This window comes from Streptomyces sp. NPDC047043 (assembly GCF_040644055.1).
GTDB lineage: Bacteria > Actinomycetota > Actinomycetes > Streptomycetales > Streptomycetaceae > Streptomyces.
Genome location: NZ_JBEYVO010000011.1, coordinates 54,198 through 109,569 on the forward strand (window position 1 = coordinate 54,198; position 55,372 = coordinate 109,569).

Sequence of the window (55,372 nt, forward strand, 5' to 3'; positions counted from 1 at the left end):
GCCATCAGGGCACCCACTACAAGGTGGAGAACGCCCGTCTGTACACGGTGCCCGACGAGCCCGTCCCGATCGACGTCTCCGGCTTCGGCCCGGCGGCGACACAGCTCGCCGGACGTGTGGGCGACGGCTACATCACGATGATGCCGGACGCCTCGATGGTCGAGCAGTTCCGCAAGGGCGGCGGCGGCGCCAAGCCGGTGATCGGCGGCACCAAGCTCTGCTACGGCACCGACCGCGACGAGGCCGTGCGCACGGTGCGCAAGCTGTGGTTCAACCAGTTCCTGCCCGGCGAGATGGGCCAGATCCTGCCCTCGCCCAGCCACTTCGAGCAGCTGGCGCCGCTGGTCACGGAGGAGATGGTGCGCGAGAAGTCGGTCTGCGGTGACGACGTCGACGAACACATCACGGCCCTCACCGCCTTCGCCGACGCCGGCTTCGACCGGGTCTACGTCAACCAGATCGGCCCCGACCAGCGCGGCTTCTTCGACTTCTACCGTACGAAGGTGCTGCCGCAGCTGCAGCAGTCCTGAGGGATCGGCAGGCAACGGCGATGAAACTCCACCGCCCGCTCGTGTCGGTGTACACGGTGCCGACCGACGCTCCCGAGGCCGACGGCACGCTGGCCTGGGAGTCCACGACCATCGTGATCGCCGAGGTGACGACGGGCGACGAGACCGGCACCGGCTGGACGTACGGCCCGGAAGCGGTCGGCGACTTCGTACGCGATCACCTCGCGCCCCTCCTCGAGGGCCGCGACGCCCTCGACATCCCTTCCGCGCACGACGCGATGTGCCGCTCCGTCCGCAACGCGGGCCGCCCCGGAATCGCCGCGTGCGCGATCTCCGCGGTGGACATCGCCCTGTGGGACCTCAAAGCCCGCCTCCTCGAACTTCCCCTGGCCCGCCTGCTCGGCGTCTGCCGCGAACGCGTTCCCGTGTACGGCAGCGGAGGCTTCACGACGTACCACGACACCCATCTGGCCGCGCAGTTGAACGGCTGGGTGCACGGGCAGCACATCCCGCGCGTCAAGATGAAGATCGGCGAGAGCTGGGGCCGGGCGGTCCCCCGCGATCTGGCCCGCGTCCAGGCGGCACGCCAAGTGATCGGTTCCGAGGCCGAGTTGTACGTCGACGCGAACGGCGCGTACACCCGCAAGCAGGCCGTACGGGTCGGCCGCGCGCTCGCCGAGCACGGCGTCGGCTGGTTCGAGGAGCCGGTCTCCTCCGACGACCTGAAGGGCCTGCGGCTGGTCCGCGACGCCCTGGTGTGCGACGTGACGGCCGGCGAATACGGCTACGACCTGCCGTACTTCGCCCGGATGATCAGCGCCGGCGCGGTCGACTGCCTCCAGATCGACGCGACGCGCTGCGGCGGCATCACGGAGTTCGTCCGCGCCGCCGCCCTCGCCCAGGCCCACGGCCTCGAGGTCTCCACCCACTGCGCCCCGCACGCCCACGCGGCGGCAGCCGCCTCGCTTCCCAACCTCCGCCACATGGAGTGGTTCCACGACCACGTCCGCATCGAGGACATGTTCTTCGACGGGGCGCTGGATCCGACGGGAGGTGCGGTGCGGCCGCTGGCCGGGGTGGGCCACGGGCTGACACTGCTGACGGACGAGGTGGAGGAGTACCGGGTCGCCTAGGGTCTGTCCGGCGGATCAGCTCGGCGTCGCGGCCCTGGCACGCGCTCCCCCACTCTCGGCTTCGCTCGAGCCGGGGGACCCCCATGGCTCCGCTCGGGGCAACCAAGAAGCACCGTCTCCTGCAGCCGACCTGATCCGCCGGACAGACCCTAGCGGCGGGCGAGCCGGGTCAGTTTCCGTGCGGCCAGGACGCCGGCCCCGACGGTCAGTGCCGTCCCGACCCGGCCTCGGTTCCTGGACACCCACTCCTGCGGGCTGTCCGAGTGGGACTCCTCGTCGAAGCGCCCGTGCGCCCCGAAGTCCCGCCCGTGCGGGCCGTCCGCCGGGCTCCACAGGTTGCCGGGTTCGCCGTGCTCGCCCTTGTCCTGCTGGGCGTCGAAGCCGGTGCGGGCGAGGTAGCGGTCGAGCACGCCGGGGGCCACCGCGTTGGCGATCAGCGTGGCCACAGTGGAGCCGCCGACCCAGTACTCCCGCCGCCGCCCGTGCGAGGCCGCGTGCACGATCGCCAGTGCCGCCACCTCCGGCTGGTAGACGGGCGCCACCGGCCTGGCCTTGCCCGGCATCCGGCTCAACACCCAGTCGAACTGCGGGGTGTTGACGGCGGGCAGCTGCACCATCGTCGTACGCACCCCGCTGCCGTGGTGCAGCAGCTCGCACCGCAGCGACTCGTTGAACCCCTGGATCGCGTGCTTGGCCCCGCAGTACGCCGACTGCAGCGGAATGCCGCGGTAGGCGAGCGCGGAGCCGACCTGCACGATCGTCCCGCGGTCGCGCGGCAGCATGTGCCGCAGCGCGGCCCGGGTGCCGAACACACAGCCCAGATACGTCACTTCGGTCACCCGGCGGAACTCGTCCGGGGTGATCTCGGTGAACGGCGCGAAGACCCCGGCGAAGGCGTTGTTGACCCACACGTCGATGTGCCCGAAGGCGTCGGCCACCTGCTGGGCGGCGTCGTCCACGGCCTTCGCGTCGGCCATGTCCACAGTCACGACAAGGGCCTCTCCCCCGGCGCGCTGCACTTCGTCAGCGGCCGCGGCGAGGCCCTCGCGTCCCCGGGCCAGCAGGGCGACCCGGTCGCCGCGGGCGGCGAAGGCCAGGGCCGTGGCCCGCCCCACGCCGCCGCTGGCCCCGGTCACGACGACGGCCTTGCGGCCCCCCGGAACCGGCATCCCCCAGCGCTTGCGCACCACGCATCACGCCCGGTGGTGCGGCTGCTCGGGGTCGGCCTCCTCGGAGCCCGGTGCCGTCGGCCCGACCCCACCGGGTGCCGGTGTGCCCGCGCCGGGAGCCGGCACGCCCGCGGCGCCGGGTGCCACCGGCGGCATGGGCGGATACGGCACGCCGAGGCCGCTCGGCGGTGCGGCGGGTGCCCGGCCGCCGATGACACGGTCGCCCTGGCCCGCGGCGGCCAGCTCGGCCTCGCGCTCCGGCGTGGGCCGGGTCGCGTGCGGCCGGGCCGCACTGCGCAGGGCGTAGGCGACGACGCCGAGGATCACCGCGGTGATCAGCGCGGCGGCCCAGTCGGGCAGACCGATCGCCAGGGCCAGGCCCACGGTGAGCGCGACGGCCGCGCCCGCGTAGAGGGCGACGGCGCCGGACGCGGCGTACAGCATGGCCGTGCGGCGCTGTTTGCGAGTCTGTTCGCGCAGTTCGTCGCGCACGGTCTCGCGCGCCACCTGCGCCAGCTCGTCGACCAGATGCTTGTCCAGGTGCTCCAGATGATCCAAGCCTTCCATGACCCCCGGGTACCCGTACAGGCGTACGCATAACGCGGTCCGTCACGGCCGGAAAGCGGTGCGTCAGCCCACACCCCCCGGGTACCCGCCCGCTCGCACGACCGCACGACGAAACCCTCACTGACCCCTCTACAGGAGGAAGAGATCGGGATGACCGAGCGCACCGACGTGGTGGAGCTGCTCAAGGCGCAGCACACCCGGATCCGAGAACTGTTCGACGAGGTGGCCAACACCAAGGGTGAGGACCGCAAACGGCACTTCCACGACCTCGTCCGGCTCCTCGCGGTGCACGAGACCGCCGAGGAGGAGGTCGTCCATCCCTTCGCCCGCAAGAACATCGACGGCGGCGAGCTGGTCGTGAAGGACCGGATCGAGGAGGAGGAGAAGGCCAAGCGGGCCCTGTCCGAGCTGGACGACATGGACCCGGACTCCCCCGAGTTCCTGGAGCGCTTCGCGGCCCTGCGCCAGGACGTGCTCGCGCACGCCGACAACGAGGAACGGTACGAGTTCGCGCACCTCAACCGGGTCGCCGACCGCGGCAGGCTGGAAACCCTGGCCCGCGCGGTGCAGGCGGCCGAGGCCGTCGCGCCGACCCGCCCGCATCCGGGTACCGACACTGCCCTGAAGAACGTGGCGGTGGGCCCGGTCGCGGCCGTCGTGGACCGCACGCGGGACGTCGTACGCAAGGCGATGGGCTGACCCACGCCCCGGGGCGGCCGGGCGCAGGCGATCACCCGAAACCGTCGGAAGTGATCTCCTCTCCCGGCCGCCCCAACTAGGCTCGTCCGCATGGACATTCTGGGAGCCACGCTGCGCATCTGCGTCGACGACCTGGAGAGGGCGGTCCCCTTCTACGAACGGCTGGCGGGCGGCACGGCCCTCCGCTTCGAACGCGGCGGCGTCCAGGTCGCCGCCGTTGGCTGCTTCCTGCTGATGAGCGGCCCCGAGGCCGAGCTGGAGGTGCTCCGCAAGGTCGCCGCGACGATCGCCGTGAAGGACGTCGAGGAGGCCCACCGCGTACTCACCGAGCTCGGCGCCCACATCGTCGCGGGCCCGGTGGCGACCCCGGCGGGCCGCAACCTGATCGCGATGCACCCGGACGGCACGATCTACGAGTACGTGGACCGCAATCCGTAGGCCCTCACGCCTCCGTCGGCCGCATCCGGAAGTCGTAGTGCCCCGGGAGCGGTTCGTCGGTCAGCCTCGACCACAGGCGGCCGACGGCCTCCGCGCCCTCCCGCAGATCGGCGGCCTCGAAGCCCGCGCGGAAGACGTCCAGTGCCTCCTCCCGCCGCTCCTCCGCGAGCAGCAGCCCGGCCTCGATCAGCCGGAACCGGCCGCGCTGCCGGGTCGCGGGATGCAGCCGCTCCCAGACGGCGCGGGCCTGCGCCGTGCGGCCCACGGCGAGCAGGGCCTCGATCGCCTCGCGGCCCAGCGCGGCCGTGGCCGCCGTCCAGGACGCGCCGTTGTCGCGCCGCTCGTGGCACAGGTCGTCGAAGGCCTCGGCGTACCGGTCGGCGGCCCGCTCGGGGTTGCCGCTCTCCCGGTCGGCGAGGGCGAGGCAGCGCAGCAACGGCCAGAGGGACGGGGCGAGTTCGAGGGCCCGCTCCCAGCTGCGCACGGCCTGCGCGAGATCACCGGCGTGCCACTGGGCGACGCCCAGGTGGTACTCGGTGAGCGGGGTCGCGGGCGCGGTCTCCAGCATGTCCCGCCAGTGCGGGGCGACCAGTGTCTCGCCGGGCGGCCGCACCCGGCGCGGCTCGGGCAGCGACCCGGCGCGCAGCAGCTGCAGCCAGGGCTCCTGCGCCTCGCCGAGCGTGCTCTCGTCGAAGGGCGTGCCCGGCAACTTCCAGTCGGCGCGCAGCACTTCGAGCGCGCCCCAGCCGGAGCCGGTGGCGAGGATCTCGCCGGGTTCGGTGTCGGCGTGCGGCAACCAGGCGGCGTACGCGGCGTCGACGTCGGCGCGGGGCAGCACGGCCTCGAGGCGCGCCTCCACCTCGTCGACGGCTCCCGCACAACTCAGCGGACCGTACGCCTCCAGCCACGACACCTCGCTCTCCGCATCCAGCCGTACGTGTTCCAGCTGGGTGCGGGCGAGCCCGGCCTGGATCTCGCAGTAGCCGCCCGTGCCGGGCGCGGTCAGCCACTCCTGCCAGCGCCGCCCGCCGGGCCCCTTGCCCCAGACGAAGAGCTTGCGTCCGCGCAGCAGGTCGGTGGAGGTCTGTACCAGCCCGTGCCCGTCCTCGTCGAGGGCGGCGATCCAGCGCCGCCGCTCGTCGGGCAGGTCGTAGAAGTAGTCGGCCGCACAAGGGAGTTGCCGGATTTCCTCGTACGAGGGTGTGGGCACCCGCTCCAGCCGCCGCTCGTACCCGAAGTGATAGGCCTCGTCCGCCGGCACGAGCACCCGGCGCTCCTCGGGGACGGCGATGTTGGACCACCAGTAGGTGGGCACGGGCCGCTCGTGCGGGTTGCGGATGCGGACGGCGACGTGGAGGAAGTCGGATCCCTGCGGCAGCCAGAGGTCGATCTGGAAGGGCAGGTCGCGCAGGCGTTCCCACTCCCACAGGCGGAGCATCTCGCCGCCGTCGGGGGCGGGGACGCGGGCGGCGTGCAGCGGGGAACAGGAGAGGGTGGTGTGACCGGTGGCGCCGATGTTCCATTCGACGCCGCCGGAGAACCAGGCGCCGTTGAGGGCGAAGTTGGCGGGCTGGAACACCGGGTTGCGGTAGAGGAGTTCGCGGCCGGTGGGCTTGTGGAGGAGGGAGGCGACACGGCCGCCGAGGCCGGGGAGGACAGTGGCGCGCAGGCGGTCGTTCTCGATCACCAGGGCGTCGATGTCACGGGGCTCGCGCGACCTGCCGTACCCGTCCCGGACCCGCACGGGCAGCAGGCTCCGCAGTGGCTCGTAGCCCGCCTGGCGGGCCATGTCGCGCGGCAGTTCGTCCCGGTCCCGGTCCTCGATGCGGTGGACCTCGTGCAGCAGCCGCAGCGGGGGCAGTGGATTGTCCGGCCCCAACTCCGCGGCGGGCAACGTCAGTACCTCACGTCGGATGGTCGTCACGATCACCATGGAAGCCGCTCGCCGGTGAGCTGACCAGGGGAGCTACCGGTCAGGTTTCCGCAAAGGCGGACACGACGGTGGTCGAGACCGACGCAGTGCGGCGAGGCGAGCAGCGGCCGCATTGAACAGACCGTCCCCCTCCTGCCACTCCCCCCGGGTCGTAGCGTGGCGGCACCACCACCCCGCCCTCCAGCGCCCGCGGCCGCTGCACGATCCGCTGCTCGCGCCGTGCGCCGACGAGCCTTTAGCAGCCAGGCGCGGTACCGGGGGCGGGCGGGCGCGGGCCCAGGTTGGAGGGGGCGTCGAGCACGACGAAATTCCGCATGCGGTTCATCCTGGTCGACGTACAGTCGGGCCTTCAACGGAAATCGAGGCGGGAGCAGGCGGATGAGCGAGCAGCACACGTACCGGGTGATCGTCCGGGGCACGTGGGACGGGCTGACCGACGAGGCCCGGCGGCGGCTGCTTGCGGAGGCCTCCGATCACGGCCTGACGAGCATGCGGTTCACCGAGGAGGGCTCGCTGTCGTACGAGCCGTCGCCGCTCAAGCATTTCTCCATGCGGTACGTGGTCGTGTCGGAAGCGGCGGACGGTGAGGAGATGGCGGGCGCGCTCGCGGAGGACCGGGCGGAGACCACGCTCCGCGGCCTCGGCTACGGCTTCCGCGACCTGAAGTCCACCGTCACGGACCTCGACACGATGAAGATCAACTTCAAGACCGCATCTCGGCGGTGATCGCCCACCGTTCGTGGTCCCGCCAGGCCCCGTCGATGTAGATCATCTTCGGGGAGAAGCCCTCGAGCCGGAAGCCGCAGGCGCGGGCCAGGGCGATCGACGCGGTGTTCCGGGGCTGCGCGTTGATCTCCAGGCGGTGCAGTCGCATCGGGCCGAAGGCGTGGCCGACCACCAGGTCCAGCCCCTCCCGCATCAGGCCCCGCCCGGCCGCGTGCGCGAAGGCGCCGTAGCCGAGTGCGCCGCACAGGAAGCCGCCCTGGACGATGTTGTTGATGTTGATGAACCCGGCGATGGCCCCGTCACCGAGCTCGCCGTCCTTCTCGCACACGAGGAACCCGGCCTTGGTCGGATCCTCGATCAGCCGGCCCGCGTAGGCGGTGTACGCGTCGGCGCTGTCCGGCGGGAACAGCCACGGATGGTGCAGGTCCTTGCTCTCACGCGCACGGGCGGCGAACTCGGCTCCGTCCTCGTAGGTGAAGTGGCGTATGCCCACGCGAGGGCCTTCGGCGAGATACCGGGATGCGGTGTGCGGCATCCCGCCACCCTACGGCCGTTCAACCGCCCCCTCTCGGGAAATTCATGCCTAGCCGCGGCGCCTCATGAAGTGCGCCCACATGAAATACGCCCCGCACAACGAGCCGATCAGCGCCGTCGCGAGCAGCGCCGCCCACAGCGGCATCGTGACCTCCCAGAACAGGAGGCGGATCTCGGTGTCGCCGGTGTTCTCGAAGATGAAGATCAGGGCAAGGGCGGCGAGCAGCAGTACGGCCACCCGTCCGGGTGTCATCGCCACGCGCCGGCCGCCGGCCTTTGCGCCGCGTTCGGAAGTCTTCGGACTCATACAACCAGCCTGAGCCCGAAGACCTCGTCACGCACGGTGAAACCTGTCCTCCGGGTGACTCAGCCGCCGAGTACCGGCAGCTCCAGCACCCCGGAGTCCTTCCCGGCACTGACCACGGTCACCGGCTTGATCCCCCGGTTCCCGAAGTACGCGTCGTCGCTCGCCGCGATCACGAACCGCAGCCGGTGCCCCTTCTGGTACCGGTGCACGATCCCCGGCAGGGTCACCGTGAAGCCCTTGGTCACATCGGCCACCCGGACCGGCGCGACCAGCCGGTGCACCAGCGTCCTGCTGCCGTCGGGCGCGACGTCGTACAGCTTCGCGAAGAGGACCAGCTTGTCGGCGGCGTTGCCCGAGTTCTGCGTCCGCTGCGCCTTGGGTGAGACGACGCGGAGCGTGGCCCGCGGTGCGCCCACGAGGTCGGTGGTGCGGGCGAGCGGCGCGCTGGTCCAGCCCAGGTAGGTGCCCTTGGTGTCGTACGGCGGCGCGTCCGGCACCCCGGCGGTCTCCGCCAGCGAGTTCTCCGAGTGGCTCGTGGGGGTGAGGGCGTTGGTGTACGTACGGCTGCCGCGGGCCACCTTGCTGCGGTCGTCGACGAGCTTGCCGTCGCCGGAGAGGTAGAGCCGCTGGCTGAGGACGGGGAGTCGGTCGGCCGTGCCGTAGGTGTGCCGGGTGTCGGAGATCCAGTCGCGGTAGTAGGCGAAGGCAGGTCCGGTGTCGATGTTCCTCTGGCGCAGGTAGCGGTCGAACCAGGACAGGATCCGCCTGCCGACGTAGCTGGTCTCCAAGTTGCCCTGGCTGAGGTTGAGTTCACCGGCGGCCGGGGAGGTCATCCCGCCGCTGTGCCCCCACGACTGCCAGATCATCTTGGTGGTGGTGCCCTGGGCCCTGAGCGTCTTGTACGTCGCCGTCGCCTCGTTGAGGTTGAAGAGGCTGTCGGCCTGCCCCTGCACCAGCAGCGTGGGCGCCTCGACCCGGCTCAGGTACGACACCGGGGAGACGCTGCGGGCGTAGCCGAGCAACTCGGCGGTCGCGTCGGGCGGATAGCTGCCGGAGTTGAGCGTGCGGACGGTGTCGCAGGCCCGGGAGACGAAGTGGAGACAGGCGACGGAGTTGATCCGGGACGGGTCGAGGTTCGGCGCCGTCAGCGGCTGGCCCTCGCCGATCAGGTAGAAGCCGTTGGTCCACAGCCACTTGAAGGCGCCGGGGACACCCCGGCCGGCGGTGATGTTGTTGTTCGGGGCCAGCGAGTAGGCGAGGTCGTTCCAGGTGATCAGGGGGACGAGCGCGTCGACGCGGTGGTCGACGGCGGCCGTCGCGAGCTGGATGGCCCCTCCGTAGGAACCGCCGACCATGCCGACCCGCGGGTCGCCGATGCCGTCGAGGGTGACGAAGTCGGCCGTGGTGCCGTCGTCGGCGGCCCGCTTGCCGCCGAGGAAGTCGATCAGCCGGGAGGCGGCCGCGCCGTCGATGCGCGGGTCGTCGAGCGAGATCAGACAGCCGGACGCGCCGAAGCCGAGCCCGGAGTAGATCAGCGACACATAGCCGCGCGCGGCGAAGGCCTTGCCGATGGCGTCGGTCGAGCCGTCGGACTTGCTGCCGCCGAAGCCGTTGGTGGAGATCACGGCCGGTGCGGGGTGCGCCCGGTCCACGCCCGCGGGGCGGTACAGGTCGGCGTCGACCGTGCAGGTCCGGCCGCCCGTCCGGACGGTGAACTTCAGCGCGGAGACGGTGTACTGGCCGACCGTGCTCGCGGGAGCGGAGAGTGTGAGGGGGGCGGTTAGCGCGGCGCCTAGGGCGAGAGCGAGCGGCGCTCGGGATCTGGGCACACGTCGGGACACGGAGACCTCCACACTCATCGCACACACGGAGCAGCTCTGCCTACCGACCAGTAAGTACCAGCCGGTGACATGCTGTGACACGTGTCAGAGGTGGTCAATCGCCCGGACGAGTGTTTCTTGACGGAAGTTCAGTGACGGCTGTTCAGCGGAGCGCGGGTTGATCGAGCGTCAACGTGCCCGCATCGGCGTCGAGTTCGGCCATGACGCCGAAGGGCACGGTCGACGCCTCCGCGCAGTGGCCGAAACCGAACTCCTCGACGACGGGCACGCCGAGGCCGCCCAGCCGGTCGGCGAAGACCGCGCGCAACGCTTCGTACGGCCCGCAACCGGCCCACGAACCGAGCACGACACCGCCGACACCGTCGAGCCATCCGGTCCGCAGGAGCTGGGTGAGCATTCGGTCGATGCGGTACGGCTGCTCGCCGACGTCCTCGATCAGCAGCAGTCCGCCCCGGGCGCCCGCCAGGGCGTGCGGCGTGCCGAGGTCGGAGGCCAGCAGGCTCAGACAGCCGCCCAGCGTGACGCCCCGGGCCCGACCGGGGACGAGGGTGGTGCCGGCGGAGGTGAGGGTGCGCACGGACTCCGGGGCGAAGAGCGTGGCCCGCAGCTGCTCCTGCGCCCGCGCGCTCTTGATGAAGTCGACGCCCGCGGCGGCCGGTCCGTACAGCGTGACCAGGCCCAGCCGGGTGGCGAACGCCTGGTGCAGCACGGTGACGTCGCTGAAGCCGACGAACACCTTCGGCCCGGCGGCCCGCATCGCCGCCCAGTCGAGCAGGTCGACCATCCGCTGCGCCCCGTACCCGCCCCGCGCGCACAGCACCGCGGCCACCGACGGATCGCACCACGCGCGCTGCAGATCGGCGGCCCGGTCGGCGTCGGTACCGGCCAGGTAGTCCAACTCGCCGTGCCGGCCGAGCACATGGGGTGCCACCACCGGGTCGAGGTCCCAGCCGCGCAGCACGTCGAGCCCGGCCTGCAGCCGTTCCTCGGGCACCGGACCGCTGGGCGCGACGACGGCGACGCGGGCGCCGGGGGCGAGTCGGGAGGGTCGTAGGAGTTCTTTCACGTGCTCTCTCACTTGGACAGTTCCAGGGTCGGGATGCCGCGCGGGTTGAGCCCGAAGACCTGGGCGTAGAGGGAGAGTTCGGACTCCAGGACGCGGATCATGGTCTCCGCGCGCCGGAATCCGTGCCCCTCCCCCTCGAAGGCGATGTACGCGTGCGGCACGCGCCGGCCCTCCATCCGCTCCAGGAACCGTTCGCACTGGGCGGGCGGGCAGATCACGTCGTCCAGGCCCTGCAGCAGCAGGAAGGGCGCGGTGATGCGGTCGGCGTGCTCGGCGGGCGAGCGCTCCGTGTACCGTCCGGGCACCTCGGCGAGCGGCCCGACCAGCGTCTCCAGGTACTGCGACTCGAAGTCGTGGGTCTCCCCCGTGCCCCAGCCGGCGAGGTCGAGGATGGGGTAGATGATCGTGCCGCAGGCGTAGACGTCGGTGGCGGCGAGCGAGGCGGCCGTGGTCCAGCCGCCCGCGCTGCCGCCGCGGATCGCGAGCCGGTCGCGGTCGGCGGTGCCCTCGTCGGCGAGGGCGAGCGCGACGGCCGCGCAGTCCTCGACGTCGACCACGCCCCACTGCTCGCGCAGCCGGTCCCGGTACGCGCGCCCGTACCCGGTCGAGCCGCCGTAGTTGACCTCGGCGACACCGATGCCGCGGGAGGTGAAGTAGGCGATCTCCAGGTCGAGCACGAGGGGCGCCCGGCTGGTGGGGCCGCCGTGCACCCAGACGACGTACGGCGGCAGTTCGTCGCCCGGCGAAACGCAGCGGGGGTTGTGCGGCGGGTAGATGTGCGCGTGGATGTCGCGTCCGGCGGGGCCGGTGAAGGTGCGGATCTGGGGCTCGGGGTAGTGGGCGGGGTCGACGGAGTCGTCGTGCTCGGCGCCGATCACCCGGGCCCGGCCGGTGCGGCTGTCGAGCTCGACGACCTCGTAGGCGCTGCGTGGGCTGGCGCCGACGGCGACGACCCGCTCGCCGTGCACCGCGAGCGCGGGCCCGAACTCGGTCCAGGGGCCGGCCGCGTCGACGACCTCGCCGGTCTCGGGGTCCAGTATCCCGAGCGCGCTGGCGCCGCGGCCGTGCACCACGGCGATCAGACCGCTGTCCAGCGGGGCGAACCAGCGCTGCCCGAGCTTCCACAGCGGCCCGCCGAACTCCTCCTCGCGCGGGCACAGCGGTACGCCGTCGCGGTAGAGGTTCCACCAGCCGGTGCGGTCGCTCGCGTGGAGGAGGGAGCCGTCGGACGCCCAGTCCGCCTGGGCGATCGACTCGTCCGGGCCGCCGGCGACCGTGCGCGCATCCCGCAGGGTGCCGTCCTCGGCCACCCCGGCGAGGACCAGTTCCGTGCCGTCCCACGGCATCCGCGGGTGGTCCCAGGCGAGCCAGACCGCGCTGCGTCCGTCGGGTGAGATACGGGGGCCGGTGACGAACCGGTGCCGGTCGTCGGTGAGTTCGCGTACGGCGTCCCGGTCCTGGGCGGCCGAGCCGTCCAGCGGCACCGCGGCGAGGACCCGGCGCACGTCGGTGGGCCCGTCGCCGGTGAACTCCTCGAGCACGCACCAGACTTCACCGCGGTCGAGCAGCAACTGCGGGTCGGCCCAGCGCAGTCCGCCGCCGACGAGGGAGACGGGGGTGAGGGGCTGCGGGTCGTTGCCGGACTCGTAGCGGTAGAGCCGCTGGTCGGCGAAGTTCACGAAGACGACCAGCGGTTGGCCCTCGACCGAGGCCCCGGCCCAGGGCCGGCCGCCGTACTCGATGACACGGCTGCGCACGTTCCACGGTGCGGGCAGCACCGACTCCTCGCGGCCGTCGGCCCGGCGCCGCACCAGGGTGCGTCTGCCGCCCTCGGCGGGCCGGGGCTCGGTCCACCAGGCCTCGTCGCCGACGAAGCCGACGTACTCGGGGTGCCCGTCGTGCGCGGCGGCGAGCGCCGCGTCGATGGGCGAGGGCCAGGAACCGTACGGCAGGGTCTGCACGTTCTCCCCCAACTTGCCTAGGCGGTCCGCAGAAAGCGGTCCAGGACGCGGACTCCGAAGTGGAGCGCCTCGACCGGGACGCGCTCGTCGACCCCGTGGAAGAGGGCCTGGTAGTCGAAGCCCTCCGGGAGCTTCAGCGGCGAGAAGCCGTAGCCGGTGATGCCGAGCCGCGAGAACTGCTTGGCGTCCGTGCCGCCCGACATGCAGTACGGCACCACGTGCCCCTCGGGCGCGAACTCCTCGACGGCGGCCCGCATCTTCGCGTACGTCGGCGAGTCCACCGGCGCCTGGAGGGCCACCTCGCGGTGGTGGTACTCCCACTCGACCTCAGGTCCGGTGAGCCGGTCGAGGGTCGTGCGGAACTCGTCCTCGCCGCCCGGGAGATACCGTCCGTCGACGTACGCGACAGCCTCCCCCGGGATCACGTTGATCTTGTAACCGGCGTCCAGCATGGTCGGGTTGGCGCTGTTGCGCACGGTCGCGTCGACCAGCCTGGCGGCCGGACCGAGCTTCTCCAGGAGCCGGTCCACGTCGTGCAGGTCGGTCTCGATGCCGTAGAGCGCGGCGAGTTCGCCGAGCGCGGCGCGCACGGTCGGGGTCAGCCGCAGCGGCCACTCGTACTCGCCGATCCGCGTGATCGCCGCGGCGAGTCGGGTGACGGCGTTCTCCTGGTTGACCTTGGATCCGTGCCCGGCCCGCCCGCGCGCGGTGAGCTTCAGCCAGCCGGTACCGCGCTCACCGGCCGCGATGGGATACAGCTGCCGCCCGCCCCCGTCGTGAAAGGTGAAGGCACCCGACTCGCTGACGCCCTCGGTGCACCCCTCGAACAGCGCCCCGTGCTCATCGGCGAGAAACCCGGACCCGTCCTCCGCGCTGGCCTCCTCGTCCGCAGTGAACGCGATCACGACGTCCCGCGGGGGCCGCACCCCCTCCCGCGCCCAACTCCGCACGACGGCAAGGATCATCGCGTCCATGTTCTTCATGTCGATCGCGCCCCGCCCCCAGACGACCCCGTCGCGGATCTCCCCGGAGAAGGGATGCACGCTCCAGTCGCCGGCCCGGGCGGGCACGACGTCGAGATGACCGTGCACGAGCAGCGCATCCGCCGACGGATCGGTGCCCTCGATCCGGGCGACGACATTCGTACGCCCCTGGGTGCGCTCCAGCAGCACGGGCTCCAGGCCCGCCCCGGCCAGCTGCTCGGCCGCGTACTCGGCGGCCGGCCGCTCCTGGCAGTCCCCGCCCCCGCGGTTGGTGGTGTCGATGCGGATGAGGTCGGAGGTGAATCGGACGACCTCGTCGAGTGCCTGCGCGTCAGCCATACTGCTCCTCCACGGCGGCCGAGACGATCGTGGTGACCGCCTTGAAGGTACGGATCCCCTCGTACATCGTCTCGCTGGTGTACGCCACCTTCCGCTCCCCGATGCGGTCCACGCCGGGCACGACGGTGGCGGCCATGGCGAGATGCTCGGCGTCGAACTCGAGCGCGACGGTGAACGGCCCCGCGTGGAGCGGTTCCTGACGGACCGCCAGCCGGGCGGCCTCCTTGGCGGCGGCCCGGATGTCGGCGGCGGTCCTGGCCGGCGTACGGCACACGGCCGCGTACCGCGAGACATGGTCCTTGACCGCGACCTTCAGCGCCTCGGGCGCATACCCGAGGGCGTCCTCGCAGGCCACGTCGTCACCGGTCACCAGGACGACGGGTACCCCGTACTCGGCGACCACGCGCGCGTTGAGCAGCCCCTCGCTCGCCCGTACGTCGTTCAGCCACACCCCGGTGATGGAGTTGGCGAGGTACGTGTGCGCGAGCACTCCCTCCATCCCGGCGCCGGCGTGATACCCGACGAAGGCGATCCCGTCGACGTCACCGTGCTGCACGCCCTCCACCATGGACAGGGACTTGTGCCGCCCGGTGAGCATCTGCGTGCGCTCGTCGAGCCGCTCGAGCAGCAGGTTGCGCATGGTCCAGTGGGCCTCGTTGACGAGCACCTCGTCGGCACCGCCGTCGAAGAACCCCAGCACGGCGGCGTTGACGTCCGAGGTGAACATCGAGCGGCACCGCTCCCACTCCGGCGTCCCGGGCAGCACGTCGGCCGGCCAGGTCACCCCCGTGGCACCCTCCATGTCGGCGCTGATCAGGATCTTCATGATGCGTCACGTTACGCGCCGCAGGGGGAACGGGCCAGGAAGCGAAGAAGTCAGAGCGTACGGCCGAACAGGTCCAGCACCGCCGCCCAGTGCCGCTCCGTCGCCTCCGCGCTGTACATCGCCGTGTCCGCCTGCGTGAAGCCGTGGTGGGCGCCTGCGTAGACCTCGGTGCGGTGACGGACGCCCGCCGCGGTCAGGGCCTTGTCCAGCCGGTCGATCTGTTCCGCGGGGTTGGTGGCGTCCTGGTCCGCGTGGCCGAAATAGAGCTCGGCGGTGATGCGGTCGGCGAGCAGGTGGGGGCTGTCCGGGGCGTCGGTGGCGAGGTAGGCGCCGTGGAAGCCGGCCGCGGCGGCGACCCGGTCCGGGTAGGTGCCGGCGGTGCGCAGGGTCAGGCCTGCGCCCATGCAGTAGCCGGTGATGCCGGCCGGACCGTCGGTGGTCAGCGGAGAGGCGGCCAGCCAGTCCAGGTAGGCGGCGGCGTCCCGCATGGCCGCCTCGGGGGTGAGGGTGCGCGCGTGCGGGCCCAACTGCTGGATGATCTCCGGGCGTTCGGCGGGGTTGATGAACTCCGGGAGTTCGACGAGGGGGGCGCGGCCGGAGCGGTGGAAGACGTTGGGGACCAGCACCGTGTAACCGGCCCCGGCGAGCCGGTCGGCCATCGACTTCAGGTGCGGGCGCAGGCCGAAGGCGTCCATGTAGAGCAGCACGGCGGGGTGTGCGGCGTTGTCGTCGGGGTGGGCGAGGTAGGCGTCTGCGGTTCCGTCGGGGGTGGTGATGTCGACGGGGCTGCCCTGTACGGCGGTCATCGGGTCGTCTCTCAGTTCTCTCGGGTCGCGGCGTCGGTCAGTTCCTTCACACGGGCGGCGGGAACCGGGACGCCCTGCGACGCGAAGAACCAGCGCTGCGCATCCTCCTGGCTCAGTCCTTGCGGCCGCTCCCCCATGTACGGCTGCACATAGGCCGGCGTTCCGGGCGCGAGGCGCCAGCTGTCGGCGAGGGTGCCGGTGTCGACAGCGTCGTAGCCGAGGGCGTCGAGCAGTGCGATCACCTGCGCATTGGCGGCCGAGTCGTCACCGGCTACGGGCAGGGCGCTGCGGTCGGTGGCGCCCGCGGGGCGGGCCAGCGTGACCAGGTGGTGGAAGTCGATCGTCGCGAACGTCTTCACCACCCGGGAGCCGGCGAGGTGCCGCTGCACCAGGGCACTCGAGGTCAGCTCGCCCGTGTCCAGCCCGGCGACGGCGCCGTCGCGCTGGGGGTGGAACACCATCGCGTCGATGACGGTCCGGCCCGCGAGGTCGGCGGCCGGCAGCCGGTCGTAGGCCTTCAGCGGGACGGCCGCCACCACCAGGTCACCGGCGCGGGCGGCCTCGGCGGGCGTGGCCGCGCGGGCCTGGGTGCCCAGTTCGTCGACAAGACCGATGAGGGTCTTTGGCCCGCGGGAATTGCTGAGCACCACGTCGAGACCGGCCGCGACGGCCAGGCGGGCCACGGCACCGCCGATCATGCCGCTGCCGATGATCCCCAGGGTCTTCGCCACCGTGGCGCACCTCCGCGTCGTATGTGAAACTGAGTGTCACACTAGCCACTGAGTTTCGACACTGCAAGCCAGAGTCGGCACGACGTTAGGATCGGGGCGTGACCGGAGCAGCGCGTACGAACACGAGGGACATCGCCAGGGCCGCCGTGCGGGCCGAACTCGCCCAGGTGGCCTTCGAGTTGTTCCGTCGCGAGGGCTTCGACAAGGTCACGCTCGACGACCTCGCGGCGGCCGCCGGGGTGTCCCGCAGCACGTTCCTGCGCTACTTCGGCACCAAGGAGGACGCCGTCCTCGGCGCCTTCGACGGGCATGACCGGCGGGTCGCCGACGCGCTGCGCGCCCGCCCCGCGGGCGAGGACGAGTGGACGGCGCTGCGGCGCGCCCTGGACACGGTGATCGAGCGGTACCACGTGGATCCGGCCGGGTCCCTGGAGACGACCCGGCTGGTCCGTGACACCCCGGCGCTGTGCGCCCGGCATCTGGAGAAGCAGTACAGCTGGCGCCCGGCCCTGACCGAGGCGCTCGCCGAACGCGCCGGTTCCGACGCCCCGACGCTCGCCCAGTCGGTCCGCGCGGCCGCCGCCCTGGACTGCCTGAACGTCGCCCTGGACCACTGGCTCGCCTCCGACGGCGACCTGAACCTGGTCGGCCTGCTGGACGAGGCCTTCGCGTCGCTGGCGACGGGGTGAGCGCGCGCCGTCGGTCTCCCTGACAGCCGCGGGCGCCCACCCCACCCGTGGTGGTCAGCGCGGGACGGCGACCGCGCTGAACGTCGTCTCCGGTGTCTGCGGGCTGGTGAACCGGGCGTTGACCAGGTACAGGCGGTCGCGGAACTGCGCGGCGGTGGTGGGGACGTCGAAGCGCGGGTCGGTGATCGTGCGGCGCAGGGTGGCCGTGGTGGCCTTGGCGTCGAGGTCGAACACGCTGATCAGGTTCAGGCGGTTCTGTACGACGTACAGCGTGCGGCCTGTGCGCCACAGGCCGTCGCCGTTGACCACGGTGTCCGCGCCGACCAGGGCCACCTCGGTGGCGTACCCGGTCTTGAGGCTGACGTTGTAGAGCTTGCCGGGTGTACTGCTGACCACGATCAGGCCGCGGCCGTCGGGGGCGGAGACGATGCCGTTGGCGTTGTTGACGTCGGGCGTCTGCACCCAGTCGCCGGTCAGCGGCAGGGTGCGCACCTCGCCGTCGCGGCCACGCGGCACGCCGTACAGGGCGGCGGCGCGCGAGTCGGTGAACCAGGCGCGGTCGCCGAGCAGGGTGATGTCGTTGATGAAGTGGCCGGTCGCCTCGGTCAGTCGGAACGTGGTCAGGACCTCGCCGGTACGGGAGTCGTGGACGCGGGCGACTCCGGTGCTGCCCGCGACGTAGAGCAGGCCGTCGCGGTCCAGCTTGAGGCCGACGGCCACCTGGCCGGTCGCGCCCGCGTAGAGCACCTCGCCCTCGCCGGTACGCAGGTCGGTGCGGTAGATGCCGCCGTTGGCGCGCGAGCCCATGTACGCGTACGGCTTGCTGCCGATGGTGATGCCCTCGGGCAGCCAGCCGTCGGGGAGCGGGAACTCGGTGGGCCAGGTGGCATTCGAGGTCGCGTTCGCGGTGCCGGCGCCGGCCGTCACCGCGAGGGCGGCCAGCGCGGCACCACCGAGCACCGCGCGTCGGGTCGGGTGGGGGTGGGTCGGGGTCATGAGCGGGGGCCTCCATGGCATCGGTTTCGTTGACAACTGCTGCAACAACTACGCTGACAATTCGGCGAGTTGGCAACGAACCAGTGCCACCGGGGGTTCCCTGAACCCCGACTGCCGCCCCTGTCACACCGTGCGCCCCACCACCAGCCACTTGGAGGGCAGCTCGATCCGCGTGCCGTCGGGCGTGAACTCCGTCGTGGTGAGCGGAAGTTCGCCGCTCGCCAGGACGCTGAGGCCGGCCGCGCGCAGATACTCGGGCACGGCGTCGTCGGCCACCTCGCCGGGCGCGATGCCGTGCCGGAAGATCGGCGCGAGCTTGGGCGGCGGCCCTGCGGGGTTCTGCGCCAGGCCCATCAGAACGGGCTTGGCGGCCTCGGAGAGTTCCACCAGGAAGGCTCGGCCGCGGTCGCCGACGAGCGTGGCTATCCCGTCGGCCATGGGCTGCCGGTCGTCGGGGTCGACCTGGTGGAGCACGCCGCGCATGTAGACGTTGGCGTCGCCGAGTTCGGCGTGCAGCGTCTCCGTCTCACCCTTCTCGACGGCGTCGAGCACGCGGTACGTCGCCTGTCCGGCGGGGTCGGCGGTCCGGGCGTGGTCGAGCGCGGCGGCGGACAGGTCGGCCCCGACGACGTGCGGGAAGCGGTCGGCGAGGAAACGGGTCTGGGTGCCGTTGCCGCAGCCGAGGTCCACCATCGCCAGACCCGGGTCGGCGAGATGCGGCTCGAACAGGGCCAGGTGGATGCCGACGGTCAGGGCCGGCTCCGCGTCCCATAACACCGCCCCCTGTTCCTCGGGGGCCTCACGCCAGAAGCCCTCCCAGGCTTCCCGGTACCGACTCGTCACGCTCATGACCGACTCCCCAGGGTGCGACACCGGCCCGTCTCCGGTGACGGGCCAGTACGGTCTATCGCGCACCGGTTCCGGCCACAAGCGCGTCGCGCATACCTTCACGCCGCATTCGATACGCGTACGCCCCCACGCGCCTCTCGCGCCCCTGACGTACGGTCAGCGGCGCGGCAGGGTCAGCTCGAACCAGACGGTCTTGCCGGCCTTCGTACGGCTCGTGCCCCACTCCCGGGCGAGCGTGCTGACCACGCGCAGTCCGCGCCCGAACTCGTCGGCCGGCCCGGCGCTGCACAGCGTCGGCAGCTCGTGGTCGTCGTCGTCCACCTCGCACAGCAGGGTGTCCCCGCGGATGAGGCGCAGTTCGACGGGCCGGCTGTGGGAGTGCCGTACGGCGTTCGTGACGAGTTCGCTGACCAACAGCTCTGTGTTGTGGGCGAGTTTCGCGAGCCCCCAGTCGTGGAGTTGTTCGCGGACGACGGCACGCGCGCGGCCGACCTCGATCGGGTCGAGGGCGAGGCGCCACTCGGCGACGTCGTCGGCCCCGATGCCGTTGAGGCGGGCCATCAGCAGGGCCACGTCGTCCTTGCGGCCGCCGCGTGTGTTGAGGGCGCGGATGATCGTGTCGCAGGCGTCGTCCATGGAGGCGGCCGGGTGGGCCGCGGATTCGCAGAGCGTGGCCAGGCCCACGTCGATGTGCTCGCCGCGCACCTCGACGAGGCCGTCGGTGCACATCACGATCCGGTCGCCGGGCTCCACGCGCACGCGTACCGCCTCGAAGGGCACCCCTCCGACGCCGATGGGCGCACCGGTCGGCAGGTCCAGCAGTTCGCTTCGCCCGTCCTCGGCGCGGACCAGCACCGGCGGGATGTGGCCGGCGTTGGCGAGGTGCAGTTCGCTCGCGATCGGGTCGTAGACGGCGTACAGACAGGTCGCCAGGTAGTTGTCACCGAGGCGCTGGGCGAGGTCGTCGAGGTTGCGCAGGAGCTGAGCGGGCGGCAGGTCCAGGGCCGCCATGGTCTGCACCGCCGTACGCAACTGGCCCATCATGGCGGCCGAGTTGAGGCCGTGGCCCATGACGTCGCCGACGACGAGGGCGGTGCGGGCGCCGGGCAGTTTGACGGAGTCGAACCAGTCGCCGCCGACGCGCCCCAGCAGGGTGCCGGGCAGGTAGCGGGTGGCGATGTCGCAGCCCGCCATGTGCGGCGGGATGTGCGGCAGCATGCTGTCCTGGAGGGTCTCGGCGACGCTCTCCTGGTAGGTGTACATGCGTGCGTTGTCGAGCACGAGGCCCGCGCGGGCGGCGAGTTCGGCGCCGGTGACGCGGTCCATGTCGTTGAAGACGGGCCGCTCCGGGTGGCGCAGCAGGATCATGAAGCCGAGCACCACGTTCCGGGCCTTGAGCGGTACGACCAGCATGGAGCGGTGGGTGATCAGCGGCCGGATGTCCCGCTTCTCGAACTGGGAGGCGATGGCGTGGCCCATCTCCTCGGTGATGCGCGGCACGAGGACGGGCCGGCCGCTGGTCATGCACTGGAAGAACGGCGTGTGCGCGGGAAAGGGCATGGCCTCGCCGACCGGCACGACGTCGTCCCAGCGGCCGGGCTCGTCGGTGTGCTCGACGGCGACGCGGTGCCACATGGTGGTCGTGTCCGGCACGCCCTCGGGGAACCCCTCGCCGGCGACGACCTGCTCGCGCAGATACGTGCCGGCGACGTCCGTGAAGCGCGGTACGACGGCCCGGCTGACCTCGATGATCGTCCGGGACAGGTCGAGCGAGGTGCCGATCTGCCCGCTGACCTCGTTGAGGAACTCCAGGTGTTCGCGTACGGCGGCGTACTCCAGGTCCTCGCCCTCGTCGGCGAGTTCCTGCGGCACCGGCAGGCCCTCGGCCGCCGCGCGGGCGGCCCGCTCGCGGCGCGCCTTGCGCTCGGCACGCCGGGGCACGCCCCAGTCGGGGGTGACGGGCACCCGGTCGTTCTGGCTGAACTCCAGGACGGGATAGCCCAGTTCGAGGACCTGAGAGACGATGCGGGCGCTCTCGTCGACGCTCATGCTGGGCAGGATCTCGGGCAGCCTGCCGGCCAGCTGCTCGGCACCGGGGAAGTCGGTGTGCAGGGCGAAGGCGGGGGCGATCCGCTCGAACGCCAGGTCGCCGTCGAGGCCGTCGGGTTCGTCCTGGCGCATGCCCGCGGTGTCGGCGGCGAGCACGAGCAGCCGCTCGTGGCCCGGGCCCACCAGGGGATACGCCCACCACAGCACGTCGATTCGGTCGTCATCGCGGTCGCGCTCGGGAACGGTGAGGCGGGCGCGGCCGGCGGCCGGGTAGGAGAGCCTGCCGTCGAGGGAGGTTTCGAGGTCGGGGCCGAGTCCGTCGTACGTCCCGTAGGCCCCGTACGGTGTGATCTCCTCGTCGTCGGGCAGGGCGCCGGAGACGGGCAGCAGGTCGGCCGCCGAGCGGCCGAGGGCGTCCTCCTTGGGGACGCCGAACAGACGGCGTGCGCCGGTGCTCCAGTGGGACACGAGGCCTTCGCGGTCCACGACGACCACGGCCAGCGGGATGCGGCCGGCCGCGGCGGACTCCGCCCCCGCGCCGCTCCCAGCTCCGCGGCTGGGAGATACGTCCCTCTCGGTGCCACGGTCCATGGCCCAGGCCCTCTCTCCCCACGGCTCCGCAAAGATCTGTGCCGCCTACTCCACCGTACGGCTCCGCCCGATCGTGATGTGCGGCAATGCGGGAATTGATGCGGTGGCGGAGCCTCGGCGCGCGGGGCGCGCGCCGGTGGTGAAGCGGCCGCGCGTGCCCCAACCGTTCAGTCCTCGTGCCCCAGTTGCAGGTCGCGTTCGGTGCGTCCGCCGCCCGCCACCTGGAGCACCGTGGCGACCGGCGGGTAGCCGGCGGCGATGACGGTGTACTCGCCGGAGGACAGGTCGACGAAACGGAACGTTCCGTCCAGCCCGGTGGTGAGCGAGTCGACGACGTTGCCGGCCGCGTCGAGCAGCGTCACGCGCGCGTCCTCGACGGGCCTCCCCCACCCTTCGGGCGGGGGGACCCCCATCTCGCTTCGCTCCCCGCTCACCCGTACCGTGCCGCGCAGTACGGCGCCGCCGGCGAGTTCGATGTCCTGGCGGGTCTCCCGGGCGCCCTGGACGGTGACGGGGAGCGCGGCCGGGCGGTACGCGGGCGCGCCGGCGGCGGCGAGGGTGTACTCGCCGGCCACCAGCTCGGTGATGACGTAGCCGCCCTCGCGTCCGCTGCGGGTGGTGGCGACGACCTCGCCGTGCACGTCGGTGAGCGTGACGGTGGCGTCCCGCACGGGGGTGCCGTCCGCGGTGCGCACGCTGCCGCAAAGGCGTCCCGCGCCGCCGAGGACGACGTCTAGCTCGACGGGCCGCTCGCCGACGGTCACGGAAACGGCCTGCGGCTGGTGGCCGCCCGCGGCGGCGATGAGGATGTACGCGCCGGAGCCGGGCGTGGCCAGCGCATACCGCCCGTCCTCGCCGCTCGCGCCCCGCCCGATCTGCTGTCCGGCCACGTCGATGAGGGTGAGCGCCGCTCGCGGGACGACGGTGCCGTCGGAGTGCTGCACCGTGCCGCAGACGGGGATTCCGGCGGCGTACGGCGAGCGGAGCGAGATGGGGGTCCCCCCGGCCGAAGGCTGGGTGCGGGCCTGCGGGACCTGGGCGTTGAGGGTCGCGGGTTCCGTTTCGGCGGCGTTGTGGGACACCAGTGGTTTCTCCTCGAGGAAGAACGCGATGAGCAGGCCGAGAGCGAGCACCGGTACGAGGTAGAGGAAGATCCGGGGCATCGCGTCGGCGTACGCCCGGATGTAGCCGTCGCGCAGCGGCGCGGGCAGGGCGTGGACGAGCTGCGGGGTGATCGACTCCGGGTCGGGCAGTTGTGCACCCGCGCGCGTGGGGAGTCGTTTCGCGAGGGCGTCGGTGAGCCGGTCGGCGAAGAGGGTCCCGAAGACCGCGGCGCCGACGCTGCCGCCGATCTGCCGGAAGTAGTTGTTGGCACTGGTGGCGGTGCCGAGGTCGGCGGGGCGCACGGAGTTCTGCACGGCGAGGATCAGGACCGGCATCACCATGCCGATGCCCGCGCCGAGGACGGCCATCCAGATGCTGTACTGCAGCCGCGGCGTTTCGACCTCGAGGCGGGACAGCAGCCACATGCCGACGACGGACACGGCGCTGCCGAGGACCGGGTAGATCTTGTAACGCCCGGTGTGGCTGATGAGTTGGCCCGAGACGATCGAGGCGCCGACGATCCCGCCCATCATGGGCAGCATCAGCAGGCCGGATTCGGTGGCACTGGCCCCGTCGACCATCTGCAGGAAGGTCGGCAGATAGCTGGCGGCACCGAACAGGGCGACGCCGATGACCAGACCCACCAGGCTGGTGACGTTGAAGACGGAATCCCTGAACAGCCGCAGCGGGATGAGGGGTTCGGCGGCGAAGCGCTCGGCGACGACGAAGAGCACGGCGGCGGCGGCCGCTCCGGCGCCGAGACCGAGGATGACGCGCGAGTCCCACGCGTACTCGGTGCCGCCCCAACTGGTCAGCAGCACAAGGCAGGTGGAGGCGGCGGCGAGCAGCAGGGCGCCCAGGACGTCGAGCCGGGGCTTGACTCGCGGTTTCGGGAGCTTCAGTACGACGGTGACGACGGCCAGGGTGAGAAGGCCGAAGGGCACGTTGAAGTAGAAGCACCACCGCCAGGAGAGGTGGTCCGTGAAGTAGCCGCCCAGCAGGGGTCCGGCGACGGAGGCGAGGCCGAAGGCGGCGCCGATCAGGCCCATGAAGCGGCCGCGCTGCCGGGGCGGCACGATGTCGGCGATGATCGCCTGCACGCCGATCATGAGTCCGCCGGCACCGACGCCCTGGACCGCGCGGAAGGCGATCAGCTGGTCCATGGACTGCGCCCGGCCCGCGAGTGCGGAGCCGATCACGAAGACGACGATGGCGAACTGGAAGACGCCCTTGCGGCCGAGCAGGTCGCCGAGCTTGCCGTAGACCGGCAGTCCCACGGTGGCGGTGAGCAGATAGGCGGTGATCGCCCAGGACATCCGGTCCAGGCCGTGCAGCTCGCCGACGATCTTCGGGAGCGCGGTGGCGACGATCATCTGCTCCAGGGCGGCCAGCAACAGCGCCAGCATCAGCCCCAGAAACACCAACCGCACCCGGCGCGGGCTCAGTTCGACCGTCCCGGCGGGTGCGGCAGGGGGTTCCTGCGGGGGCGCCGCGGCCGCCTCACCCCGCAGTTCGTCCTGCACCAGCGTGGTCCCGTCCACGTACCGCTCCCCTCGTCGCGCCGCCGCACGGATTCCCGCTTGAGGCGACAACTACGAGCAGGCGCAACGAGTTACGGCAGATCGGTGTGGTGCACAGAGATCCACTCGAACCGGTGAGGGGGGCAACGACCGCCGGGCGCGCGGGACTTACTTCTCGACCTCGGTGGCGAGCTTCTCGAGCACGGCGTCGTAGATCCGGCCGAGGCCCTTGGGTGCGAAGGTCTTCTCGAAGAAGCCGCCGATGCCGCCGGCGCCGTTCCAGACGGTGGTGACGACGACGCGGGACTTGCCCTCGCCGGCCGGGGTGACCGTCCAGGTGGTGACCATGGAGGAGTTGCGGTCCTTCTCGACGAGCTGCCCGTCGGTGGGCTCGCCGACCTCCAGGAGGCAGTCGCGGACGCGCTTGCTGGTGGCCTGGAGCTTCCAGTGGACGAGGGTGCCCTCGCCGTCGCCGCCCTCGCGCACCTCGTACTCGCTGAAGTGCTCGGGCAGCAGCTTCGCGCGCGTGCCGCTGTAGTCGGCGAGGGCGTCGAACACCTTCTCCGCGTCCGCCGCGACGACCCGCTCCGTAGTGGCCTCGACCTGCGCCATTGCGTTCCTCCAGGACTTGCTTCTCTCGGGGTTGGGGCAAGCCAACCACCCCCGCCCACGGCCGCCCAAATCGGGGTGCCCCCGGACACCCGAAGCGATCAGGAAGAGGTCTTGCCCCGTAATTCGAACACGTGTTTCACTCTGGGGGCAGCGGTACCTAGGAGGCGTCATGCGCTGGGAGAACCTCACCGTGGAATCCGGCGGCCACAGCCGGGCTGCCGACACCGCGCTGTTCGGCGCGGACGCCGTGGTCAGCCGCCAGTTCGACACACCCGAGTTCAGAGGGATCACGTTCCACGAGGTGCGGGCCCGCTCGATCATCAACCGGGTGCCCGGGGCCTCGCGGATGCCCTTCGAGTGGACGGTCAACCCCTACCGGGGCTGCTCGCACGCGTGCGTCTACTGCTTCGCCCGCAAGACGCACACCTATCTGGACCTCGACTCGGGGCTCGACTTCGACTCCCAGATCGTGGTCAAGGTCAACGCCCCGGAGCTGCTGCGCCGCCAGCTCGGCTCGCGCCGCTGGCAGGGCGAGCACATCGCGATGGGCACCAACGTCGACTGCTACCAGCGCGCGGAGGGCCGCTACCGCCTGATGCCGGGCATCCTGACCGCCCTGCGCGACCACGCCAACCCCTTCTCGATCCTGACGAAGGGCACGCTGATCCTGCGCGACCTCGACCTGCTGGTGCAGTCGGCGCAGGTGACGGACGTCGGCATCTCCGTGTCGGTCGGCTTCACCGACCCCGAGCTGTGGCGCACGGTGGAGCCGGGCACCCCCGCCCCGGAGCGCCGCCTGGACGTCGTGCGCGCACTCGCCGAGCACGGCATCGGGTGCGGTGTCCTGATGGCGCCCGTGATCCCGTTCCTGAGCGACCAGCCGGCCCAACTGCGCGCCACCGTACGGGCGATCGCGGCCGCCGGCGCCACCTCCGTCACCCCGCTGGTGCTGCACCTGCGGCCCGGCGCCCGCGAGTGGTTCATGGCCTGGCTGGCCCACCACCACCCGTACCTGGTGCGCCGCTACGAGCGCCTGTACGCGGACGGCTCCTACGCCCCGAAGTGGTACCAGCGCCGGATCACCCGTCAGGTCCACGACCTGGCCCAGGAATACGGGATCGGCCCCACGCGCGCGGAGATGCCACGACGGATCAGGCCGCCCGAGCCGCCGGAGCCGGAGATGTCCGAACCGACCCAACTTTCGCTTATTTGAGATCGTACGAGCGCATCCCGCGACCCGATTGGGTCAAGTCTTGCCAGAACGAGTTCTTCCGGGGCTCCTTTCCGGGACGATGCGGCGAAGACCGTGAGACTCGCGGTCCAAATCCCTCCGTCCTGGGAGGACTCCATGAGAAAACGCGCGGTCGTGCTGTGCGGTGTCGCCGTCGTCGTGGCCGGGAGCTTCACCGCCCTCCCCGCCGGCGCGAGCACCTCGCAGCCCCCGGAAACCGCTCAAGCCGCGAAAGTCACCTGGAAGAACTGCGGCACCACCGACTATCCGACGCTCCAATGCGCGTCCCTCAAGGTGCCGCTCGACCACCGCCACCCGTACGGCAAGCAGATCACCCTCGCGCTCTCGCGCGTGAAGCACACCGCGGCAAAGAGCCAGGGCCCGCTGCTGGTCAACCCCGGCGGCCCCGGCGGCAGCGGCCTCTCGCTCGCCGGATTCGTCGCGTCCTCGCTGCCCAAGGCAGTCGCGGCCCAGTACGACGTCATCGGCTTCGATCCGCGCGGAGTGGGCAAGAGCACGCCCGCCCTCAACTGCAAGCCGGGCTACTTCAACCCGGTGCGGCCGGACTCCGTGCCGAGCACGCCGGCCATCGAGAAGGCCAACCTCGACCGCGCCAAGTCCTTCGCCGCCGCCTGCGGCAAGAAGTACGCGGGCGTGCTGCCGTACGTCAACACGATCCAGGCCGTGCAGGACATGGACTCGATCCGTGCGGCACTGGGCGCCAAGAAGACCAGTTACTTCGGTTATTCGTACGGCACTTATCTCGGAGCGGTCTACGCCAAGCTCTTCCCGCAGCGCGTGAAGCGTCTGGTCCTGGACTCGATCGTCGACCCGACCGGTGTCTGGTACGACGACAACATCTCGCAGGACTACGCCTTCGACGCCCGCCAGAAGGCCCTGATGGCCTGGATCGCCAAGTACAACTCGACGTACAAGCTGGGCACCGACCCGGCCAAGATCGAGGCCAAGTGGTACGCGATGCGGGCGGCGCTCGCGAAGAAGCCGGCCGGCGGCAAGGTGGGGGCCTCCGAGCTGGAGGACACCTTCATCCCCGGCGGTTACTACAACGGCTACTGGCCCTATCTGGCCGAGGCGTTCGCGGCGTACGTGAACGACAAGAACGCCGACCCGCTGGTCGAGGCGTACGAGAACTTCGCCGCGGTCGACGCGTCCGGGGACAACGGCTACAGCATCTACACCTCGGTGCAGTGCCGTGACGCCTCCTGGCCGCGCGACTGGAACCAGTGGCGCAAGGACAACTGGGCGGTGTACGACAAGGCGCCGTTCATGACATGGAACAACGCCTGGTACAACGCACCGTGCGCCTTCTGGCCGACGGACTCGCTGAAGCCGGTGCACATCGCCAACGACAAGCTGCCGCCGACGCTGCTGTTCCAGGCGACCAACGACGCGGCCACCCCGTACGAGGGCGGCGCGACGGTGCACCGTCTGCTGGCCGGCTCGAGCTTCGTGGTCGAGCAGGGCGGCGGGAACCACGGCATCACGCTGAGCGGGAACGCCTGCCTGGACAAGTACCTGGCGGCGTATCTGACCGACGGCACGGTGCCGCGCAGCGGCGGACCCGTCGACGCGGTGTGCGCCAAGCTGCCCGACCCCAAGCCGCTGAGCACCAAGGCGGCGCTGACGTCCTCGGGCGGCTCGACGTCCGCCGACGGCTCGGTGCTGCACGGACTGCTGGGCTTCCGCGGCTGACGCCGATACGGAGTTGAGGTCCCGTCGGGGGCGTTGTCGGACCCATGGTCCACGATGGACGCATGAGTCAGCCGACCCGGATTCCCGCCCCCGACGGGGTCTTCCCCGCCGCCCAGTACAGCCATGTCGTCATGGGCACCGGCCGTTTCGTGGCGATCGCCGGCCAGCTCGCCCTGGACGAGGACGGCAAGCCCGTCGGCGAGGGCGACCCCGAGGCCCAGGCCCGCCAGGTCTTCGAGAACCTGCGCCGCTGCCTGGCGGCCGCCGGCGCGACCTTCGACGACGTCGTCAAACTCACCTATTTCGTCACGGACATGGCCCACATGCCCGCGATCCGCACGGCCCGCGCCGAGCACATACCCGACGACCGCCTCCCCGCCGCCTCCGCGGTGCAGGTGGCCGCGCTGGTCCGGCCCGAGTTCCTGATGGAGATCGAGGCGTTCGCGGTAGTGGGCGCATGAGCGGTCTCAGGATCCGCGAGATGGCGCTCGCCGACTGCGACCGCGTGGCCGAGATCCGCGTCGGCGGCTGGCGGAGGGCGTACCGGGGGATCATCCCGCAGTCGTACCTCGACGCGATGAGCGTGGGCGAGGACGCCGAGCGCCGCCGCGCCCGCTTCAAGGAGAGTCTGCGGAGCGACGGCGAGGTGGTGAACCTGGTCGCCGTGGCGGACGGCGAGATCGTCGGCTGGGCCTGCCACGGCCCGTACCGGGACGGCGAAGTGCACACCGGGGACGCCGAGTTGTACGCGATCTACGTGGACCCTGCCCGGTTCGGCGCCGGGGCCGGGCGCGCCCTGATCACGGAGTCGGTGCGACGGTGCACGGCCGCCGGGCACCTCCGCATGTACCTGTGGGTCCTCGAGGAGAACGCGCGCGCCCGGCGCTTCTACGAGCGCTCGGGCTTCCACGCGGACGGCACCGCGGAACCCTTCGAGGTGGACGGCGTCGCGGTGCCCGAGGTGCGGTACGCCAGGGACCTCACCGGCTGACGCGGCGTCACCTCTGCTTCGGGATCCGCGCCAGCGCCTGCACCGCCGCCTCCGCCAGCACCGGATGCGCCAGGGCCTCGTTCAGTACGGGCCGGGCGCGGGCGTCCTCGAGGCTGCCGAGCCCCTCCACGCAGGCGAGGGCCACGCGCCGGTACGGGTCGTGCGGGCGCAGCCTGCGCTCCAGGGTGGTGATCAGTGCCGGCACGGATTCGGGGGCGCGCAGCTCGGCCAGCAGCCGGACCGGGTGCAGGGCGTAGGCGACGCGCAGCTCGTTGGTGGCGAGGGCGGCCGCCGCGCGCGCAGTGCGGGGGTCGTCGAGGCGGGCAAGCGCGTACGCGGCGGAGGCACAGCGCTGCGGATCACGGTGGTTCAGGAACAGGACGAGGGACTCGAAGGCCCGCCGGTCGCCCGCGAGCCCCAGCCGGAACGCGGCCAGCTCCCTGGCCCACAGCGGCTGCCCGGGCTCGGTCAGCACCCGCGCCAGCTCGTCGGGGTCCTCGGTCGCCACGAGACGGTCGTACGCGGCGGACGCCCCGGACTCCGCTCGTAAACGCTCCGTGAGTGATCGCAACTCTTCGTCCATGGCACCGAGATTAGAGGCGTCGTCGATCTCTCGGGACGTACATCACAAACACGGGGACTAGCGCGCTCGTTACCCGCCGGTTAAGCTCAGACGAGCGAGTTACCCACTCGCACCTGCTTGCGGCGGCCTGGTGACGCAGCCGTCGTAAGGGCAGTCGGTTCGGTACATCGAGTACCGCAGCACGACCCGGCCTCGGGACAGGGCCGGTCGAATCACCACCGTTCGCTCCAGGCGTGTGCGCGCCGACGGCGACGGCAGGCACCGGGCGTGTGCGCTTGCAGCCCGGCAACACCCGCATCTCATTCACGCACCCGGTGCGCCACGGCTTCGACTCCGGTCGGGCCCGGCTCGGCGCACCCGGGCGCGCTCCCAGTCGTCACCCTCATTCCTGGAGTCCCGCGATGGCCACTCCCCTGTCCCAGACCCCTTCGTCTCCGCTCACGACCATTGCCGTCGTCGGCCTCGGCACCATGGGCACCGGTATCACCGAGGTGCTCGCCAAGGCCGGCCGCGAGGTCGTCGGCATCGACATCAGCGAGGCCGCGACCGCCAAGGCCGTCGCCGCCCTGGAGGCCGCCACCGCCCGTGCCGTGGAGAAGGGCCGGCTGACCGAGCAGGAGCGCACGGACGTCCTCGCCCGTGTCCGCACCTCCACCGACCTGCGGGCCGCCGCCGACGCCGATCTCGTCATCGAGGTGGCTCCGGAGTCGTACGAGATCAAGCACCAGATCTTCCGCGAACTGGACGGCATCGTGCGCCCGGAGACGATCCTGGCGACCGGCACCAACGCCCTGTCCGTGACCCGGCTCGCCGCCGACTCGGCCCGCCCGGAGCGCGTGCTCGGCCTGCACTTCTTCAACCCGGCGCCGGCGATGAAGCTGGTCGAGGTCGTCTCCTCCGTCCTCACCGCACCCACCGCCGTCACGGCCGTCACCAACCTCGCGCTCGACCTCGGCAAGGAGCCCGTCGCGGTCGGCGACCGGCCCGGGTTCGTCGCCGACGGGCTGCTGTTCGGCTACCTCAACCAGGCCGCCGCGATGTACGAGGCCAAGTACGCCTCCCGCGAGGACATCGACGCGGCGATGCGGCTCGGCTGCGGTCTGCCGATGGGCCCGCTCGCGCTGCTCGACCTGATCGGCGTCGACACCGCCCGTACGGTCCTGGAGGCCATGTACGCCGAGTCGCACGACCGGCTGCACGCCCCCGCCCCGATCCTCAAGCAGCTCAGCGAGGCGGGCCTGACCGGCCGCAAGTCGGGCCGCGGCTTCTACACCTACGAGGCCCCGGGCAGCGCCACCGTCGTGCGGGACGCGCTGACGCCGCTGGACGGCGCCACCCTGACGCCGGGCCGCGAGGTCCGCTCCGTCGGCGTCGCCGGCTCCGGCACCATGGCGTCCGGCATCGCCGAGGTCTTCGCCAAGGCCGGCTACGAGGTCGTGCTCGCCGCCCGCAGCGAGGAGAAGGCGCAGACCGCCAAGGCCCGTATCGGCAAGTCGCTCTCGCGCTCGGTCGACAAGGGGCGGATGACCGCCGAGGCCGCCGCGCAGACCCTGGACCGGATCACCGCGGCGGGCTCCTACGAGTCCTTCGCCGAGGTCGACCTGGCCGTCGAGGCGGTCGCCGAGGACCTGGAGATCAAGCAGCAGCTGTTCGCGACGCTGGACAAGGTCTGCAAGCCGGGCGCGGTCCTGGCCACCACGACCTCGTCCCTGCCGGTCGTCGCCTGCGCCCGTGCCACCTCGCGTCCGCAGGACGTGATCGGCATGCACTTCTTCAACCCGGCGCCGGCGATGAAGCTGGTCGAGGTCGTCCGTACGGTGTTGACGGCCGAGGACGTCCACTCAACGGTCCGCGAGGTCTGCGTCAAGATCAGGAAGCATGCGGTCGACTGTGGAGACCGTGCAGGCTTCATCGTGAATGCACTGCTTTTCCCGTACCTCAACAACGCGATCAAGATGGTGCAGGAACACTATGCATCTCTTGACGACATTGACGCGGCGATGAAGCTGGGCGGCGGCTACCCGATGGGCCCCTTCGAGCTGCTGGACGTCGTCGGGCTGGACGTCTCCCTTGCGATCGAGAAGGTCCTGCACCGCGAGTTCCGCGACCCGGGCCTGGCCCCGGCGCCGCTCCTGGAGCACCTGGTGGCCGCGGGCTGCCTCGGCCGGAAGACGGGCCGTGGCTTCCGCGAATATGCCCGCCGCTGACGGCGCCGGCGACTGGTTCAGAGGCGAGACGGACTGGGGTGGACTGCTCGAGCCGGGCAGTCACCCCGTGTCCGCCGGGCCCGGTGCACCCCCGCCCACACCGGGCGGGGGAAGCCCGGTACATGCGCAACAAGCTGCGCACATGCAGTACGTTCGGGTCATGTCCCAGCCCGCCAAGTCCTCACGTACACCAGCCACGCCCGACGCGCCGGAAAGTGCCGCAGGCAGTCGCGCGGCCGCCCAGCGGCTCAAGATGCGCCGCGAGCTGGCGGCCGCGGCGATGGAGCTGTTCGCGACCAAGGGGTACGAGGCGACCACCGTCGACGAGATCGCGGCCGCGGCCGGGGTCGCGCGCCGCACCTTCTTCCGCCACTTCCGTTCCAAGGAAGAGGCGATCTTCCCCGACCACGACGACACATTGATCCGTGCGGAGGCCGTGCTCAATGCGGCTCCCCCGCACGAGCACCCGCTCGACACGGTGTGCCGCGGCATCAAGGAAGTCATGCGGATGTACGCGGCCCGGCCGGAGATCTCGGTCGCCCGCTACAAGCTCACCCGCGAGGTGCCCACCCTGCGCGAGGCGGAGATCGCGTCGGTGGCCCGCTACGAGCGCCTCTTCACCCGCTACCTCCTCGGGCACTTCGACGAGCACGCGCACGACGACGACGCCAACGACGACCCGCTGCTGGCGGAGGTCGCCGCGTCCGCGGTCGTCACCGCCCACAACCACGTCCTCAGACGCTGGCTGCGGGCCGGCGGCCAGGGCGACGTGGAGGCGCAGCTGGACCACGCCTTCGCGATCGTGCGCAAGACGTTCGGATCGGGCATCGGCGCGGGCCGCACGACGGCACCGAAGCCGCCGGCTCCCGCGACGGTCTCCACCCAGGGCGAGGTCCTGGTCACCGTCGCCCGCACCGACGCACCGCTGGACGAGGTCATGCGGACCATCGAGGAGGCACTGAAGGACCGCTGAGCCCCTTCGCGAGGGTGTCCTGGGACACTCCGCGCCTGTGATGACGGCCACCCACCCGGGTGGCCGTTTTGGCATGTCAGGGGCCCTTTTCAGGCGCCTTTCAGACCCTGTTCGATCGATCATCGCTCATTTGTTACGTAAAGATTTCACCTGAGGGCAATCTCTGGCACTCAGTGCCTTGCGGGGTGACACGCGGTGTCATACGTTGAAGGAGTCCGGGCGGCCGGCGTGCAGAGACCTTTCGCACGTCGGCTGTCCCAGCAAGCCAATGGCCTGCACGCCCGGACGCCTGCGTCACAGGCAACCTCCCGCGCCACAAAGCGCTGCCGAACAGCATCACCGCCGAACCGACGGCACTTCCCAAACCCCTCAGCAGCACACCGACGTAACCCTCAGCACCCCTCCCTCAGGGTGCGCATCGCCGGAGGCAACACCGTGACCGTGAAGGACATCCTGGACGCGATCCAGTCGACCGACTCGACGCCGGCCGACTTCGCCGCTCTGCCGCTCCCCGAGTCTTACCGCGCGATCACCGTGCACAAGGACGAGACGGAGATGTTCGCGGGTCTGGAGACCCGCGACAAGGACCCGCGCAAGTCGATCCACCTCGACGAGGTGGCCCTGCCCGAGCTCGGCCCGGGCGAGGCCCTGGTGGCCGTCATGGCCTCCTCGGTCAACTACAACTCCGTGTGGACCTCGATCTTCGAGCCGCTGTCCACGTTCGGCTTCCTGGAGCGCTACGGCCGCCTCAGCGAGCTGACCAAGCGGCACGACCTGCCGTACCACATCATCGGCTCCGACCTCGCGGGCGTCGTCCTGCGCACCGGCCCGGGCGTCAACGCCTGGAAGCCCGGTGACGAGGTCGTCGCGCACTGCCTCAGCGTCGAGCTGGAGTCGTCCGACGGCCACAACGACACGATGCTCGACCCCGAGCAGCGCATCTGGGGCTTCGAGACGAACTTCGGCGGTCTCGCCGAGATCGCGCTCGTCAAGTCCAACCAGCTGATGCCGAAGCCGGACCACCTCAGCTGGGAGGAGGCCGCCGCTCCCGGTCTGGTCAACTCCACCGCCTACCGCCAGCTGGTCTCCCGCAACGGCGCCGGCATGAAGCAGGGCGACAACGTCCTGATCTGGGGCGCGAGCGGCGGCCTCGGCTCGTACGCCACGCAGTTCGCGCTGGCCGGCGGCGCCAACCCGATCTGTGTCGTCTCCAGCGACCAGAAGGCGGACATCTGCCGCGCGATGGGCGCCGAGGCGATCATCGACCGCAACGCCGAGGGCTACAAGTTCTGGAAGAACGAGCACGAGCAGGACCCGCGGGAGTGGAAGCGCTTCGGCAAGCGCATCCGCGAACTCACCGGCGGCGAGGACGTCGACATCGTCTTCGAGCACCCCGGCCGCGAGACCTTCGGGGCGTCCGTCTACGTCACGCGCAAGGGCGGCACCATCGTCACCTGCGCCTCGACCTCGGGCTACAACCACGAGTACGACAACCGCTACCTGTGGATGTCCCTGAAGCGGATCATCGGCTCGCACTTCGCCAACTACCGCGAGGCCTGGGAGGCCAACCGGCTCATCGCGAAGGGCAAGATCCACCCGACGCTGTCGAAGGTCTACTCCCTGGAGGAGACCGGCCAGGCGGCCTACGACGTGCACCGCAACCTCCACCAGGGCAAGGTCGGCGTGCTGTGCCTGGCCCCCGAGGAGGGTCTCGGCGTGCGCGACGAGGAGATCCGCGCCAAGCACATCGACGCCATCAACCGCTTCCGCAACATCTGAGACACCCGGGGTCATAGATGACTGAGCGTCAGCCCGCCGAAGGCAAGCGGGAGAAGGACCGGCCGTGGCTCATGCGCACCTACGCCGGTCACTCCACGGCCGAGGCGTCCAACGAGCTGTACCGGCGCAACCTCGCCAAGGGCCAGACCGGCCTGTCGGTCGCGTTCGACCTGCCGACGCAGACCGGCTACGACTCCGACCACATCCTCGCCCGCGGCGAGGTCGGCCGGGTCGGCGTGCCGGTCGCGCACCTCGGTGACATGCGCCGGCTGTTCCAGGACATCCCCCTGGAGCAGATGAACACCTCGATGACGATCAACGCCACCGCCATGTGGCTGCTGGCGCTCTACCAGGTCGTCGCCGAGGAGCAGGGTGCGGACATCACCAAGCTCCAGGGCACGACCCAGAACGACATCGTCAAGGAGTACCTGTCCCGCGGCACGCACGTGTTCCCGCCGGGGCCGAGCCTCCGACTGACGACCGACATGATCGCGTACACGGTCTCCCACATCCCGAAGTGGAACCCGATCAACATCTGCAGCTACCACCTGCAGGAAGCGGGCGCCACACCGGTCCAGGAGATCGCGTATGCCATGTCCACCGCGATCGCGGTCCTGGACGCCGTCCGGGACTCCGGTCAGGTGCCGCAGGAGAAGTTCGGTGACGTCGTCGCCCGTATCTCCTTCTTCGTGAACGCGGGCGTCCGCTTCGTCGAGGAGATGTGCAAGATGCGCGCGTTCGGCCGCATCTGGGACAAGGTCACACGCGAGCGCTACGGCATCGAGAACGCCAAGCAGCGCCGCTTCCGGTACGGCGTCCAGGTCAACTCCCTGGGTCTGACCGAGGCGCAGCCGGAGAACAACGTCCAGCGGATCGTGCTGGAGATGCTGGCCGTGACCCTCTCCAAGGACGCACGCGCGCGTGCCGTCCAACTCCCGGCCTGGAACGAGGCGTTGGGCCTGCCCCGCCCGTGGGACCAGCAGTGGTCGCTGCGCATCCAGCAGGTCCTGGCGCACGAGAGCGACCTGCTGGAGTACGAGGACATCTTCGAGGGCTCGCACGTCATCGAGGCGAAGGTCGCGAAGCTCGTCGAGGAGTCCCTCGCGGAGATCGGGCGGATCCAGGAGATGGGCGGCGCCATGGCCGCCGTCGAGTCCGGGTACCTCAAGTCGCAGCTCGTCTCCTCGCACGCCGAGCGCAGGGCTCGTATTGAGTCCGGTCAAGAGAAGATCGTCGGCGTCAACATCTTCGAGACGACCGAGCCCAATCCACTGACCGCGGATCTCGATACAGCCATCCAGACAGTCGATCCGGCTGTCGAGGCCCGCGTCATCGCGTCACTGCAGAACTGGCGCGACACCCGCTACCAGCCGCCCTTCAACCACCCGCGCCCCTGCAAGGCGCTGGAGAAGCTGAAGGAGGCCGCCAAGGGCACCGGCAATCTCATGGAGGCCACCCTGGAGTGCGCCCGGGCTGGGGTCACCACCGGCGAGTGGGCCGGCGCCCTGCGCGAGGTGTTCGGCGAGTTCCGGGCTCCGACCGGTGTCTCGTCGGCGCCGGTGGCGGTCCCCGCCGAGGAGGGCTCGGCCATGTCCGAGGTCCGCCGCAAGGTCGACCTGACGGCCAAGGACCTGGGCGTCGGCAAGCTCCGCTTCCTGGTCGGCAAGCCGGGCCTGGACGGGCACTCCAACGGCGCCGAGCAGATCGCCGTGCGCGCCCGTGACGCCGGCTTCGAGGTGGTCTACCAGGGCATCCGGCTGACGCCCGAGCAGATCGTGGACGCGGCCCTCGCCGAGGACGTGCACGCGGTCGGCCTGTCCATCCTCTCCGGCTCGCACGCCCAGCTCGTTCCGGACGTGCTGGAACGCCTCCGTGTGGCCGGTGCCACAGATATACCGGTGATCGCCGGTGGCATCATCCCGAATGGTGACGCCGAGCAGCTGAGGGCCGCCGGAGTGGCCGCCGTCTTCACCCCGAAGGACTTCGACATCACCGGAATCATCGGCCGCATCGTCGACGAGATCCGGAAAGCGAACAAGCTCGACCCCCTGGAGGTCCCCGCATGACCACGCCCGTCAACCGTCTGCGTCCGCGACGCTCCTGCCTCGCGGTCCCCGGAAGCAACCCCCGCTTCCTGGAGAAGGCGCAGGGCCTCCCGGCCGACCAGGTCTTCCTCGACCTGGAGGACGCGTGCGCGCCGCTCGCCAAGCCCGAGGCGCGGCACACCATCGTCAAGTTCCTCAACGAGGGTGACTGGACGGGCAAGACGAGGGTCGTGCGCGTCAACGACTGGACGACCGAGTGGACGTACCGCGATGTCGTCACGGTCGTCGAGGGCGCCGGTCAGAACCTCGACTGCATCATGCTGCCGAAGGTGCAGACCGCCCAGCAGGTCGTCGCCCTCGACCTGCTGCTGACCCAGATCGAGAAGACCATGGGCTTCGAGGTCGGCAAGATCGGCATCGAGGCGCAGATCGAGAACGCCCAGGGCCTCAACAACGTCAACGAGATCGCGACGGCCTCCCAGCGCGTCGAGACGATCATCTTCGGCCCGGCCGACTTCATGGCGTCGATCAACATGAAGTCGCTGGTCGTGGGCGAGCAGCCGCCCGGCTACCCGGCGGACGCCTACCACTACATCCTGATGAAGATCCTGATGGCCGCCCGCGCCAACAACCTCCAGGCGATCGACGGCCCCTACCTGCAGATCCGCAACATCGACGGCTACCGCGAGGTCGCCCAGCGCGCCGCCGCCCTCGGTTTCGACGGCAAGTGGGTGCTGCACCCGGGCCAGGTCGAGGCGTCCAACGAGATCTTCTCGCCCTCGCAGGAGGACTACGACCACGCCGAGCTGATCCTGGACGCGTACGACTACTACACGTCCGAGGCGGGCGGCAAGAAGGGCTCCGCGATGCTCGGCGACGAGATGATCGACGAGGCCAGCCGCAAGATGGCCCTGGTCATCTCCGGCAAGGGCCGCGCCGCCGGCATGCAGCGCACCAGCAAGTTCGAGATCCCGGAGGCCTGAGCGCGATGCAGTTCGGACGCACCTACGAGGAGTTCGAGGTCGGGGCGACGTACAAGCACTGGCCGGGCAAGACGGTCACGGAGTACGACGACCACCTGTTCTGTCTCCTCACCATGAACCACCACCCGCTCCACATGGACACGAACTATGCGGAGAAGACGACGGACTTCGGCAAGAACGTCGTCGTCGGCAACTACATCTACTCGCTGCTGCTCGGCATGAGCGTGCCGGACATCTCCGGCAAGGCGATCGCCAACCTGGAGATCGAGTCGCTCAAGCACGTGGCGCCGACCTTCCACGGCGACACGATCTACGGCCAGACGACCGTGCTCGACAAGTGGCCGTCGAAGTCCAAGAGCGACCGCGGCATCGTCTACGTCGAGACCAAGGGCTACAAGCAGGACGGCACGCTGGTCTGCGTGTTCCGCCGCAAGGTGATGGTGCCGACCGAGACGTACATCAAGGAGCGCGGCGGCGAACAGCCCGGCCGCCCCGAGCTGAAGCAGCAGGAGAAGTAAGCCATGGCGCGACTCGCCCAGACCGCCGGTCTGACCGACATCCAGCAGGAGATCCTCTCCACCGTCCGCGACTTCGTGGACAAGGAGATCATCCCGGTCGCGACCGAGCTGGAGCACCGCGACGAGTACCCGCAGCAGATCGTCGACGGCCTCAAGGAACTCGGCCTGTTCGGCCTGATGATCCCCGAGGAGTACGGGGGTCTGGGCGAGTCGCTCCTCACCTACGCCCTGTGCGTCGAGGAGATCGCCCGCGGCTGGATGTCGGTCTCCGGCATCATCAACACCCACTTCATCGTGGCGTACATGCTCAAGCAGCACGGCACGCAGGAGCAGAAGGACCACTTCCTGCCGCGCATGGCGGCCGGCGACATCCGCGGCGCCTTCTCGATGTCGGAGCCGGCCCTGGGCTCGGACGTGTCCGCGATCACCTCCAAGGCGGTCAAGGACGGCGACGAATACGTCCTCAACGGCCAGAAGATGTGGCTGACGAACGGCGGAACGTCATCTCTGGTCGCCGTACTCGTCCGAAGTGATGAAGGACACCCCGAGGGCACCGCGCCCCACAAGTCGATGACGACCTTCCTGGTGGAGAAGGAGCCCGGCTTCGGAGAGGTCCGCCCCGGCCTCACCATCCCCGGGAAGATCGACAAGATGGGCTACAAGGGCGTCGACACGACCGAACTCATCATGGATGGCCTGCGGATTCCGGCCAACCGCGTGCTCGGTGGCGAGACCGGCCGAGGTTTTTACCAAATGATGGACGGAGTGGAGGTCGGCCGCGTGAATGTGGCGGCGCGTGGCTGTGGCGTCGCTCAGCGTGCGTTCGAGCTCGGCGTCCAGTACGCCCAGCAGCGCCACACGTTCGGCAAGCCGATCGCCCAGCACCAGGCCATCCAGTTCAAGCTGGCCGAGATGGCTACCAAGGTCGAGGCCGCCCATGCGATGATGGTGAACGCGGCTCGCAAAAAGGACTCCGGCGAACGAAACGACCTTGAGGCTGGGATGGCGAAGTACCTCGCCTCCGAGTACTGCAAGGAGGTCGTGGAGGACGCCTTCCGGATCCACGGCGGCTACGGCTTCTCCAAGGAGTACGAGATCGAGCGCCTCTACCGTGAGGCTCCGATGCTGCTGATCGGTGAAGGTACCGCCGAAATCCAGAAAATGATCATCGGTCGCAGGCTGCTCGAAGAGTATCGGTTCCAGGGTTAGATGTCCGGATACGGGGTGTTTTCTTGGAGAAGAAGATCACACCCCGTCAGTTCTCTTCTGCCGCCGACTCGGCTTCCTGGCTTGCCCAGTTGCGGCCCGCGACCGGTACGATCCCGGGAAAGCCGCCGTCCCCCGTTACAGCGCGGCATCATCCGCTACGAAGGTCATCCATGCCCCACAGCCAAACCTCTGCACCACGCGACAGCCTGGCAGGCGTACGTATTGCGCGCGGAGCATCGCCGTGGCTTCTCCCGACCGTCGCCACCGCAGCCCTCAGCCTGGCCCGTGCGCGCCGCTCCGGCGCCGCCAAGGCCGTGGCCGTACCCGCCACCGCACTCGCGGCGGGCATGCTGTGGTTCTTCCGCGACCCCGAGCGTGAGATCGCCCCGGGCCGGGTCATCTCGCCCGCCGACGGTGTGGTGCAGAGCATCATGCCGTGGAAGGACGGCCGCACCCGCGTCGCGATCTTCATGAGCCCGCTCAACGTCCACGTCAACCGCGCGCCGCTCTCCGGCACGGTGACGTCGGTCGAGCACATCCCGGGTGGGTTCGTTCCGGCGTTCAACAAGGAGAGCGAGAACAACGAGCGCGTAGTCTGGCACTTCGACACCGAACTCGGCGACATCGAGATGATCCAGATCGCCGGCGCGGTGGCCCGTCGCATCGTCCCCTACATCCCGCAGGGCACGAAGGTCGAGCAGGGCGACCGTATCGGTCTGATCCGCTTCGGCTCGCGTGTCGACATCTACCTGCCCGAGGGCGTGGAGGTCGCGGTCGAGGTCGGTCAGAAGACCGTGGCTGGGGTGACTCGCATTGACCGTGATTGATCCTGATACCCAGGCGGGCTGGGTGCCCGAGGCCGACGAGGTGGACGAAGAGGAGGAGATGCCCCTTTCTCTCCGCCTCTCAATAGCGGACACCCTCACCCTCGGCAACGCGACGTGCGGCTTCATGGCGGTGTACTTCACGACCACCGGCATCCTGATCCCGCACCTCACCGGTGACCAGGAGACCGGCATGGCCCGCCACAGCGCGGCCACCGCGGTCATCCTGATGCTGTGCGCGGCGGTCTTCGACCTGTTCGACGGCCTCGTGGCGCGCAAGCTGCGCTCCTCGCCGATGGGTGCGGAGCTGGACAACCTCTCGGACCTGATCAGCTTCGGTCTGGCGCCGGCGTACTTCGTCCTCGTCTACGGCATGGTCGCGGACGACGCGCACCAGAGAGTGGCTGCGGTCGGGGCAATCGTGGTGCTCCTGGCGGTGGTGCTCCGGCTTGCGCGCTTCTCGTGCGTGACGGTCCCGAACGGCATGTTCCAGGGCATGCCCTCGCCGTTCGGCGCGCTGACGGTCGTCTCGATCGTCCTGCTGGAGCTGCCCTTCGTGGCAACGCTCCTGGCGATCCTCGGCACGGCCTGGCTGATGGTGAGCCGGGTCGAGTACCCGAAGCCGCGAGGGCGCCTCGCGGTGGCGATGCTGTCCTGGATCGTCGTGTCCATGGGCCTCCTGGCCGCCTGGGCCTTCGACGCCCCGAGCGGCCAGCTGCTCCTCCAGACGGGCTGCGCACTCCAGCTGGTCACCGGCGCAGTGATCCCGCTGTTCGCCACGGCCCGCCGGGTGAACAACTTCCGTGACAACCGGCGCGAGGCACGGGCGGCACAGCTGCCGTAGCGGTTGGAAGCCGTAGCGGTTCTACGACGGTGAAGGGCCCCGAGCCACTCGGCTCGGGGCCCTTCGTCGTTCCGTGAGGCGGCGGCCTCAGCTCAGGAAGTCCCGGCCGATCTGCTCCGCCACCCGCTCCAGGATCGGCCCGGCGTCCGCGATGCACTTGGCGACGTCCGGCTCGACCTGCGTCAGCGGGTACGCCCGGCGGATCCCCGCCCGTCCCAGAGCCTCCGGCGGCAGCGCGAGGCGGCCGCAGACGGCGACGACCTCCTTGTCCGCGGCGCGTGCGGCGGCGGCGACGCCTGCGGGGGCCTTGCCGTGCAGGGTCTGTTCGTCCAGGGAGCCCTCGCCCGTGATGACGAGGTCGGCCCACTCCAGTGCGGGTGCAAAGCCGAGAACCTCGAGCATCACCTCGATGCCGGGGCGGAAGCGGGCGCCGAGCAGCAGGGCGCCGTAGCCGATGCCGCCGGCCGCTCCGGCGCCCGGGGAGGCGGCGTGTTCCGCGGCCTTCGCGCCGACCGCCTCCTCCAGCACCTTGGCGTAGTGCGCGAGGGCGGTGTCCAGGGTCTCCACGTCGTCCGGGGAGGCGCCCTTCTGCGGGCCGTAGACGGCGGGGGCGCCCTTCGGGCCGGTCAGCGGGTTGTCGACGTCGCTCGCCAGGACCAGTTGGACCGAGGCAAGGCGGGGGTCCAGGTCCGACAGGTCGGCGGAGGCGAGCTCGCTCAGGCCGCCGCCGCCCGGCGGGACCGGCTCGCCGTCCGCGTCCAGGAACCGCGCGCCCAGCGCGGACAGCATGCCGGCGCCGCCATCGGTCGTGGCGCTGCCGCCGACGCCGAAGACGATGGTCCGGGCGCCCGCGTCGAGGGCGGCCCGCAGCAGCTCTCCGGAGCCGTACGTGGACGCCGTGAGCGGTGCGAAGACACCGGCCGGCAGCCGCTGCAGGCCGCTCGCCTCCGCCATCTCCACGACTGCCGTGCCCGCGCGCAGTGCGAAGGCCGCCGTCACCTCGTGGCCGAGCGGTCCGGCGACGCGCACCTCGCGGCGCTCGAAACCGGCCGCGACCGCCGCGTCCACGGTCCCGTCGCCGCCGTCGGCCACGGGCAGCGCCTCCACCTGGAGGTCCGGTACGACCTTGCGCAGCCCGGCCATCACCCGTTCGGCGACCTGCACCGCCGTCAGTGACCCCTTGAACTTGTCCGCGGCGATGAGCACCCTCTGGGCACCGATGCCTGCAGCGTCCGCCACCTTGTCTTCCCCTTGCTCTCCGGGCCTCACGCATGTCAAGGCCAGTCGCGCCGCTGCGACCTTAACCGGAGAGCGCCCCCGCCGTCATGCACCGCCCGGACCCTGGGACGTCCCTCTGAGCCGTCTGTGCGCCCTTGTCGAACCGCGGGCAGCATCGTCCGGAATTGGGTAGACCGGAGCTATGACCCCTGTGGGCACTGAGCCAGAGCTCACCGACCGCATCCTCGGGGGCTGGCTGGGCCGGATCGCGGGCAACATGCTCGGCAAGCCGGTCGAGCAGGGCGACCTGTGGACGCGGGACCGTATCGACCGCTATCTGCGGCAGGCCGCCGCCCTGCCCCTGACCGACTACCTCCCCGAGCCCGCCGACGAGAGCGACGGCTTCGAGCTGCGCCCCGAGTGGCGCCAGTGTGTACGCGGCCGCATCCACGGCAGCTGCCGGGACGACGACGTCGACTACGCGATCCTCGGCCTCGACCTCCTGGAGACCCACGGCTTCGGCTTCAGCACCGAGCAGGTGGGTGAACTGTGGCTGCTGCGGCTGCCGTATCTGCAGACCTTCACGGCGGAGCGGGCCACGTACCGCAACCTCGCCAACGGCCTGAAGCCGCCGCTCACCGCCACCTACGACAACCCGTACCAGGAGTGGATCGGCGCCCTGATCCGCGCCGACATCTACGGCTGGACCTGCCCCGGCGTCCCGCGCCGCGCCGCCTCCCTGGCCCGCCGGGACGCGGTGCTCTCGCACACCGGCAACGGCGTGTACGGCGCGATGTGGGCGGCGGCGCTGATCGCGGCGGCGTTCACGGCCCCCACAGTGCGGCACGCGGTGGACCAGGCGCTCGCCGTGATCCCGGCGAGCAGCCGCCTCGCCCGGACGGTCCGCCGGGTCGTCTCGCTCCACGACACCCGGATGACCTGGGAGGACACGCTGACGACGGTCGCCGAGGAGACCGCCGGGCTCGGCTGGATCCACACCATCCCGAACGCCGCCGTACTCACCGCGGGTCTCTTGTACGGCGACGGAGACTTCACCCGCACGATCACGCTGACTGTCCGCGGCGGCCTGGACACCGACTCCAACGGGGCGACGGCGGGCTCCGTGGCCGGCGTGCTGACCGGGGCGGACGCGATCCCGACGCAGTGGAAGGAGCCGTTGGAGGACACGGTCCGCAGTGCGGTGTTCGGGTTCGACGGGGTGCGGATCAGTGAGCTGGCGGAGCGGACGGTGCAGTTGGCGGAGGCCGAGCCTTAGGGAGCAGGGGGTGCGTTCGCCGGAACCGGCGCTGCCGCTTCCGTGAACGCTCCGGCCGTCAGTCCCATCGCCCGCAGCACCAGGCGGTCGCGCAGTCCGTCCGGCAGGAACCGCAGCAGGGCGAGCGCGCGGCCGTCGCGGCCGGTGGTGTAGAGGGTGGCGGGGCGGCGCGCGGTCAGGGCGCGGACGACCGCGTTCACGGCGGGCTCGACGGGACCCGGTGTCTGACGTGCGGCGGTGGCTCGTACGGCGTCCAGGGCGGCGGCGTAATACCGCTGGGTGTCGGTCGAGCCCACCCACCCGAGCTCCGCGCTCGCCTTGTCGGCCGTGGCGAAGATGGCGGTGTCCATGGCGCCGGGTTCGACGAGGGAGACCTTGACGCCCTGGCGGTGCAGTTCCGCGCGCAGGGACTGGGTGAGTGCCGACAGGGCCGCCTTGGAGGCGGCGATCGGGCCGAAGAAGGGCGGCGGCACGCGGGCGGAGACGGCGCCGATGTTCACGATCCGGCCGCCGGTCGTCCGTAGAGCGGGCAGAAGGGCCCGGATCACGGCGGCCTGCCCGATGACGTTGATCTCGAACTGGCGCCGCCACGCCTCGGCCGGCGTCAGCTCGACGGGGCCCTGCCCCATGATGGCGGCGCTGTTGACGAGGCCGTCCAGGCGTGGCCCGACGGCCTCTGCGGCGGCGTGGACGGACTCCTCGTCGGTGAGGTCCAGCCGTACGGGTTCGAGGCCGGCATCCCGCAGCGCGGTCGCGTCCGCGGGCCTGCGGTGGGCGGCGTACACGATCCAGCCCTCGGCGTGCAGCCTGCGGGCCACGGCGGAGCCGACGCCGCCGGTGGCGCCGGTGACCAGGACGGTTCGGGGAGGGGGCAGCTCAGCCACAAGGGCCGCCTTTCACAAGGGAGTTCGATGTCCCTTCCACCCTCCGCCGGAGCGCGGGCCGGTTGAAGAGTGCAGAATTTACTGGTGGCAGCGACACCAGGACCGGCAGGGCAGGACCACGGCCGTAAGGCACTCGGCGTGTTCCTGCGCTCGCGCCGGGAGCGCGCCGACCCGGCGGGGACCGGGCTGCCGCCCGGTGGGCGGCGCCGTACGCCGGGACTGCGCCGCGAGGAGGTCTCGCTGCTCTCCGGCGTGAGCCTGACCTGGTACACGTGGCTCGAACAGGGCCGGGACATCAACGTCTCCCCGCAGATCCTGCTGGCCCTCTCCCGCGCCCTGCAGCTGGACGAGGTGGAGCGCACCCACCTGTTCCGCCTGTCGGGCCTGCCCGTCCCGGAACCGGCCGAGCGTTCCCGCGGCGTCCCCGACGCGGTCCGCACGTTCCTGGACACACTGCTGCCCAACCCGGCGTTCGTGATCGACCGCTGCTTCGACATCCTGGCCTGGAACCGGGCGCAGGAGCAGATCCTCGGCCGTGCGCTGCTCGACCGTGCGCCGGGCGAGCTGAACAGCGTCTGGATGCTGTTCCGTGAGCCGCTGCTGCGGTCGCTGATGCCCGAGTGGGAGGCGGAGGCGCGCTGGCTGACCGGGCTGCTGCGCCAGCAGGCGGCGTACGAGCTCGACAACCCCCGCTTCACGGAACTGATCGACGAACTCCTCGCCACCAGTCCGGAGTTCGCGGCGCTGTGGCCGGAGCACGACGTCGTCGAGTTCCGCTCCTCTTTCCGCCGCTACCGTCACCCGGACGTCGGCGACTTCGAGGTGTCGTACGTGCGCATGGCGCTGGAGGAAGCCCCCTGGCTGAGCCTGATCTGTCACTTCCCCGCGCCGGGCAGCGAGGACGAGAGGCGTTTGCGCAAGCTGGTTACGCTTCCTGAATGACCAGCTCTGAAGATTTCGCCGCGTACATCGCGGGACTCCCCCGCGTCCTCTCCGGGGCCGCCGCCCTCTTCCGCGACGCCGGGGGCCGGGTGCTGCTCGTCGAGCCCAACTACCGTGAGGGCTGGGCGCTTCCGGGCGGCACGATCGAGTCCGACGACGGCGAGACCCCACGCCAGGGCGCGCGCCGAGAGACGCTCGAGGAGATCGGCCTCGACCGCGCAATCGGCCGGCTTCTCGCGGTGGACTGGGTGTACATGCCGACCTGGCCGCCGCTGGTGGCCTACCTCTACGACGGCGGGGTCCTGACCGAGGACGACTTCAAGGCGATCCGGCTGCAGGAGGAGGAGCTGCTGTCGTGGCGGCTGGTGGAGCGCGAGGAGCTGGCCGAGTACCTGCCGGGGGCGCTGGGGCGCCGCGTTCTGGCTGCGCTGGAGGTCCTGGCGGAGGGGGCGGGGACGGCGGAGCTGGAGAACGGGCATCGGGTCGGCTGAGGGCCGGCGGGTCGGCTGAGGGCCGGCGGGTCGGCTGAGGGCCGGCGGGTCGGCTGAGGGCCGGCGGGTCGGCTGAGGGCCGGCGGGTCGGTTGACGGCCATCGGGTCAACTGCCGGCACTGGGGCGCTTGACGGCCATCGAGTCAGCTGCCGGCACTGGGGCGCTTGACGGCCATCGAGTCAACTGCCGGCACTGGATCGGCTGACGGCCATCGGGTCAACTGCCGGCACTGGGTCGGCTGACGGCCATCGAGTCAACTGCCGGCACTGGGTCGGCTGACGGCCACGGGGGCACCTCACGCGGTCGGCCGGGATCAGCCTCGGCGGTCGGCCGAATCGTGTCCTCGCCGACCGGGATCAACCGCGACCGCCGGGATCAGAACCGACTGCTGGGATCAGCCCCGCGGCCGGGATCAGAACCGACTGCCGGGATCAGCCCCGCGGCCGAAATCAGAGACCGACTGCCAGCTCAGCCTCGTCGGCCAGAATCAAAAGCCGGCTGCTGGGCTCAGCCCTCGACGTCCCTGGGCTTCACGTCCACCTCGCGCAGCGCCTCGTCCCGCGCGGCGATCCGGGCCTCGGTCCGGTGGCCGCGCTCGATGTAGTCGCGGACGACGAGCTCGACGGCGTCCTGGGGGCTGCCCACGCCGGCGAGCACCATGGCTTCCACGACGAGTTCGGCGTCGAGCGAGACGGTGACCTTGGCCATGGCGGGACGCTAGCAGCCTGGCCGCCCCGGCGATATCCATTGGCCGCTCCCGGAGCGCCCGACCTACCCTCGGTGACATGACCAAGCCCCTCGTCGCCATCCTGAGCGGCGCCGGTATCTCCACCGACTCCGGCATCCCGGACTACCGCGGCCCCAACGGCCTGTGGCGCAAGGATCCCGAGGCCGAGAAGCTCGTGACGTACGAGTACTACATGGGCGATCCGGAGATCCGGCGGCGGTCCTGGCAGATGCGGCGCAAGAACCGGACGCTGAAGGCCGAGCCCAATGCCGCGCACCGCGCCGTGGCCGAGCTCGAGCAGGCCGGGGTGCCGGTGCGGGTCATCACGCAGAACGTCGACGGACTGCACCAGCTCGCCGGTATGCCCGCCCGCAAGGTGCTCGAACTGCACGGCAGCGCACGGAGTTTCGTGTGTACCGGGTGTCATGCGCGCGGGCCGATGGAGGACGCGCTCGCCCGGGTCGAGGCCGGGGAGGACGATCCGCCCTGCCTGGAGTGCGGCGGGATCCTCAAGTCGGCGACCGTGATGTTCGGGGAGCGGCTCGATCCGGTGGTGCTGGGTGAGGCCGCAGCGATCACCAAGGCATGCCAGATCTTCATCGCCGTCGGCAGCAGCCTCCAAGTCCAACCAGCGGCCGGGCTCGCGGGTGTCGCAGCGGATCATGGGGCGCGGCTCGTCATCGTCAACGCCGAGGCGACGCCGTACGACGAGCTCGCCGACGAGGTCGTCCGGGAGAGGATCGGCACAGCGCTCCCCCGGTTGGTGCAAGAACTCAAGGAGCAGAGCAGCTACTGAAGTTGAACTCGTGGTGTCGTGCCGTTGGTCAGGGTGGTCCGATGACCAGGCCGGTTTCGGCACGGCAGCCGTCTGTGAGGTCGCTGCGGTACTGGACGTGCCGAAGGCCGCGTTGGATGCACTGGGCGAAGGGTTCAGGGGTGCTGCAGGCGCGGTTGGACAGTCGGCCGCGTCACAGGAGCGACCAGGTGCCTTCGCCGGGGTTGAGGTCGGGTGCTCAGAGCGGCAGCCTTGTGGACGTCCAGGTTGTTCCGCGACAAATTCGCCGCATTCGGCAGTCACTTTGGCGCGAGCCTCGATCACGATGCACACAGCACCTAACCGGAATTCAGCGTCGCACTTCTGTTCCTTGGACTCTACGAATCCCAACTTCCCTTGTAATCAGAACGCCCGCCGGCTGCCGACCGGCGGGACGTTCCGAGCCGAAAGCTATCCGAAATTCTTGACCAGCGGGGCGCCGTTCGGGGGCTTCTTGACCGTGAAGGTCTTGTTGATCGTATTCTTCTCGTTGTCGCTGTCCACACAGGTGACCGTGGCCTTGGCCTTCGTGCCGTTCTTCGGAATCCCTGTCAGAACGACAGAGTACGGTTCGGTCTCGTCATCCCCGGGGAGCTCGTCCGAGTCAGGGTTTCCCTTGGTGGGCTTGATCTCGACGAGAGTCGGCGTCGAATCCCCGAATTTGGCACAGCTCGCGGTCCCCTTGACGGTGACCTTCACTGCTGCGTGCGCCGTGCCGGATGCCGCAACAGGGACGGCGAGTGCCAGCGAGGCCACGACCGCAACAGAGCCGAGCGTCCTCCTTCTATTTCTGCTGCAATTTCGCATTTCAAACTCCCACCGGTCGAAGAATGCCTTTCCAATGGCTCCGGGCTAGACCACGGCATCAAATCGCGCATGTGCGATGGAACCGTCATGTGAGTTCATATGCCTGCCACTGAGGGCTAAGTCCGACCCCGACCCCGCGCGTCCGGAAGGCGGGGCGACTGCGCTTCGCGCTGACGGCTCTGTGCGCCATCGGGGAGACGGTCGATTCCAGCTCCGCCGCCAACTCCCTTGCGTACTGGGTACTTGCACAGGTCTGGCGTCCCTAAATCGACCCTAGCGAGCGGTGGGCATGATGTCCACTTTTGCCCCGGGTGGGCGTAATTGACCCCTCAATCACTGCGGCAACACCGCGATGGCCACTCCGGAGCAATTCCCTTCAACCACGTCGGATCGGGGTGGGGAGACGAACCGCGAGGTCGCTGCCGCTCTGCGGTTGAGCGAGCGGTGGCGCCGGGCCTGGCGCGAGCGCGGCGGGGCCCCGCTTTCCGGTGCGGCCCCGGCTGTGCGAAACACAGATCGCCACGTTGGAGCGGGAGTTGGACCGCGCAGCGCCGGTCCAAGACTGGGCGGACCAGCGGTGGACGCCGGCGCGGATCAAAACGTTGATCGGCCGGATGTTCCGGATCCCCTACGCCGTCGAGGGCACGTGGCGATTGCCGAAGCGGCAAGGCTGCAGCCGACGGCATCCTGCCAGGCGGGCCATCGAACGGGAGGACGATGCCGTCGAGTTGTGGAAGAAGGAGACCTGACCGCGGGTAGGGGCACCGCTGCGGAGCGCGGCGCTTGGTTCGTCTCCGAGGACGAGGCTTGGCAGTCGATGCCCCGCCGCGGTCCAGGACCTGGAGCCGGATCGGTCAGATCCCGTTCGTGCGGGTGGTGGGGGGCGGGCCTCCGGGCGGGTGTCGATGGCGGGCACGGCCTCTTTCAATCCAGGCCGACGGTCGCGTCTCATCTGTGCGATCCGCGCCCGTCAGGGTCGTAAGGGCGAGCCGAAGGGCTTGGCCGGCGGACCTCCGCGACCTGGTCGTCCGCGCCCGTATGCCTCGGGCTTCGGCAACTGCGGCAGAGGCTGGCTCACGGGAGGATCCTCTCCCGACCGACTGCCCGGTGCGCCAGCAGCCGCCTGGTCCGCAGCGGACTTCGAGATCCCGAACCGCGGCGCCACCCTCTGCGACGACACCTCGGGATGAACGGTGCAGCCCTAAGGGCGGATCCCGTCGCACGAGATGGGCAGATGCCGCGGCCCGCGCAGCACGGCGTTCTGGCGGTACGGGGGCGGGTCCTCCAGCAGGCGTGGGTTTTCCAGTTTCCGGGCCAGTTCCGACAGGGCGAGCTGGGTCTCCAGTCGGGCGAGCGGGGCGCCGAAGCAGCTGTGGATGCCGCTGCCCAGGCCGAGGTGCTGGATGTCCCGGCGGTCCGGGTCGAAGCGGTCCGGGTCCTCGAAGCGCTGGGGGTCGCGGTTGCCGGATGCCAGGACGAGCCACAGGGAGGCGCCCTTGGGGATGGTGACACCGCGGACCTCGATGTCGGCGAGGGTGGTGCGCTGGGGCACCAGTTGCACCGGTGGCTCGAAACGCAGCAGCTCCTCGACGATGGGCACGGCCAGCTGCGGATCCGTACGAAGTCGTTCGAGGACTTCGGGATGGCGTAGCAGGGTCAGCATTCCGTTGGTGATGAGGTTGACGGTGGTCTCGTGCCCCGCGATCAGGAGCAGTGCCGCGGTGCTGAGCAGTTCCATCGTCGTCATCGGGCCGTCCCCGCCCTGGGCCGTGGCCAGCTGGGAGAGCATGTCGTCGCCGGGGTTCTTGCGGCGTTCCTCGATCAGGCCGGCCAGGTACATGCCCAACTGCATACGGGCGTCGTGGGCGCCCTTGCCCCGCTCGGTGGGGTCCGCGTCCGGGTCGGGGTCCAGGCTCGCCGCGAGGGTGTCCGCCCAGGTGTGGAAGCGGGCCTCGTCCTCGCGCGGCACCCCGAGCAGCCGGCAGATCACGGTCACCGGGAAGGGGTACGAGAACTGCTCCACCAGGTCGATCCGGCTCGGGTCGGCGATGCCGTCGATGAGGCCGGAGACGATGTCGTGGAGCTCTGCGCGCATCCCGTCGACGCGGTGCGGGGAGTGCGGCGGGCCGAAGGGCCGGTTCGTCATGCGGCGCATCCGGTCGTGTTCCGGTGGGTCGAGCCGCAGGAACCCGGGGGGCAGGGCGCTTTCCTCCTGGGCCGGCTCGGCCAGCGGGTCGCGGGTGGTCGAGGACAGATTGCGGGCGTCGGAGCTGATCCGAGGGTCGTGCAGGAGGCTGCGGATCTCGTGGTAGGTGCTGATGACGTACGGCCCGCCGGCTTCGTGGTGCACCGGCGTCTTGCGTAGCTCTTCGTAGATCGGGTACGGGTTGGCGCGGTTGGCGTAGTCCAGGATCTGGTGCAGCAAGGATTGCGTCATGGCGGGTCCTCGTGGCCGTACGGGTCAGTGCGCGGGGGTGAACGTCATCCGGCGGTCGGCCGGCGAGTATCCGCCGAGGGTCACGGTGGGGCCGTGGGTGGGCACCGACGGGTCGGGGAAGTCGGCGTCGAGCGGCCGCTGTCCGTCCGAGCGCCGGTCGACCGTGGGGAACGGCGGCGGGAACGGCGCGGTGGTCTCGATCAGCTCCTGGTAGAACGGCAGCCAGCGGCCCTGGTCGAAGGTGACCGCGCCGATGACGCGGCCCTGGTACCCGTAGACGCCGACGAACCGGTGGTCCTTGAGCGATCCCTGCGAGATGAGGATCTCCGTACCCAGCGACGGCACCCCGACCGACTTGATGTTGACTCCGAACTGCGAGGACCAGAAGGCCGGCACCTCCATGTGGGGGATGCGGTCGGAGCTCTCGCTGATCATGTTGTGCGCCGCGATCCGAGCCTGGGTGACGGCGTTGCCCCAGTGCTCCAGGGACAGGAACTGGTAGCCGAACAGGGGGTGCGGGCAGCGTGCGACGTCGCCCGCCGCGTAGATGTCGTCGGTGACGATTCCGCGGATGTCGAAGGCCCGGCAGCCGGCGTCGCAGGCGATGCCTCGGGGGCCCGCTCCGAGTCCGGATCCGGCGAGCCATTCGGTGTTGCGGGTGGCGCCGAGCGAGACGATCACCACGTCGGTCTCCACGGTGGAGCCGTCGGACAGATGGGCGGCGCGCACCCGTCCCGAGGCATCGCCTTCCAGCGCGGTCACCATGACCCCGCACCGCAGGTCCACACCGTTCTCGCGCTGCATCTCGGCGGCGACCGCGCCGACGACTCCGCCGAGCGCGCCGACCAGGGGTGCCGAGCCGCGCTCGGCGACGGTGACGGCAAGGCCGCGTTCGCGGCAGGCGGAGGCGATCTCCGAGCCGGTGAACCCGGCTCCGATGACCAGGACCCGCTTGGGTCCTGCGTCCAGCCGCCGCGCGAGGGCGGCGCTGTCGTCGGCCGTCCGCAGCACGAAGACGCCGTCGAGTTCCGCCTCGGCCTCGTGCGGCCACGGTCGTGCCCGGACCCCGGTCGCGATCAGCAGCCGGTCGTACGGCACCTCGTCGCCGTCGGCCAGCCGCACCCGCCGCGCGGCCATGTCCAGGCCGGTGGCCGGGACGCCGAGCCGCCAGGTCGCCTCGACGGTTCGGAGCCTGGGCAGTGCGGTGTGGTCGGCGGCCGCCCTGCCCAGCAGCACCTGCTTGGAGAGCGGGGGGCGGTCGTACGGCTCGTGGGGCTCGTCGCCGATCATGGTCAGGGAGCCCGAGAAGCCCTCGGCACGCAGGGTTTCGGCTGCGCGCAGGCCGGCCAGCGAGGCGCCTACGACGACGATGCGGCCCTCGTGTTTGAGGCGTTCCAGGTTTCCGTCACCGAGCACCGGACACCGCCTCGGCCGGTGCGTCCACCGCGTCGACGAGGATGGCCTGGACCGGGCAGGCCGCGGCGGCCCGGGCCAGTTTCGCGCGCTGCGCCTCGTCGGCCTCCGGGTCGTACAGCAGCGCCTCCTCGCCGTGCATGGCGAAGATCTCGGGGGCGAGGAACGCGCACTGCGCATACCCCTGACAGCGGTTCAGGTCGACGGCAATCCTCACCACGGGATCGGTCCTCTCCTACGGCCCGGTCGGCCCCCTGCTTCCACCCTCGGTGGCCGGACGGGATGCGGCGACGAGAAGCAGACCGTTCGAGTGAGCGGTGCGGTCGGCTCAGGTCGATGTGGCCGGCTGTGGCGGGGCGGGACGCCGGCCTCGCAGGATGTTCAGGCTGAGGAGCAACGCCCAGGCCGGGAAGACGAGTTCGGACCAGGGCACGCTGGACCCCACCACCAGCAGCGTGAGGCCCGCCAGGTAGCCGAGGGCGACGAGCGGGCGCGGGAGGACGCCGCGACGGCGGCCGATGGTCGAGGTCGTGATGATGAACACCGCCGCCATCCGCATGGCGTACGTGGTCAGCAGGGCGTAGGCGAAGTGCCGGCCGAAAGGAGGGTGCTGCTGGCTCTCGGCGAGCACCGTTCCGGCCGCCGCGGCGGCGCCGAACAAGGTGGCGACGAAGACCAGGCCACTACCCAGGAAAACGGTGGAGAAGAACCGGTCCTCGTCCTCGCCGGCCTGCTCGCGCAGGGCGCCCATGAACCAGAGGAAGGCAATCCCGGCGAACGGGAGCAGCTCCAGCGCCGTCCGTACGGCGCTGCGCTGTCCGGCATCGGCGGTCACGTCGCTCCCGCCGGTACCGCCGGGCAGAGCGATGCGCATCAGGACGATCGCCACGGCCATCAGGACCGCGAACACCACCCCGGCCACCCCGGCGGCCCACAGGGTCGCGAGGCGCTCGTGCTTTCGCTGCATGGTCTCCCGCTTTCTGCCCGGTCCTCCTTCGTACAGACACCAGCGATCCGGGGGCTCGCGCCACCGGGGTCACTCGGGAGGAAGAGCGGGGTGCGCCATACAGGTCAGGGCTGGTGGCCCGGTCACGGCCACTGCGACCAGTCCTCGATGCGTTCGGCGGTCACCAGGGTGACCACGGTGCCCGCTGGATGAGGAGAGGCGATGGTCCCGAACCTGCCTCGCCGAATGCGCCGCGGCTCGCCCAGGACGACCTGGACCACCTCGCAGGTCGGCTCGCCCGGGCCGCCGAGGAGGCAGTGCACGCCCGGCTTCAGCGCTTGCGCAGGGGCGGAGACCGAGAACTCCTCCGACCGCACGGTCCGGATCGGCGCGGTGAGCGTCATCGTCGGTGCCCCCGCCTCGGCTCTGATCACGTAGCCGCCGCGGGCGGATTCTTCGTCGTCCTCATCGTCGTCGACCGGAATGTAGGTGGCGTGCCTCGCTCGGGAGGTCGACCGCTTCAGAAACCTCATGGTTCATTTTCCCCGCGACACAGGCCGAGCACGCCGGCACGCTGCTGCGCACGCTGACCGGCTAGAACAGCGCCCTCCCGCTCTCGAAGTCCAGCAGACGCTGTTTGCGGTCCAGGCCGCCGCCGTAGCCCGTGAGGCTGCCGTTCGCGCCGACCACTCGGTGGCAGGGGACGATGATGCCGATCGGGTTCTTGCCGTTGGCGAGGCCCACCGCGCGGGAGGCGGACGGGTTGCCCAGGGCGTCGGCCAGGTCGCCGTAGGAGCGGGTCTCGCCGTAGGGGATCTTGCGGAGCTGGTCCCAGACGCCGCGCTGGAAGGGTGTTCCGTCCAGGCGGAGTTCGAGGGTGAATTCCTTCAACTCGCCTGCGAAGTACGCCTTCAGTTGTTGCTCGGCCTCGGCGAACGGGGTGTCGTCCGGGAGGCCGAAGGTCTCCTCCGGTGGGCGGTGGCGTTGGTCGGTCATGTAGAGGCCGCACAGGACACCGTCGTCGGCGACGAGGGTGAGGGGGCCGTAGGGGCTGGGGACGACCGTGTGTTGTTTCGTCATGGTTGGCCTGACGTCCTTATACCGGGAGGAAGTTGATCGGGTGGCTGTCCGTCGCCCACAGGTACTGGACCGCGTACGCCCGCCAGGGGCGCCAGGCCGCCGCGCGGGCGGTGAGGGCCGCCGGGGTGGACGGGAGGCCCAACTCCTGGGCGGCGCGGCGGATTCCGAGGTCGGTGGGGAGGAAGGCGTCGGGGTCGCCCAGGGCGCGCATGGCGATGACGTCGACCGTCCAGGGGCCGAAGCCGGGGAGGGCGAGGAGGCGGTCGCGGGTTTGCGTCCAGTCGCTGTCCACGCCCAAGTTGACCTCGCCGTCGGCCAGTTGGCGGACCAGCGTGGTGAACGTGGTGCGGCGGGTGCGGGGCATCGCCAGGGACTCCGGGTTCACCTCGGCCAGGGCCTCGGGGGTCGGGAAGAGGTGGGTGAGGCCGCCCTCCGGGTCCTCCACCGGGTTGCCGTACGCCGTGACCAGGCGGGCCGCGTGCGTGCGGGCCGCGGCCGTGGAGACCTGCTGGCCGAGGACCGCTCGTACGGCGAACTCGGCCTCGTCGACCGTGCGCGGTACGCGGCGGCCGGGTGCCTTGTCGACCAGTGGGGCCAGCAGCGGGTCCGTGCGGAGCTGGTCGTCGATCGCGACCGGGTCGGCGTCCAGGTCGAGCATGCGGCGGCAGCGGCTGATGGCGACGGGCAGGTCGCGCAGGTCGCTGAGCGTGAGGCGGCAGGCGACGTGGTCGGCTTTCGGGGTCAGGGTCGCGATGCCGTGGCCGTACGGGAGGCGGAGCGTGCGGCGGTAGGCGCCGTCGCGCCACTCCTCCACGCCGGGTACGGCCGTGGCGGCGAGGTGGCCGAAGAGGTTGTCGGGGTTGAGGGGGGCGCGGAAGGGGAGGCGGAGGGTGAGGACGCCGGGCGCCGACGGGGCGTTCTTCTTCGGCAGCCGGGCGCGCAGTTCGGACGGAGAGAGGGCGAAGACCTCGCGGACCGTGTCGTTGAAGGTACGGATCGAGGAGAAGCCGGCGGCGAAGGCGATCTCCGCCATCGGGAGGGGGGTCGTCTCGATCAACAGGCGTGCCGTCTGGGCGCGTTGGGCTCGGGCCAGGGCCAGGGGGCCGGCGCCCAGTTCGGCGAGCAGCTGGCGTTCGATCTGTCGGGTGCTGTACCCGAGGCGGGCGGCGAGGCCGGGTACGCCGTCGCGGTCGACCACGCCGTCGGCGATCAGGCGCATTGCGCGGGCCACGAGGTCGGCGCGCCGGTTCCACTCCGGGGAGCCGGGGCTGGTGTCGGGGCGGCAGCGCTTGCAGGCCCGGAAGCCGGCCTGCTGGCAGCCGGCCGCGCTCGGGTAGAAGGTCATGTTCTCGGGCTTGGGCGGTACGACCGGGCAGCTGGGCCGGCAGTAGATCCGGGTGGTCAGGACCGCCGTGAAGAACCATCCGTCGAAGCGGGCGTCCTTGGACTGGACGGCGC

General features: G+C 70.8%; 53 protein-coding genes and 2 pseudogenes (2 of these 55 only partly in view). 24 read left to right on the top strand and 31 right to left on the bottom strand.

The window, feature by feature from the left end:
• Both ABZ880_RS18645 and ABZ880_RS18650 read left to right on the top strand, forming a co-directional pair.
• A protein-coding gene (locus ABZ880_RS18645; RefSeq protein ID WP_361263679.1) for an LLM class F420-dependent oxidoreductase crosses the window boundary here: on the top strand, window positions 1–530 show its 3' portion. Its footprint begins 430 nt before the window's first position; only the last 530 of its 960 coding nucleotides appear in the window; its start codon lies beyond the left edge, outside the window; its stop codon occupies window positions 528–530.
• Between the two features lie 20 nt (window positions 531–550).
• The gene (locus ABZ880_RS18650; protein ID WP_361263682.1) at window positions 551–1,642 is read left to right on the top strand and encodes an enolase C-terminal domain-like protein; all 1,092 of its coding nucleotides are present in this window, start codon (window positions 551–553) and stop codon (window positions 1,640–1,642) included.
• 149 nt (window positions 1,643–1,791) lie between these two features.
• On the opposite strand, the gene ABZ880_RS18655 is transcribed toward ABZ880_RS18650, so the two are convergent.
• Together ABZ880_RS18655 and ABZ880_RS18660 are read right to left on the bottom strand one after the other, a co-directional pair.
• The gene (locus tag ABZ880_RS18655; protein ID WP_361263685.1) at window positions 1,792–2,811 is read right to left on the bottom strand and encodes an SDR family oxidoreductase; all 1,020 of its coding nucleotides are present in this window, start codon (window positions 2,809–2,811) and stop codon (window positions 1,792–1,794) included.
• A gap of 24 nt (window positions 2,812–2,835) precedes the next feature.
• Window positions 2,836–3,378, bottom strand: coding sequence for a phage holin family protein (locus ABZ880_RS18660; RefSeq protein WP_361263688.1), 543 nt, complete (start codon window positions 3,376–3,378; stop codon window positions 2,836–2,838).
• Between the two features lie 150 nt (window positions 3,379–3,528).
• Between ABZ880_RS18660 and ABZ880_RS18665 the strand changes: the two genes are divergently transcribed.
• Together ABZ880_RS18665 and ABZ880_RS18670 are read left to right on the top strand one after the other, a co-directional pair.
• The gene (locus tag ABZ880_RS18665) at window positions 3,529–4,077 is read left to right on the top strand and encodes a hemerythrin domain-containing protein (protein WP_361263691.1); all 549 of its coding nucleotides are present in this window, start codon (window positions 3,529–3,531) and stop codon (window positions 4,075–4,077) included.
• Between the two features lie 90 nt (window positions 4,078–4,167).
• Window positions 4,168–4,515, top strand: a complete 348-nt coding sequence (locus ABZ880_RS18670; protein WP_361263694.1) for a VOC family protein — start codon at window positions 4,168–4,170, stop codon at window positions 4,513–4,515.
• Between the two features lie 4 nt (window positions 4,516–4,519).
• Here ABZ880_RS18670 and ABZ880_RS18675 read toward each other — a convergent pair whose 3' ends face one another.
• Window positions 4,520–6,448 (bottom strand): DUF5107 domain-containing protein, encoded by a 1,929-nt coding sequence (locus ABZ880_RS18675; protein ID WP_361263697.1) that lies wholly within the window; start codon window positions 6,446–6,448, stop codon window positions 4,520–4,522.
• Between the two features lie 102 nt (window positions 6,449–6,550).
• A pseudogene (locus ABZ880_RS18680) lies at window positions 6,551–6,764 on the bottom strand (arginase family protein); the annotation flags it as partial.
• A 62-nt stretch (window positions 6,765–6,826) separates the two neighbouring features.
• Here ABZ880_RS18680 and ABZ880_RS18685 point away from each other — a divergent pair.
• Entirely contained in the window at window positions 6,827–7,174 is a 348-nt protein-coding gene (locus ABZ880_RS18685) for a DUF6204 family protein (protein WP_361263700.1), read from the top strand.
• Here ABZ880_RS18685 and ABZ880_RS18690 read toward each other — a convergent pair.
• The 9 genes from ABZ880_RS18690 to ABZ880_RS18730 form a co-directional block, all read right to left on the bottom strand.
• Window positions 7,152–7,709, bottom strand: a complete 558-nt coding sequence (locus tag ABZ880_RS18690) for a GNAT family protein (protein WP_361263703.1) — start codon at window positions 7,707–7,709, stop codon at window positions 7,152–7,154. The two genes, ABZ880_RS18685 and ABZ880_RS18690, sit on opposite strands and share 23 nt — an antisense overlap.
• 48 nt (window positions 7,710–7,757) lie before the next feature.
• Complete coding sequence (locus tag ABZ880_RS18695) at window positions 7,758–8,015, bottom strand: lipopolysaccharide assembly protein LapA domain-containing protein (protein WP_361263706.1); 258 nt, start codon at window positions 8,013–8,015, stop codon at window positions 7,758–7,760.
• Between the two features lie 59 nt (window positions 8,016–8,074).
• The gene (locus ABZ880_RS18700) at window positions 8,075–9,874 is read right to left on the bottom strand and encodes a CocE/NonD family hydrolase (RefSeq protein WP_361263709.1); all 1,800 of its coding nucleotides are present in this window, start codon (window positions 9,872–9,874) and stop codon (window positions 8,075–8,077) included.
• A 124-nt stretch (window positions 9,875–9,998) separates the two neighbouring features.
• The gene (locus tag ABZ880_RS18705) at window positions 9,999–10,922 is read right to left on the bottom strand and encodes an LD-carboxypeptidase (RefSeq protein WP_361264266.1); all 924 of its coding nucleotides are present in this window, start codon (window positions 10,920–10,922) and stop codon (window positions 9,999–10,001) included.
• 8 nt (window positions 10,923–10,930) lie between these two features.
• Window positions 10,931–12,883, bottom strand: a complete 1,953-nt coding sequence (locus ABZ880_RS18710; protein ID WP_361263712.1) for a prolyl oligopeptidase family serine peptidase — start codon at window positions 12,881–12,883, stop codon at window positions 10,931–10,933.
• Window positions 12,884–12,900: 17 nt separating this feature from the next.
• Window positions 12,901–14,205, bottom strand: coding sequence for a M20/M25/M40 family metallo-hydrolase (locus tag ABZ880_RS18715; RefSeq protein WP_361263715.1), 1,305 nt, complete (start codon window positions 14,203–14,205; stop codon window positions 12,901–12,903).
• Window positions 14,198–15,031, bottom strand: a complete 834-nt coding sequence (locus ABZ880_RS18720) for a M55 family metallopeptidase (protein ID WP_361263718.1) — start codon at window positions 15,029–15,031, stop codon at window positions 14,198–14,200. The genes ABZ880_RS18715 and ABZ880_RS18720 overlap by 8 nt, the downstream gene beginning before the upstream one ends.
• A 50-nt stretch (window positions 15,032–15,081) precedes the next feature.
• Window positions 15,082–15,837 (bottom strand): dienelactone hydrolase family protein, encoded by a 756-nt coding sequence (locus ABZ880_RS18725; RefSeq protein ID WP_361263721.1) that lies wholly within the window; start codon window positions 15,835–15,837, stop codon window positions 15,082–15,084.
• Window positions 15,838–15,848: 11 nt separating this feature from the next.
• Window positions 15,849–16,568, bottom strand: a complete 720-nt coding sequence (locus ABZ880_RS18730; protein WP_361263724.1) for an NAD(P)-binding domain-containing protein — start codon at window positions 16,566–16,568, stop codon at window positions 15,849–15,851.
• A gap of 98 nt (window positions 16,569–16,666) precedes the next feature.
• Here ABZ880_RS18730 and ABZ880_RS18735 point away from each other — a divergent pair, with 98 nt between their 5' ends.
• Complete coding sequence (locus ABZ880_RS18735; RefSeq protein ID WP_361263727.1) at window positions 16,667–17,257, top strand: TetR family transcriptional regulator; 591 nt, start codon at window positions 16,667–16,669, stop codon at window positions 17,255–17,257.
• Between the two features lie 54 nt (window positions 17,258–17,311).
• Here the strand turns inward: ABZ880_RS18735 and ABZ880_RS18740 are convergent, their stop codons facing one another.
• The 5 genes from ABZ880_RS18740 to ABZ880_RS18760 form a co-directional block, all read right to left on the bottom strand.
• The gene (locus ABZ880_RS18740) at window positions 17,312–18,253 is read right to left on the bottom strand and encodes a superoxide dismutase (RefSeq protein ID WP_361263730.1); all 942 of its coding nucleotides are present in this window, start codon (window positions 18,251–18,253) and stop codon (window positions 17,312–17,314) included.
• 123 nt (window positions 18,254–18,376) lie between these two features.
• Window positions 18,377–19,102 (bottom strand): class I SAM-dependent methyltransferase, encoded by a 726-nt coding sequence (locus ABZ880_RS18745; protein WP_361263733.1) that lies wholly within the window; start codon window positions 19,100–19,102, stop codon window positions 18,377–18,379.
• A gap of 156 nt (window positions 19,103–19,258) precedes the next feature.
• Window positions 19,259–21,742 (bottom strand): SpoIIE family protein phosphatase, encoded by a 2,484-nt coding sequence (locus tag ABZ880_RS18750; RefSeq protein ID WP_361263736.1) that lies wholly within the window; start codon window positions 21,740–21,742, stop codon window positions 19,259–19,261.
• Window positions 21,743–21,909: 167 nt separating this feature from the next.
• Complete coding sequence (locus ABZ880_RS18755) at window positions 21,910–24,387, bottom strand: DHA2 family efflux MFS transporter permease subunit (RefSeq protein ID WP_361263739.1); 2,478 nt, start codon at window positions 24,385–24,387, stop codon at window positions 21,910–21,912.
• Between the two features lie 147 nt (window positions 24,388–24,534).
• Window positions 24,535–24,978 (bottom strand): SRPBCC family protein, encoded by a 444-nt coding sequence (locus ABZ880_RS18760; RefSeq protein WP_361263742.1) that lies wholly within the window; start codon window positions 24,976–24,978, stop codon window positions 24,535–24,537.
• A 169-nt stretch (window positions 24,979–25,147) separates the two neighbouring features.
• On the opposite strand from ABZ880_RS18760, the gene ABZ880_RS18765 reads away from it, so the two are divergent.
• From ABZ880_RS18765 to ABZ880_RS18780, 4 genes are all read left to right on the top strand, one after another.
• Window positions 25,148–26,191: an Rv2578c family radical SAM protein gene (locus ABZ880_RS18765; RefSeq protein ID WP_361263745.1), complete on the top strand. Its 1,044-nt coding sequence runs from the start codon at window positions 25,148–25,150 to the stop codon at window positions 26,189–26,191.
• A 135-nt stretch (window positions 26,192–26,326) separates the two neighbouring features.
• On the top strand, window positions 26,327–27,922 hold the full coding sequence (locus ABZ880_RS18770) for an alpha/beta hydrolase (protein WP_361263748.1): 1,596 nt from the start codon (window positions 26,327–26,329) through the stop codon (window positions 27,920–27,922).
• A 62-nt stretch (window positions 27,923–27,984) separates the two neighbouring features.
• Complete coding sequence (locus tag ABZ880_RS18775; protein ID WP_361263751.1) at window positions 27,985–28,383, top strand: RidA family protein; 399 nt, start codon at window positions 27,985–27,987, stop codon at window positions 28,381–28,383.
• Complete coding sequence (locus tag ABZ880_RS18780; RefSeq protein ID WP_361263753.1) at window positions 28,380–28,913, top strand: GNAT family N-acetyltransferase; 534 nt, start codon at window positions 28,380–28,382, stop codon at window positions 28,911–28,913. The genes ABZ880_RS18775 and ABZ880_RS18780 overlap by 4 nt, the downstream gene beginning before the upstream one ends.
• Before the next feature lie 7 nt (window positions 28,914–28,920).
• On the opposite strand, the gene ABZ880_RS18785 is transcribed toward ABZ880_RS18780, so the two are convergent.
• A complete protein-coding gene (locus ABZ880_RS18785) occupies window positions 28,921–29,496 on the bottom strand; it encodes an adenylosuccinate lyase (RefSeq protein WP_361263756.1) in 576 nt (191 codons plus the stop codon).
• A 401-nt stretch (window positions 29,497–29,897) separates the two neighbouring features.
• Here ABZ880_RS18785 and ABZ880_RS18790 point away from each other — a divergent pair, with 401 nt between their 5' ends.
• The 9 genes from ABZ880_RS18790 (at window position 29,898) to pssA (ending at window position 40,878) form a co-directional block, all read left to right on the top strand.
• Window positions 29,898–31,703 carry a 3-hydroxyacyl-CoA dehydrogenase family protein gene (locus ABZ880_RS18790; protein ID WP_361263759.1) on the top strand — a complete coding sequence of 602 codons (1,806 nt, stop codon included), beginning with the start codon at window positions 29,898–29,900 and terminating at the stop codon, window positions 31,701–31,703.
• A 160-nt stretch (window positions 31,704–31,863) separates the two neighbouring features.
• Complete coding sequence (locus ABZ880_RS18795; protein ID WP_361263761.1) at window positions 31,864–32,676, top strand: TetR family transcriptional regulator; 813 nt, start codon at window positions 31,864–31,866, stop codon at window positions 32,674–32,676.
• 435 nt (window positions 32,677–33,111) lie between these two features.
• Window positions 33,112–34,455, top strand: coding sequence for a crotonyl-CoA carboxylase/reductase (ccrA, locus tag ABZ880_RS18800; protein WP_361263764.1), 1,344 nt, complete (start codon window positions 33,112–33,114; stop codon window positions 34,453–34,455).
• Window positions 34,456–34,472: 17 nt separating this feature from the next.
• A complete protein-coding gene (locus tag ABZ880_RS18805; RefSeq protein WP_361263767.1) occupies window positions 34,473–36,521 on the top strand; it encodes a protein meaA in 2,049 nt (682 codons plus the stop codon).
• Window positions 36,518–37,483: a CoA ester lyase gene (locus ABZ880_RS18810; RefSeq protein ID WP_099932428.1), complete on the top strand. Its 966-nt coding sequence runs from the start codon at window positions 36,518–36,520 to the stop codon at window positions 37,481–37,483. The genes ABZ880_RS18805 and ABZ880_RS18810 overlap by 4 nt, the downstream gene beginning before the upstream one ends.
• Before the next feature lie 5 nt (window positions 37,484–37,488).
• Window positions 37,489–38,001, top strand: a complete 513-nt coding sequence (locus ABZ880_RS18815) for a MaoC family dehydratase (protein ID WP_361263770.1) — start codon at window positions 37,489–37,491, stop codon at window positions 37,999–38,001.
• A 3-nt stretch (window positions 38,002–38,004) separates the two neighbouring features.
• Window positions 38,005–39,210 (top strand): acyl-CoA dehydrogenase family protein, encoded by a 1,206-nt coding sequence (locus tag ABZ880_RS18820; RefSeq protein WP_361263772.1) that lies wholly within the window; start codon window positions 38,005–38,007, stop codon window positions 39,208–39,210.
• A gap of 170 nt (window positions 39,211–39,380) precedes the next feature.
• A complete protein-coding gene (locus tag ABZ880_RS18825; protein ID WP_361264269.1) occupies window positions 39,381–40,037 on the top strand; it encodes a phosphatidylserine decarboxylase in 657 nt (218 codons plus the stop codon).
• A gap of 22 nt (window positions 40,038–40,059) precedes the next feature.
• Window positions 40,060–40,878 carry a CDP-diacylglycerol--serine O-phosphatidyltransferase gene (gene pssA, locus ABZ880_RS18830; protein ID WP_030936949.1) on the top strand — a complete coding sequence of 273 codons (819 nt, stop codon included), beginning with the start codon at window positions 40,060–40,062 and terminating at the stop codon, window positions 40,876–40,878.
• A gap of 87 nt (window positions 40,879–40,965) precedes the next feature.
• On the opposite strand, the gene ABZ880_RS18835 is transcribed toward pssA, so the two are convergent.
• Window positions 40,966–42,084, bottom strand: a complete 1,119-nt coding sequence (locus tag ABZ880_RS18835) for a glycerate kinase (protein WP_361264272.1) — start codon at window positions 42,082–42,084, stop codon at window positions 40,966–40,968.
• 214 nt (window positions 42,085–42,298) lie between these two features.
• Here ABZ880_RS18835 and ABZ880_RS18840 point away from each other — a divergent pair, with 214 nt between their 5' ends.
• A complete protein-coding gene (locus tag ABZ880_RS18840; protein WP_361263775.1) occupies window positions 42,299–43,372 on the top strand; it encodes an ADP-ribosylglycohydrolase family protein in 1,074 nt (357 codons plus the stop codon).
• Here ABZ880_RS18840 and ABZ880_RS18845 read toward each other — a convergent pair.
• Window positions 43,369–44,256 (bottom strand): SDR family NAD(P)-dependent oxidoreductase, encoded by an 888-nt coding sequence (locus ABZ880_RS18845; RefSeq protein WP_361263778.1) that lies wholly within the window; start codon window positions 44,254–44,256, stop codon window positions 43,369–43,371. The genes ABZ880_RS18840 and ABZ880_RS18845 overlap by 4 nt on opposite strands.
• An 84-nt stretch (window positions 44,257–44,340) precedes the next feature.
• On the opposite strand from ABZ880_RS18845, the gene ABZ880_RS18850 reads away from it, so the two are divergent.
• Both ABZ880_RS18850 and ABZ880_RS18855 read left to right on the top strand, forming a co-directional pair.
• Entirely contained in the window at window positions 44,341–45,198 is an 858-nt protein-coding gene (locus tag ABZ880_RS18850) for a helix-turn-helix transcriptional regulator (protein ID WP_361263779.1), read from the top strand.
• Entirely contained in the window at window positions 45,195–45,689 is a 495-nt protein-coding gene (locus ABZ880_RS18855; RefSeq protein ID WP_361263782.1) for an NUDIX hydrolase, read from the top strand. Before ABZ880_RS18850 ends, ABZ880_RS18855 begins: the two co-directional genes overlap by 4 nt.
• 508 nt (window positions 45,690–46,197) lie before the next feature.
• On the opposite strand, the gene ABZ880_RS18860 is transcribed toward ABZ880_RS18855, so the two are convergent.
• The gene (locus tag ABZ880_RS18860; protein ID WP_361263785.1) at window positions 46,198–46,398 is read right to left on the bottom strand and encodes a type II toxin-antitoxin system VapB family antitoxin; all 201 of its coding nucleotides are present in this window, start codon (window positions 46,396–46,398) and stop codon (window positions 46,198–46,200) included.
• 77 nt (window positions 46,399–46,475) lie between these two features.
• Between ABZ880_RS18860 and ABZ880_RS18865 the strand changes: the two genes are divergently transcribed.
• Complete coding sequence (locus ABZ880_RS18865; RefSeq protein WP_361263788.1) at window positions 46,476–47,213, top strand: Sir2 family NAD-dependent protein deacetylase; 738 nt, start codon at window positions 46,476–46,478, stop codon at window positions 47,211–47,213.
• A 28-nt stretch (window positions 47,214–47,241) separates the two neighbouring features.
• Here the strand turns inward: ABZ880_RS18865 and ABZ880_RS18870 are convergent.
• Together ABZ880_RS18870 and ABZ880_RS18875 are read right to left on the bottom strand one after the other, a co-directional pair.
• Window positions 47,242–47,442: pseudogene (locus ABZ880_RS18870) on the bottom strand (IS630 family transposase); the annotation flags it as partial.
• A 200-nt stretch (window positions 47,443–47,642) separates the two neighbouring features.
• The gene (locus tag ABZ880_RS18875; RefSeq protein ID WP_361263791.1) at window positions 47,643–47,987 is read right to left on the bottom strand and encodes a hypothetical protein; all 345 of its coding nucleotides are present in this window, start codon (window positions 47,985–47,987) and stop codon (window positions 47,643–47,645) included.
• A gap of 665 nt (window positions 47,988–48,652) precedes the next feature.
• On the opposite strand from ABZ880_RS18875, the gene ABZ880_RS18880 reads away from it, so the two are divergent.
• The gene (locus tag ABZ880_RS18880) at window positions 48,653–48,787 is read left to right on the top strand and encodes a winged helix-turn-helix domain-containing protein (RefSeq protein WP_361264275.1); all 135 of its coding nucleotides are present in this window, start codon (window positions 48,653–48,655) and stop codon (window positions 48,785–48,787) included.
• 452 nt (window positions 48,788–49,239) lie between these two features.
• Here the strand turns inward: ABZ880_RS18880 and ABZ880_RS18885 are convergent, their stop codons facing one another.
• From ABZ880_RS18885 to ABZ880_RS18915, 7 genes are all read right to left on the bottom strand, one after another.
• Window positions 49,240–50,475, bottom strand: coding sequence for a cytochrome P450 (locus tag ABZ880_RS18885; protein ID WP_361263793.1), 1,236 nt, complete (start codon window positions 50,473–50,475; stop codon window positions 49,240–49,242).
• A gap of 24 nt (window positions 50,476–50,499) precedes the next feature.
• On the bottom strand, window positions 50,500–51,891 hold the full coding sequence (locus tag ABZ880_RS18890; protein ID WP_361263796.1) for an FAD-dependent oxidoreductase: 1,392 nt from the start codon (window positions 51,889–51,891) through the stop codon (window positions 50,500–50,502).
• A complete protein-coding gene (locus tag ABZ880_RS18895; protein WP_361264278.1) occupies window positions 51,881–52,105 on the bottom strand; it encodes a ferredoxin in 225 nt (74 codons plus the stop codon). The genes ABZ880_RS18890 and ABZ880_RS18895 overlap by 11 nt, the downstream gene beginning before the upstream one ends.
• Before the next feature lie 111 nt (window positions 52,106–52,216).
• Window positions 52,217–52,855: a hypothetical protein gene (locus ABZ880_RS18900; protein ID WP_361263799.1), complete on the bottom strand. Its 639-nt coding sequence runs from the start codon at window positions 52,853–52,855 to the stop codon at window positions 52,217–52,219.
• Window positions 52,856–52,977: 122 nt separating this feature from the next.
• A complete protein-coding gene (locus ABZ880_RS18905) occupies window positions 52,978–53,367 on the bottom strand; it encodes a hypothetical protein (protein WP_361263802.1) in 390 nt (129 codons plus the stop codon).
• A gap of 61 nt (window positions 53,368–53,428) precedes the next feature.
• Window positions 53,429–53,914 carry a methylated-DNA--[protein]-cysteine S-methyltransferase gene (locus ABZ880_RS18910; RefSeq protein ID WP_361263805.1) on the bottom strand — a complete coding sequence of 162 codons (486 nt, stop codon included), beginning with the start codon at window positions 53,912–53,914 and terminating at the stop codon, window positions 53,429–53,431.
• A 16-nt stretch (window positions 53,915–53,930) separates the two neighbouring features.
• A protein-coding gene (locus ABZ880_RS18915; RefSeq protein ID WP_361263808.1) for an AlkA N-terminal domain-containing protein crosses the window boundary here: on the bottom strand, window positions 53,931–55,372 show its 3' portion. Its footprint extends 40 nt past the window's final position; only the last 1,442 of its 1,482 coding nucleotides appear in the window; its start codon lies off the right edge, out of view; its stop codon occupies window positions 53,931–53,933.

Excerpts from the sequence above, each read along its gene's own strand:
- ABZ880_RS18650 (WP_361263682.1), top strand. The coding sequence starts at position 551 with ATGAAACTCCACCGCCCGCTCGTGTCGGTGTACACGGTGCCGACCGAC.
- ABZ880_RS18655 (WP_361263685.1), bottom strand. The coding sequence starts at position 2,811 with ATGCCGGTTCCGGGGGGCCGCAAGGCCGTCGTCGTGACCGGGGCCAGC.
- ABZ880_RS18660 (WP_361263688.1), bottom strand. The coding sequence starts at position 3,378 with ATGGAAGGCTTGGATCATCTGGAGCACCTGGACAAGCATCTGGTCGAC.
- ABZ880_RS18665 (WP_361263691.1), top strand. The coding sequence starts at position 3,529 with ATGACCGAGCGCACCGACGTGGTGGAGCTGCTCAAGGCGCAGCACACC.
- ABZ880_RS18670 (WP_361263694.1), top strand. The coding sequence starts at position 4,168 with ATGGACATTCTGGGAGCCACGCTGCGCATCTGCGTCGACGACCTGGAG.
- ABZ880_RS18675 (WP_361263697.1), bottom strand. The coding sequence starts at position 6,448 with ATGGTGATCGTGACGACCATCCGACGTGAGGTACTGACGTTGCCCGCC.
- ABZ880_RS18685 (WP_361263700.1), top strand. The coding sequence starts at position 6,827 with ATGAGCGAGCAGCACACGTACCGGGTGATCGTCCGGGGCACGTGGGAC.
- ABZ880_RS18690 (WP_361263703.1), bottom strand. The coding sequence starts at position 7,709 with ATGCCGCACACCGCATCCCGGTATCTCGCCGAAGGCCCTCGCGTGGGC.
- ABZ880_RS18695 (WP_361263706.1), bottom strand. The coding sequence starts at position 8,015 with ATGAGTCCGAAGACTTCCGAACGCGGCGCAAAGGCCGGCGGCCGGCGC.
- ABZ880_RS18700 (WP_361263709.1), bottom strand. The coding sequence starts at position 9,874 with ATGAGTGTGGAGGTCTCCGTGTCCCGACGTGTGCCCAGATCCCGAGCG.
- ABZ880_RS18715 (WP_361263715.1), bottom strand. The coding sequence starts at position 14,205 with ATGGCTGACGCGCAGGCACTCGACGAGGTCGTCCGATTCACCTCCGAC.
- ABZ880_RS18720 (WP_361263718.1), bottom strand. The coding sequence starts at position 15,031 with ATGAAGATCCTGATCAGCGCCGACATGGAGGGTGCCACGGGGGTGACC.
- ABZ880_RS18725 (WP_361263721.1), bottom strand. The coding sequence starts at position 15,837 with ATGACCGCCGTACAGGGCAGCCCCGTCGACATCACCACCCCCGACGGA.
- ABZ880_RS18740 (WP_361263730.1), bottom strand. The coding sequence starts at position 18,253 with ATGACCCCGACCCACCCCCACCCGACCCGACGCGCGGTGCTCGGTGGT.
- ABZ880_RS18745 (WP_361263733.1), bottom strand. The coding sequence starts at position 19,102 with ATGAGCGTGACGAGTCGGTACCGGGAAGCCTGGGAGGGCTTCTGGCGT.
- ABZ880_RS18750 (WP_361263736.1), bottom strand. The coding sequence starts at position 21,742 with ATGGACCGTGGCACCGAGAGGGACGTATCTCCCAGCCGCGGAGCTGGG.
- ABZ880_RS18760 (WP_361263742.1), bottom strand. The coding sequence starts at position 24,978 with ATGGCGCAGGTCGAGGCCACTACGGAGCGGGTCGTCGCGGCGGACGCG.
- ABZ880_RS18765 (WP_361263745.1), top strand. The coding sequence starts at position 25,148 with ATGCGCTGGGAGAACCTCACCGTGGAATCCGGCGGCCACAGCCGGGCT.
- ABZ880_RS18770 (WP_361263748.1), top strand. The coding sequence starts at position 26,327 with ATGAGAAAACGCGCGGTCGTGCTGTGCGGTGTCGCCGTCGTCGTGGCC.
- ABZ880_RS18775 (WP_361263751.1), top strand. The coding sequence starts at position 27,985 with ATGAGTCAGCCGACCCGGATTCCCGCCCCCGACGGGGTCTTCCCCGCC.
- ABZ880_RS18780 (WP_361263753.1), top strand. The coding sequence starts at position 28,380 with ATGAGCGGTCTCAGGATCCGCGAGATGGCGCTCGCCGACTGCGACCGC.
- ABZ880_RS18785 (WP_361263756.1), bottom strand. The coding sequence starts at position 29,496 with ATGGACGAAGAGTTGCGATCACTCACGGAGCGTTTACGAGCGGAGTCC.
- ABZ880_RS18790 (WP_361263759.1), top strand. The coding sequence starts at position 29,898 with ATGGCCACTCCCCTGTCCCAGACCCCTTCGTCTCCGCTCACGACCATT.
- ABZ880_RS18795 (WP_361263761.1), top strand. The coding sequence starts at position 31,864 with ATGTCCCAGCCCGCCAAGTCCTCACGTACACCAGCCACGCCCGACGCG.
- ABZ880_RS18805 (WP_361263767.1), top strand. The coding sequence starts at position 34,473 with ATGACTGAGCGTCAGCCCGCCGAAGGCAAGCGGGAGAAGGACCGGCCG.
- ABZ880_RS18810 (WP_099932428.1), top strand. The coding sequence starts at position 36,518 with ATGACCACGCCCGTCAACCGTCTGCGTCCGCGACGCTCCTGCCTCGCG.
- ABZ880_RS18815 (WP_361263770.1), top strand. The coding sequence starts at position 37,489 with ATGCAGTTCGGACGCACCTACGAGGAGTTCGAGGTCGGGGCGACGTAC.
- ABZ880_RS18820 (WP_361263772.1), top strand. The coding sequence starts at position 38,005 with ATGGCGCGACTCGCCCAGACCGCCGGTCTGACCGACATCCAGCAGGAG.
- ABZ880_RS18825 (WP_361264269.1), top strand. The coding sequence starts at position 39,381 with ATGCCCCACAGCCAAACCTCTGCACCACGCGACAGCCTGGCAGGCGTA.
- ABZ880_RS18840 (WP_361263775.1), top strand. The coding sequence starts at position 42,299 with ATGACCCCTGTGGGCACTGAGCCAGAGCTCACCGACCGCATCCTCGGG.
- ABZ880_RS18855 (WP_361263782.1), top strand. The coding sequence starts at position 45,195 with ATGACCAGCTCTGAAGATTTCGCCGCGTACATCGCGGGACTCCCCCGC.
- ABZ880_RS18860 (WP_361263785.1), bottom strand. The coding sequence starts at position 46,398 with ATGGCCAAGGTCACCGTCTCGCTCGACGCCGAACTCGTCGTGGAAGCC.
- ABZ880_RS18865 (WP_361263788.1), top strand. The coding sequence starts at position 46,476 with ATGACCAAGCCCCTCGTCGCCATCCTGAGCGGCGCCGGTATCTCCACC.
- ABZ880_RS18880 (WP_361264275.1), top strand. The coding sequence starts at position 48,653 with ATGTTCCGGATCCCCTACGCCGTCGAGGGCACGTGGCGATTGCCGAAG.
- ABZ880_RS18885 (WP_361263793.1), bottom strand. The coding sequence starts at position 50,475 with ATGACGCAATCCTTGCTGCACCAGATCCTGGACTACGCCAACCGCGCC.
- ABZ880_RS18900 (WP_361263799.1), bottom strand. The coding sequence starts at position 52,855 with ATGCAGCGAAAGCACGAGCGCCTCGCGACCCTGTGGGCCGCCGGGGTG.
- ABZ880_RS18905 (WP_361263802.1), bottom strand. The coding sequence starts at position 53,367 with ATGAGGTTTCTGAAGCGGTCGACCTCCCGAGCGAGGCACGCCACCTAC.
- ABZ880_RS18910 (WP_361263805.1), bottom strand. The coding sequence starts at position 53,914 with ATGACGAAACAACACACGGTCGTCCCCAGCCCCTACGGCCCCCTCACC.